This is a genomic window from Flavobacterium sp. WC2416 (assembly GCF_041200095.1).
Classification (GTDB): Bacteria; Bacteroidota; Bacteroidia; order Flavobacteriales; family Flavobacteriaceae; genus Flavobacterium.
This window is the reverse complement of record NZ_CP165626.1, coordinates 576,716-634,386: the sequence shown is the minus strand read 5'-3', so window position 1 is coordinate 634,386 and position 57,671 is coordinate 576,716. Positions and strand designations below refer to the sequence as shown.

43 protein-coding genes (1 of these 43 cut by a window edge) are annotated in these 57,671 nt (G+C 34.7%); 26 read left to right on the top strand and 17 right to left on the bottom strand.

Translation table 11 applies throughout. The annotated features are described in order from the left end of the window. The 9 genes from AB3G39_RS02745 to AB3G39_RS02705 form a co-directional block, all read left to right on the top strand. Window positions 1-1,883: the 3' portion of a TonB-dependent receptor gene (locus tag AB3G39_RS02745; protein ID WP_369765958.1), read on the top strand. The gene continues 1,381 nt to the left of window position 1, outside the view; the window shows 1,883 of its 3,264 coding nt (coding positions 1,382-3,264); its start codon lies beyond the left edge, outside the window; it ends in the stop codon at window positions 1,881-1,883. A gap of 15 nt (window positions 1,884-1,898) precedes the next feature. After that, window positions 1,899-3,386: a RagB/SusD family nutrient uptake outer membrane protein gene (locus AB3G39_RS02740; RefSeq protein ID WP_369765957.1), complete on the top strand. Its 1,488-nt coding sequence runs from the start codon at window positions 1,899-1,901 to the stop codon at window positions 3,384-3,386. A gap of 15 nt (window positions 3,387-3,401) precedes the next feature. Continuing rightward, window positions 3,402-4,481 carry a SusE domain-containing protein gene (locus AB3G39_RS02735; protein ID WP_367772621.1) on the top strand — a complete coding sequence of 360 codons (1,080 nt, stop codon included), beginning with the start codon at window positions 3,402-3,404 and terminating at the stop codon, window positions 4,479-4,481. 127 nt (window positions 4,482-4,608) lie between these two features. After that, a complete protein-coding gene (locus tag AB3G39_RS02730; RefSeq protein WP_369765955.1) occupies window positions 4,609-5,991 on the top strand; it encodes an alpha-amylase family glycosyl hydrolase in 1,383 nt (460 codons plus the stop codon). A 318-nt stretch (window positions 5,992-6,309) separates the two neighbouring features. Continuing rightward, window positions 6,310-8,469 (top strand): glycoside hydrolase family 97 protein, encoded by a 2,160-nt coding sequence (locus AB3G39_RS02725; protein WP_367772625.1) that lies wholly within the window; start codon window positions 6,310-6,312, stop codon window positions 8,467-8,469. A gap of 100 nt (window positions 8,470-8,569) precedes the next feature. Continuing rightward, window positions 8,570-11,359 carry a gliding motility-associated C-terminal domain-containing protein gene (locus AB3G39_RS02720; protein WP_369769670.1) on the top strand — a complete coding sequence of 930 codons (2,790 nt, stop codon included), beginning with the start codon at window positions 8,570-8,572 and terminating at the stop codon, window positions 11,357-11,359. 17 nt (window positions 11,360-11,376) lie between these two features. After that, window positions 11,377-12,264 (top strand): type IX secretion system membrane protein PorP/SprF, encoded by an 888-nt coding sequence (locus AB3G39_RS02715; RefSeq protein WP_367772629.1) that lies wholly within the window; start codon window positions 11,377-11,379, stop codon window positions 12,262-12,264. 243 nt (window positions 12,265-12,507) lie between these two features. Then, entirely contained in the window at window positions 12,508-14,325 is a 1,818-nt protein-coding gene (locus AB3G39_RS02710) for an alpha-amylase family glycosyl hydrolase (protein WP_369765953.1), read from the top strand. Between the two features lie 9 nt (window positions 14,326-14,334). Further along, complete coding sequence (locus AB3G39_RS02705) at window positions 14,335-14,574, top strand: T9SS type A sorting domain-containing protein (RefSeq protein ID WP_369766257.1); 240 nt, start codon at window positions 14,335-14,337, stop codon at window positions 14,572-14,574. 94 nt (window positions 14,575-14,668) lie between these two features. On the opposite strand, the gene AB3G39_RS02700 is transcribed toward AB3G39_RS02705, so the two are convergent. The 4 genes from AB3G39_RS02700 to AB3G39_RS02685 form a co-directional block, all read right to left on the bottom strand. After that, window positions 14,669-15,436: an SDR family NAD(P)-dependent oxidoreductase gene (locus AB3G39_RS02700; RefSeq protein WP_369752814.1), complete on the bottom strand. Its 768-nt coding sequence runs from the start codon at window positions 15,434-15,436 to the stop codon at window positions 14,669-14,671. Window positions 15,437-15,536: 100 nt separating this feature from the next. Further along, window positions 15,537-16,466, bottom strand: coding sequence for a helix-turn-helix domain-containing protein (locus AB3G39_RS02695; protein ID WP_369765952.1), 930 nt, complete (start codon window positions 16,464-16,466; stop codon window positions 15,537-15,539). Window positions 16,467-16,571: 105 nt separating this feature from the next. Then, window positions 16,572-19,946 (bottom strand): transcription-repair coupling factor, encoded by a 3,375-nt coding sequence (mfd, locus tag AB3G39_RS02690; protein ID WP_369765951.1) that lies wholly within the window; start codon window positions 19,944-19,946, stop codon window positions 16,572-16,574. Beyond that, window positions 19,939-20,541, bottom strand: a complete 603-nt coding sequence (locus AB3G39_RS02685) for a hypothetical protein (protein ID WP_369765950.1) — start codon at window positions 20,539-20,541, stop codon at window positions 19,939-19,941. Before AB3G39_RS02685 ends, mfd begins: the two co-directional genes overlap by 8 nt. 225 nt (window positions 20,542-20,766) lie before the next feature. On the opposite strand from AB3G39_RS02685, the gene AB3G39_RS02680 reads away from it, so the two are divergent. Further along, window positions 20,767-21,720 carry an L-threonine 3-dehydrogenase gene (locus AB3G39_RS02680; RefSeq protein WP_369765949.1) on the top strand — a complete coding sequence of 318 codons (954 nt, stop codon included), beginning with the start codon at window positions 20,767-20,769 and terminating at the stop codon, window positions 21,718-21,720. Between the two features lie 12 nt (window positions 21,721-21,732). Here the strand turns inward: AB3G39_RS02680 and AB3G39_RS02675 are convergent, their stop codons facing one another. The 5 genes from AB3G39_RS02675 to AB3G39_RS02655 form a co-directional block, all read right to left on the bottom strand. After that, entirely contained in the window at window positions 21,733-23,607 is a 1,875-nt protein-coding gene (locus AB3G39_RS02675) for a M1 family metallopeptidase (RefSeq protein ID WP_369765948.1), read from the bottom strand. A 62-nt stretch (window positions 23,608-23,669) separates the two neighbouring features. Further along, complete coding sequence (locus AB3G39_RS02670) at window positions 23,670-25,295, bottom strand: S8 family peptidase (RefSeq protein ID WP_369765947.1); 1,626 nt, start codon at window positions 25,293-25,295, stop codon at window positions 23,670-23,672. A 74-nt stretch (window positions 25,296-25,369) separates the two neighbouring features. Further along, window positions 25,370-26,230, bottom strand: coding sequence for an MBL fold metallo-hydrolase (locus AB3G39_RS02665; RefSeq protein ID WP_369765946.1), 861 nt, complete (start codon window positions 26,228-26,230; stop codon window positions 25,370-25,372). Between the two features lie 219 nt (window positions 26,231-26,449). Then, window positions 26,450-27,517 carry a M48 family metallopeptidase gene (locus tag AB3G39_RS02660; protein WP_369769669.1) on the bottom strand — a complete coding sequence of 356 codons (1,068 nt, stop codon included), beginning with the start codon at window positions 27,515-27,517 and terminating at the stop codon, window positions 26,450-26,452. Window positions 27,518-27,521: 4 nt separating this feature from the next. Beyond that, complete coding sequence (locus AB3G39_RS02655; protein ID WP_369752823.1) at window positions 27,522-28,481, bottom strand: YjgN family protein; 960 nt, start codon at window positions 28,479-28,481, stop codon at window positions 27,522-27,524. A 187-nt stretch (window positions 28,482-28,668) separates the two neighbouring features. Between AB3G39_RS02655 and AB3G39_RS02650 the strand changes: the two genes are divergently transcribed. The 5 genes from AB3G39_RS02650 to sufD all read left to right on the top strand — a co-directional run bounded on the left by AB3G39_RS02650 (window position 28,669) and on the right by sufD (window position 33,238). Beyond that, a complete protein-coding gene (locus AB3G39_RS02650) occupies window positions 28,669-28,998 on the top strand; it encodes a HesB/IscA family protein (RefSeq protein WP_367772652.1) in 330 nt (109 codons plus the stop codon). Between the two features lie 133 nt (window positions 28,999-29,131). Further along, window positions 29,132-30,580, top strand: a complete 1,449-nt coding sequence (sufB, locus tag AB3G39_RS02645) for a Fe-S cluster assembly protein SufB (RefSeq protein ID WP_367756049.1) — start codon at window positions 29,132-29,134, stop codon at window positions 30,578-30,580. 77 nt (window positions 30,581-30,657) lie between these two features. Further along, window positions 30,658-31,038 carry a four helix bundle protein gene (locus AB3G39_RS02640; RefSeq protein ID WP_369765944.1) on the top strand — a complete coding sequence of 127 codons (381 nt, stop codon included), beginning with the start codon at window positions 30,658-30,660 and terminating at the stop codon, window positions 31,036-31,038. Window positions 31,039-31,090: 52 nt separating this feature from the next. After that, window positions 31,091-31,837 (top strand): Fe-S cluster assembly ATPase SufC, encoded by a 747-nt coding sequence (gene sufC, locus AB3G39_RS02635; protein ID WP_367756053.1) that lies wholly within the window; start codon window positions 31,091-31,093, stop codon window positions 31,835-31,837. A gap of 84 nt (window positions 31,838-31,921) precedes the next feature. Then, window positions 31,922-33,238, top strand: a complete 1,317-nt coding sequence (sufD, locus tag AB3G39_RS02630) for a Fe-S cluster assembly protein SufD (RefSeq protein WP_369765943.1) — start codon at window positions 31,922-31,924, stop codon at window positions 33,236-33,238. 214 nt (window positions 33,239-33,452) lie between these two features. Here sufD and AB3G39_RS02625 read toward each other — a convergent pair whose 3' ends face one another. Beyond that, the gene (locus tag AB3G39_RS02625; protein WP_369765942.1) at window positions 33,453-34,799 is read right to left on the bottom strand and encodes a serine hydrolase domain-containing protein; all 1,347 of its coding nucleotides are present in this window, start codon (window positions 34,797-34,799) and stop codon (window positions 33,453-33,455) included. A 163-nt stretch (window positions 34,800-34,962) separates the two neighbouring features. Here AB3G39_RS02625 and AB3G39_RS02620 point away from each other — a divergent pair, with 163 nt between their 5' ends. From AB3G39_RS02620 to AB3G39_RS02585, 8 genes are all read left to right on the top strand, one after another. After that, window positions 34,963-36,177: an aminotransferase class V-fold PLP-dependent enzyme gene (locus AB3G39_RS02620; protein WP_369765941.1), complete on the top strand. Its 1,215-nt coding sequence runs from the start codon at window positions 34,963-34,965 to the stop codon at window positions 36,175-36,177. 10 nt (window positions 36,178-36,187) lie between these two features. After that, the gene (locus AB3G39_RS02615; protein WP_369765940.1) at window positions 36,188-36,631 is read left to right on the top strand and encodes a hypothetical protein; all 444 of its coding nucleotides are present in this window, start codon (window positions 36,188-36,190) and stop codon (window positions 36,629-36,631) included. Beyond that, a complete protein-coding gene (locus AB3G39_RS02610; RefSeq protein WP_367772664.1) occupies window positions 36,621-37,043 on the top strand; it encodes a SufE family protein in 423 nt (140 codons plus the stop codon). Before AB3G39_RS02615 ends, AB3G39_RS02610 begins: the two co-directional genes overlap by 11 nt. Window positions 37,044-37,136: 93 nt before the next feature. Beyond that, window positions 37,137-37,544, top strand: coding sequence for a GxxExxY protein (locus AB3G39_RS02605; RefSeq protein WP_367772666.1), 408 nt, complete (start codon window positions 37,137-37,139; stop codon window positions 37,542-37,544). Window positions 37,545-37,719: 175 nt separating this feature from the next. Continuing rightward, complete coding sequence (locus tag AB3G39_RS02600; RefSeq protein ID WP_367772668.1) at window positions 37,720-38,043, top strand: SUF system Fe-S cluster assembly protein; 324 nt, start codon at window positions 37,720-37,722, stop codon at window positions 38,041-38,043. Window positions 38,044-38,125: 82 nt separating this feature from the next. Next, window positions 38,126-38,632 (top strand): DUF2480 family protein, encoded by a 507-nt coding sequence (locus tag AB3G39_RS02595; RefSeq protein WP_369765939.1) that lies wholly within the window; start codon window positions 38,126-38,128, stop codon window positions 38,630-38,632. A 21-nt stretch (window positions 38,633-38,653) separates the two neighbouring features. Next, window positions 38,654-39,502: a DUF3078 domain-containing protein gene (locus AB3G39_RS02590; protein ID WP_367772671.1), complete on the top strand. Its 849-nt coding sequence runs from the start codon at window positions 38,654-38,656 to the stop codon at window positions 39,500-39,502. A gap of 85 nt (window positions 39,503-39,587) precedes the next feature. Further along, the gene (locus AB3G39_RS02585; protein WP_369765938.1) at window positions 39,588-40,031 is read left to right on the top strand and encodes a hypothetical protein; all 444 of its coding nucleotides are present in this window, start codon (window positions 39,588-39,590) and stop codon (window positions 40,029-40,031) included. A 126-nt stretch (window positions 40,032-40,157) separates the two neighbouring features. Here AB3G39_RS02585 and AB3G39_RS02580 read toward each other — a convergent pair whose 3' ends face one another. Both AB3G39_RS02580 and hflX read right to left on the bottom strand, forming a co-directional pair. Continuing rightward, window positions 40,158-40,589 carry a hypothetical protein gene (locus AB3G39_RS02580; protein ID WP_367772675.1) on the bottom strand — a complete coding sequence of 144 codons (432 nt, stop codon included), beginning with the start codon at window positions 40,587-40,589 and terminating at the stop codon, window positions 40,158-40,160. A 351-nt stretch (window positions 40,590-40,940) separates the two neighbouring features. After that, window positions 40,941-42,191 (bottom strand): GTPase HflX, encoded by a 1,251-nt coding sequence (gene hflX / locus AB3G39_RS02575; protein WP_367772677.1) that lies wholly within the window; start codon window positions 42,189-42,191, stop codon window positions 40,941-40,943. 361 nt (window positions 42,192-42,552) lie between these two features. On the opposite strand from hflX, the gene AB3G39_RS02570 reads away from it, so the two are divergent. The 3 genes from AB3G39_RS02570 (at window position 42,553) to AB3G39_RS02560 (ending at window position 48,585) form a co-directional block, all read left to right on the top strand. Beyond that, entirely contained in the window at window positions 42,553-44,202 is a 1,650-nt protein-coding gene (locus AB3G39_RS02570; protein WP_369765937.1) for a DUF6377 domain-containing protein, read from the top strand. Window positions 44,203-44,577: 375 nt separating this feature from the next. Continuing rightward, a complete protein-coding gene (locus AB3G39_RS02565) occupies window positions 44,578-46,692 on the top strand; it encodes a glycoside hydrolase family 97 protein (RefSeq protein WP_367772681.1) in 2,115 nt (704 codons plus the stop codon). Window positions 46,693-46,809: 117 nt separating this feature from the next. Then, a complete protein-coding gene (locus tag AB3G39_RS02560; protein WP_367772683.1) occupies window positions 46,810-48,585 on the top strand; it encodes an alpha-glucosidase in 1,776 nt (591 codons plus the stop codon). Between the two features lie 81 nt (window positions 48,586-48,666). Here AB3G39_RS02560 and AB3G39_RS02555 read toward each other — a convergent pair whose 3' ends face one another. The 5 genes from AB3G39_RS02555 to AB3G39_RS02535 all read right to left on the bottom strand — a co-directional run bounded on the left by AB3G39_RS02555 (window position 48,667) and on the right by AB3G39_RS02535 (window position 56,306). After that, window positions 48,667-49,140 carry an FKBP-type peptidyl-prolyl cis-trans isomerase gene (locus AB3G39_RS02555; protein ID WP_367772685.1) on the bottom strand — a complete coding sequence of 158 codons (474 nt, stop codon included), beginning with the start codon at window positions 49,138-49,140 and terminating at the stop codon, window positions 48,667-48,669. Window positions 49,141-49,199: 59 nt separating this feature from the next. Further along, the gene (locus tag AB3G39_RS02550) at window positions 49,200-50,555 is read right to left on the bottom strand and encodes a DUF5689 domain-containing protein (RefSeq protein WP_369752838.1); all 1,356 of its coding nucleotides are present in this window, start codon (window positions 50,553-50,555) and stop codon (window positions 49,200-49,202) included. Between the two features lie 10 nt (window positions 50,556-50,565). Then, window positions 50,566-53,403 (bottom strand): carboxypeptidase-like regulatory domain-containing protein, encoded by a 2,838-nt coding sequence (locus tag AB3G39_RS02545; RefSeq protein WP_369769668.1) that lies wholly within the window; start codon window positions 53,401-53,403, stop codon window positions 50,566-50,568. A 415-nt stretch (window positions 53,404-53,818) separates the two neighbouring features. Continuing rightward, window positions 53,819-55,030: an MFS transporter gene (locus AB3G39_RS02540; protein ID WP_367772691.1), complete on the bottom strand. Its 1,212-nt coding sequence runs from the start codon at window positions 55,028-55,030 to the stop codon at window positions 53,819-53,821. Between the two features lie 235 nt (window positions 55,031-55,265). Further along, window positions 55,266-56,306, bottom strand: a complete 1,041-nt coding sequence (locus AB3G39_RS02535) for a Gfo/Idh/MocA family oxidoreductase (protein WP_367772693.1) — start codon at window positions 56,304-56,306, stop codon at window positions 55,266-55,268. Window positions 56,307-57,671 lie beyond the last annotated feature (1,365 nt).

The window sequence follows — 57,671 nt, the reverse complement described above, 5'->3', positions numbered from 1 at the left end:
TTACTAATGCCGTTAACAGTATTGGTAGCATTGGTAGAGCTGCATTTACTTCAAATTTGATCACTAATGCGTATGTAATGCGTCCTACTGATCCCGTTTATAATACAAATGGTAGTTATTTTACAGACCCAAATGTATTCCAATACTTGAATCCTTATGCTGCTGCACAAACAGTGACCAATGAAGGGCAATATGATAATTTGTTTGGAAGCCTTAAAGCCGATTTAGATTTATACAAAGGGTTAACAGCTGGTTGGTTTGGAAGTTGGAGAAAAACAAATAGTACAAATGGGTACTATCTTCCTGCGGAATCAACTAATGCTTATGCGGTGGATCAAAATGGGTATGCGAACATAAGCAACAACAAGCAAAATGAAAAATTAATGAATATTAGTCTTTCATACAAAAAAGTGTTTGGAGACCATAGTATTAATGCATTAGCCTTGTATGAATGGCAAAATCAGGCCTACCAAGGTAATTTTGCTCAAGCCAAAGGTTTTATCAATGACATTGCAACTTATAATGCTTTGCAACTAGGTGACTTATCTAAAGTGCAACCTGGTGATATCTCATCCTATAAAAATGACCGAACACTAGTTTCCTTTTTGGGGCGTGTGAATTACTCTTTTTTAAACCGATATTTATTTACAGCTAGTTTTAGAAGAGATGGTTCATCTGTATTTGGTGTAAATAATAAATGGGGAGATTTCCCATCGGCTTCGGTTGCTTGGCAAATAGACAAAGAGCCTTTTATGGCCAATCAAACTATTTTTAGCGAATTAAAATTACGTGGAGGATATGGAGTTACAGGTAATCAACAAGGATTATATCCACAAAACTCTATCTCACTTGTGGGTGGATCTGGAGTAACTTATTTTGGAGGTCAACAAATCACCAATTTCAATGTAATCCAAAATGCCAATGCCGATTTACGTTGGGAGACAAAAAAACAAACCAATATTGGTTTAGATTTTGGTCTTTTCGACAACAAAGTAAGAGGAAGTATTGATGTATTTACAGCAACTACCGATAATCTTTTATTTGATTATACCGTTCCACAACCTCCTTTCCCATATAATACAATCAAAGCAAATGTTGGAAGTTTATTAAACGAAGGATTGGAAATTGCAATTGGTTATGATTTAATAAAAACCGACAACACAACACTTACCCTTGCTGGGAATGTGTCTTTCTTAAGAAATAGAATATTGAACCTTAGCGGAAGTATCAATGGTGTACCATTAAACACGAATAATGTTCCTTGGGGACCAAGTTCTTACTTAATTGAAGGACAACCTATAGGTACGTTTAATATCTTACATCATACAGGTAAAGACAATGAAAATTCGGAAACAGTGCTTGATGTTGATGGAAACGGTATTATTGATCAAGGAACTACTAGTCCAGACCGCTTAATACAAGGTTCTGCATTACCAACTTACACCTATGCATTCAACCCCTCTTTTCAATATAAAAACTTAGATGTCTCTATGTTATGGAGAGGATCAGGTGGAAACAAAATTTACAATGGCCTTAAATCAAATTTAAGTTACCTAGAAAATATTGGTAAATCAAACGTGTTGGAAAGCGCTATTCCTTTAGGGTTATTTACTTCAAAATATGGTTCTGACTTATGGCTTGAAGATGGTTCTTTTTTACGATTAGAAAATGTAACTGTAGGCTATAACTTTCATTTTGAAAAAGTAAAATATATTGAATCTGTTCGACTTTCTCTTACTGGAAATAACTTATTGCTAATTACACCGTATTCAGGAATTGATCCCGAATTAAATTTGAGTGGTGGTAATGGTTTTGGTGGCGACAATGGTATTTACCCTCGTACCCGAAGTTTTGCCTTTGGATTAAATGTAAAATTTAAATAGTAAAAGAAAATGAAAATGAAAAATATATTGATAGCAGGAAGCATTTGTTTCCTTTTTCTATTCGGATGTACGAACATAGATGAAAATGTATATGATAAATACTCCGCAGACGATTTTTACGGCTCTGCTCAAGGTGCCGATGTAGCGCTGGCTAGTGTTTATGCACAAGTTGGCGGTAATTGGGATGGTGTAGGTTATGCTGGGGCTGATAGAGGTTGGTATGACTTAAACAGTTTCAGTTCAGATGAGCAAGTAATTCCTCATAGAACAACGGGTGATTGGGAATTGGATTTTGCTCGTTTATACAAACACGAATGGTTGCCTACGGATTCTTTTATAAATAACACTTGGAAATGGTTGTACAAATCTATTTTCAATGCCAATTTGGCCGTTAATCAATTAGAAAAATCCAATGCCGAACCTTCAAAAATTGCTGAAGCCAAAGTATTGAGAGCCTTTTTCTATTATTTACTAATAGATGATTTTGGTAATGTTCCTTTTTATACAGACAACAATATTACTGTAGATCAAATCCCTCAATCTAGTCGTAAAGAGGTATATGATTTTGTAGTAAAAGAACTTACCGAAAATGTAGAAACCCTTTCAAGCACTAAAGGCGGTAACTATTACGGAAGATTCAATAAATGGGCAGGTTATACTTTATTAGCCAAAGTTTATTTGAATGCACAAGTATACACTGGAACTCCTGAATGGGAAAAATGTTTGGCTGCTTGCGATAAAGTAAGCGAAGGAGGATTTTCTCTGCATTCAGGTGCTGCCGATGCTTCTAGCCCTCTAGGTAACAAATATTATGAATTATTTGGTGATGTCCTTCCAGATGATGAAACGATCCTATCTATTTTCGTTACTGCAAATGTAGTTTCCCGTAACATTTTTACTATTCGTAGTTTGAATGGTCCAGATGCTAATACATTATTTGGAACTAGTGGTTGGAATGGAACTATTGTCCCAAAGGATTTCTTCTTGAAATATGCTGACCAAGACATTCGTAAAAAACAATTCCGTTATGGAGATCAAGGTGGTGGAGTTAATTATTCTATAGACGTCGCTTCACTTGACAATCCTGGGGCAGCACCACAAGCTGGTGTTCGTGATACTAAATTTTACCCTGTGACACCTATGGATGGTGGTGGTGCATCAAATGACTTTCCTATCTATCGCTATGCCGATGTGTTATTAATGAAAGCAGAATGCAATGTAAGATTAGGTAACCCTACAGCTGCCAAACCATTTATCGATCAAATAAGACAACGTGCTGGTCTTGGAATATTAGCTGCAAATCCAACATTAGATGATATTTATAATGAAAGAGGATTTGAGTTAAACTGGGAAGGACATAGAAGACAAGACATGATTCGTTTTGATAAATTTTCATTAGCAAACGATTTTAGAGGCGTTTCTGCAGATTACCGAAAATTATTCCCTATACCTACCGTAGCATTAGATGCTAACAAGGGACTAAAACAAAATACAGGTTACTAACACATAGAAACTATTATGAAAAAATATATAAACAAGATATTCGCACTTTGCACCTTACTTTTCTTAGGTGCATCTTGTGAAAATGATGCCGTACTTACTACTTTAAAAACAGTAAGTTTTTCTGCCCCAATAGAAGCTTCGTCTAGCACTATTGTCCTTTCATCAGAAAACGAAAATCTATCTGTAGTCACTATTTCTTGGCCTACAGTAGTATTTCCTGTAAACGCTCCTGTAACTTATGCTTTGGAATTTGATGTTCCCGCAGATGCTGTTGGCGCTACAGCTTGGTCAAAAGCAGTTCGTGTTGAGGCAGGAGTTGATGTGCTAAGTAAAGCTTTCTCAGGAAGCGATTTTAATAAAATGGCTATCAAACTAGGACTTCCCGTTGATGAATCAGGAAAAATAGTTGTTCGTGTAGTATCCACTTTAGACAGAACTATCTATTCCGATGCAATTGAATTAACTGTAACTCCTTTTGCAAAAGCAGTCGTTTTTGGAGAAATTTACATGCCCGGAAGTTACCAAGGTTGGGATATAAATACAGCAGCATCTTTAACAGCAATTAATGCAGGTATTTATCAAGGATATGTTACGATTCCGGCAGGTGCTGGCTTAGGATTTAAACTTAACACCAATAGAAACTGGGATCAATTTTATGGTGCTGGCGCAACTAATGATGTATTAGTTGACCATAGTGATGCTGATTTTTTAATGCCTCAAGCTGGTTCTTTTCAAATTAATGTCAATCTAAATACAGCAAAATGGAAAGCTACGCCCTATACTTGGGGAATTGTAGGTGATGCTACAGCTGGAAGTTGGGACAATTCTACAAATATGTCTTTTAATCACCAACTAAAACAATGGGAGATTACAAGTGATTTGAAAGTTGGAAATGTAAAATTCAGACTTAATAATGCTTGGACTATTAATTATGGTCCAAAAAATAATGATGATGGGATAGTTTATTTAGATGACCCAGGAGCACATTATATATCAGAAGCAGGGACCTATAAAATAACATTTAAAATAGATGATATTGATCCCGCAACTAATGGATATCCTCCAACGGCTACCTATACAGTTACAAAAATCTAAAAACAAAATATTCGTTTAGCATTAAAAGATGTAGTTTATCTATTTAAAAATGGAGCTCCTAATTACAAAATGGAGCTCCTGTTTTCATCGCTATGTGCAATACGTTTATTATTAAAATCAAAAAAAAATGAAATTATATATCAACATCGTTTTTATACTTGTCTTTAGTTCGGTACTCGCTTCATGCAGTTCTTCGGATAATGAGCCAAATCCAGCATCAGTATATCCACAATACGGAACCCGTTTTGAAAAAATGCCTAAAAAGGAAGATGCCGTAATTTATCAGGTAAACATTCGTGCCTTTAGTGAAGCAGGAACTCTAAAAGGAGTTCAAGAAAAACTAACTACTATTCAAGAACTTGGAGTTAATGTTATTTATTTAATGCCTATTTATCCAGTGGGTATAGTGCGATCTTCTGGCGGATTAGGATCTCCATATTCTGTTAAAGATTACAAAGCAGTAAATACTGATTTTGGAACTTTGGAAGACCTACGCGTTTTAGTAGAAGAAGCCCACAAAAAAAATATGGCAGTTATTTTGGACTGGGTTGCTAACCATACTTCATGGGATAATGGTTGGATTACTGCTCATCCAGATTGGTACCAAAAAGATGCTAGCGGAAATATTATTATTCCTCCAGGAACTAATTATAATGATGTAGCACAACTAGATTTTACAAATACTGAAATGCGTGCCGCTATGATTGATGCCATGTCCTACTGGGTATACAGTGCAAACATAGATGGTTTTAGATGTGATTATGCTGATTTTGTACCTCAAAATTTTTGGTCAGAAGCTATTACAGCATTAAGAAAAATTAAGAAAAATCAAACCATATTGATGCTTGCAGAAGGTTCAAAAGTGAGTCAATTTGCTGCTGGTTTTGATTTTACTTTTGGATTTAATTTCTTCAGTGCTATTGAAAAAGTTTTTGGCGAAAGCAAATCAGCAACTACTCTACAAGATTCGAATGCTATAGAATATGCTAATAATTACAATCATGAAAATAAAGTGGTAAGGTATACAAGCAATCATGATGTCAACCTTTCTGATGGTACCCCTTTAGAGTTATTTGGTGGAAAAAAAGGATCTATTGCCGCATTTGTAGTTGCAGCATACATGAATTCTATACCTATGATTTATAATGGGCAAGAAGTAGGGTACAACAAAAGAATTGATTATTTTAATCGTACCCCTATTGACTGGAGTACAGCTGATTTAGATATGCTAGCCGAATACAAGAAAATCATAGCTTTTAGAAATTCTAGCAATGCCATTAAAAAAGGAACTTTTAAAGGATATAGTAGTGATGCGGTAAGTGCATTTACCATGGAAACAGATACTGAAAAAGTTTTTGTACTAGCTAACCTAACTTCTTCAGCAGTTAATTACACGATTCCTGTTTCATTATCAAAAATGTCATGGAAAGATGGATTTACTGGAGCTGCCCTATCCGCAACTACTGAAATAAGTTTATTGCCCTATGAATATAAGGTATTGAAAAACTAATCTAAAAACTAGTTTTTGGTAACATCGGTTAGCCAAAAAACGACTCTATTATTGGCGAAAACACAAAGGCATAAAAGATTTAATTCATATCACTTTCTTGTTTATAAGTAATTTGATTCTTTTTTTAAATTTTAAATACTTCGAAACTATTTGCCTTTGTGTGTTGTGTCTATTCGAAAATTATTAAGGAGGGACTAAAATCCACTCCTAAGCTGCTGGGAAAATTCAATGGGAACTTTTCGCACTCCTCCTACGCATTCAAAAGAGATTTTTAATACAACCAGAATTGCATTCTCTATTAATTAAAAAAATAAAAAAATGACCTTTAAACTTAAAAAAACAAATCTACATCAGTTGTTTTTATTTATTTTCCTTGCTCCTTTTTTGGTACAAGCACAAGAAATAAATTCACCTAATAAGAATCTTGTTCTAAAATTTGAACTTGTAGCAAATGGTGTTCCTTCTTATCAATTATCTTATAAAGGAAAACCTGTAATCAAGCCTAGTACTTTGGGATTAGAAATAAAAGATGTGCCTTCGTTTATGGATGGCTTTTCCATTACTAATACGGAACAAAAATCAGTTGATGATTCTTGGAACCCAGTTATGGGTGAGGAAAAAACCATTCGCGACAACTACAACGAATTGGTAGTTACTTTGGCACAAGCCAAAAACAACAATCGTTTCATCCGAATTCGCTTTCGTTTGTTCAATGATGGATTGGGGTTTAGATATGAATTTCCAAAACAAAATGATCTTAATTATTTTGTAATCAAAGAAGAACATACCGAATTTCAATTGGCTGGAGACCATAAAATTTTCTGGATTCCAGGAGATTATGACACCAATGAATATGCGTATACCACATCAAAGATTTCAGAAATTCCTTCCTTGATGAAAAAAGCTACCGTTGAAATTAATTCACAATGGCCTATAAAAAATCTAGCTGTACAAACCCCATCGATGATGAAATCTTCGGATGGTTTATACATCAATATTCACGAGGCTGCATTGATTAATTACCCAGCGATGTCTTTAAACGTTGATGCAAACACTTTTAAAATGAGCAGTCATCTTACGCCTGATGCAGTTGGAAATAAAGGATACATGCAAACGGATACACAAACGCCTTGGAGAACAATCGTAGTAAGCGATAAAGCCACTGATATTTTGGCTTCAAAACTGATCTTGAACCTCAACGAACCCACTGCTTACAAAGATGTTTCATGGATAAAACCAGTGAAATACATTGGAATTTGGTGGGAATACTTCGTGGCTGGAAAAAGCACATGGGCGTATGGGAAAGAGAACAATGTGAAGCTTGGCCAAGATTTTACTAAGCTTACACCAAATGGAAAACACGGCGCAACAACAGAACATGCCAAAGAATATATTGATTTCGCTGCAAAAAATGGATTTGATGCCATCCTTATCGAAGGATGGAATGTAGGTTGGGAAGATTGGATTAACAATTGGAAAGAAGAAGTTTTTGATTTCACAACTGCCTATCCTGATTTTGATGTAAAAGCAGTTCATGAATACGCTGCCTCAAAAGGGGTAAAGATTATCATGCACCACGAAACTTCGGGAGCTGCAACAAACTACGAACGCCGTTTAGATCGTGCTTTTCAGTTTATGAATGATAACGGATATGATGCTGTAAAAACAGGATATGTAGGGAAAATTATTCCGCGTGGTGAACACCATGACGGACAATGGATGGTAAATCATTACATACATGTTGCAGAGCGTGCCGCCGATTATAAAATTATGATCGACAGCCACGAAGCAGTTCGCCCTACGGGATTAAACCGTACCTATCCAAACTGGGTTGCTCAAGAATCAGCTCGAGGAACGGAGTTTGAAGCCATGGGAGGATTAGCTCCAGAACACACCACTATTTTACCATTTACTCGCTTGATGGGTGGGCCAATGGATTATACACCCGGTATTTTTCAAACGGATCTTACGTATTACAAAACAGGTGGGAATCAACGTGTCAACACTACATTGGTAAAACAACTGGCTTATTATGTGACGATGTACAGCCCGTTGCAAATGGCAGCTGATATTCCGGACAATTACAATCGTTTTCCTGATGCTTTTCAGTTTATAAAAGATGTTGCAGTAGACTGGGACAATAGTTATATCCTAGAAGCAGAGCCTGGAGATTACATTACTATTGCCCGAAAAGCAAAAGGGAAAAATGAATGGTTCGTAGGAGGAATCACTGATGAAAATTCAAGAACGGCAACTATTGCTTTTGACTATTTACCAAAAGGAAAAAAATTCATAGCAACTGTTTATGCAGATGCTAAAGATGCTAGTTGGAATGAAAAACCACAAAATTATACGATTCAAAAAATCATAGTGACTTCAAAAAGTGTTTTGAAACAATACATTGCTCCTGGTGGAGGGACTGCCATCAGTATTAAAGAAGGGGATGCTTCAGAAATGAAGGGATTGAAAAAACTGTAATTTGAACAACAACAAGCCCTATTACAAAATCTTCTTTTAGTAATAGGGCTTATTAAACAACATCACAAAAACCACGATTATTAACTAAAACCAAAAAACCATGAAAAAGAAATTACTCTTTTTTATTATTTGTCTATTGACAATCTCTTTTGCAAATGCAAAAAAGCCACCACTTCATTCAGTTGAAAAACAGAATGCAGTTTTTCTAACCGTCAGCATCTTTGGAGACGCCACTCCAGGTGCTTGGGTAACGGATACCGATATGACTACCACAGATGGAATTACGTATACGCTCAATGGTGTAGCTTTAGTTCCTGGTGCTTTAAAATTTAGAGGAAATCACGCTTGGACATTACCCTACAACTGGGGTGGAACTGCTTTTCCTTCGGGAACTGCAGTAGTAGATGCTGATCCTATAACAGTGCCAACCGCTGGTACTTACAATATTACTTTTAACATTGAAACTGCTGTTTATTCGATTGCGATTCCAACAGTAAACCATCCAATAATCAGTATTTTTGGAGACGCTACTCCGGGTGCTTGGGTAACGGATACCGATATGGTTACCACCGATGGAATTACGTATACGCTCAATGGTGTAGCTTTAGTTCCTGGTGCTCTAAAATTTAGAGGGAATCACGCTTGGGACTTGCCTTATAACTGGGGTGGAACTGACTTCCCTTCAGGAACTGCCGTTGTTGATGCTGATCCTATAACAGTGCCTACAGCTGGTACTTACAATATTACTTTTAACATTGAAACTGCTGTTTATTCGATTGCGATTCCAACAGTAAACCATCCAATAATCAGTATTTTTGGTGACGCCACTCCAGGTGCTTGGGTAACGGATACCGATATGACTACCACAGATGGAATTACGTATACGCTCAATGGTGTAGCTTTGGTTCCTGGTGCTTTAAAATTTAGAGGAAATCACGCTTGGGACTTGCCTTATAACTGGGGTGGAACTGACTTCCCTTCAGGAACTGCCGTTGTTGATGCTGATCCTATAACAGTACCTACAGCTGGTACTTACAATATTACTTTTAACATTGAAACTGCTGTTTATTCGATTGCGATTCCAACAGTAAACCATCCAATAATCAGTATTTTTGGTGACGCCACTCCAGGTGCTTGGGTAACGGATACCGATATGACTACCACAGATGGAATTACGTATACGCTCAATGGTGTAGCTTTGGTTCCTGGTGCTTTAAAATTTAGAGGAAATCACGCTTGGACATTACCCTATAACTGGGGTGGAACTGCTTTTCCTTCGGGAACTGCCGTTGTTGATGCTGATCCTATAACAGTACCAACCGCTGGTACTTACAATATTACTTTTAACATTGAAACTGCTGTTTATTCGATTGCGATTCCAACAGTAAACCATCCAATAATCAGTATTTTTGGTGACGCCACTCCAGGTGCTTGGGTAACGGATACCGATATGACTACCACAGATGGAATTACGTATACGCTCAATGGTGTAGCTTTGGTTCCTGGTGCTTTAAAATTTAGAGGAAATCACGCTTGGACATTACCCTATAACTGGGGTGGAACTGCTTTTCCTTCGGGAACTGCCGTTGTTGATGCTGATCCTATAACAGTGCCTACAGCTGGTACTTACAATATTACTTTTAACATTGAAACTGCTGTTTATTCGATTGCGATTCCAACAGTAAACCATCCAATAATCAGTATTTTTGGTGATGCGACTCCAGGTGCTTGGGTAACGGATACCGATATGGTTACCACCGATGGAATTACGTATACGCTGAATGGTGTAGCTTTGGTTCCTGGTGCTCTAAAATTTAGAGGAAATCACGCTTGGACATTGCCTTATAATTGGGGTGGAACTGCTTTCCCTTCAGGAACTGCTGTTGTTGATGCTGATCCTATAACAGTGCCAACCGCTGGTACTTACAATATTACTTTTAATAAAACGACAGCAGAATATAGTATTTTAATCCCTTCAGCACCAAGTAAATTAACTTATAATACCCCAAATATTTTTGTTTCAAATACAACAATTTCGAGCTTAGTACCATCAGTAGATGTAGGTCTTGGCAATCTTGTTTACACGGTAAATCCATCATTACCTGAAGGATTGCAATTGGACGCTGTTACTGGAATTATCAGTGGAACACCAACAAGCATTCAATCTGCAAGTGCTTACACAGTATCTGCAACCAATAGTTATGGTTTTTCTTCCAAAACAATTAGTATAGAAATACAAGGTGTACCAACAAACCTAACTTATACAGGAGACCTTAGACTACCCATAAACATTGTAATGGAAACAGTAGTACCAACTGTAATTTCAAATCCAATTTCGACTTTTAGTATAAATCCGTCATTGCCTTTTGGCCTAATTTTAAATACTGCTAACGGAACAGTATCAGGTAGACCCACAATCGAAACTGATGTTATCAACTATACAGTAACCGCAACTAATGCAATAGGTTCTACATCAAAGAGCTTCTCTATCGAAGTGTACAATGAAGACCATGATTTTGATGGAATTCTAGATGTCAATGACAATTGTCCTACAACGTATAATCAAGATCAGGCAGATATTGACCATGATGGTATTGGCGATGCTTGTGACTTAGTTGAAATAAATGTAGCCGAAGGATTTTCACCAAATGGTGATGGTAAAAATGATACTTGGTTTATAAATAATTTAATCAATCACCCCAATTCATCTGTTCGTGTTTTCAACAGCACGGGAGCTGAAGTGTATTTTTCTCCTGATTATCAGAATGACTGGAATGGAGAATACAAAAACACGGGTAAAATTGTAGCCATAGGTTCTTATTTCTATCAAATTGATTTAGGTAATGATGGTTCTATTGATCAACAAGGGTGGATTTACATTGCTAAATAATTTATAAAAAAAGTAACATGAAAAATATACATTACATATTGGCAACCACACTACTCTTAATTGGTAGTTCCGTTTTTGCCCAACAAGAAAGCTCATTTGCTTTTTACAAATACCACATGAACGTTATCAATCCTGCTTATGCAGGTGTTGATGAGCAAACCGTAATTACAAGTTCCATAAGAAATCAGTGGAGCGGAATAGCAAATGCCCCAAAAACGCAAGCCGTTTCTTTTGGAATGCCAATTGCAAATAATCTTGGCTTTGGTATCGCTGTTGTCAATTCTTCTACTTTTATAGAAAAACAAACAGCAGTAGATATTAATTTATCATATAAAGTAAAAATGAGTCAAAGCACGGATTTGTATTTGGGTATTAATGCAGGAGGTACTAATTTTAATCTAAACACAGCTGGGCTAGAACTATATTCTGTTGAATCAGATCCTGCTTTTGGTTCCATCAAAACGTTTAACCCTAACTTTGGAGCCGGTGCCCTATTAAAAAGTGAAAAATTCTATGTCTCGCTTTCGGTACCTAAATTATTACATATCCAAAACGCAAAAAATGACAATGGATATGCAACATTAGAAACTAACAAACCTAGAATTTATCTAAGCGGTGGTTATGATTTTAATCTTAATCCAGCAGGGACATTAATATTGAAACCTTCTGTTTTGGCTCGATATGCTACTGCTACACCTTTCTCAGTTGATATTAGCACGATGTTGCAAATACAACAAAACTTTGAAGTAGGTGCATTATACCGAACTGATAAAGCCTATGCTGCAATGGCTAATTTTATTCTTAACAAGAAATTCATCATTGGGTATGCTTATGAAATGAGTACGATTTCAACAATGGCTAGTGCTAAAAATACCAATGAAATTTTACTACAATATACGTTTTAAGTTCATTTTAGTTTTGTTTAAAACACCTCTTAGGAGGTGTTTTTTTTATTTCAAAATTCCTTTTTAATTAAACGTTAACATTATAATACAAACCCATTTGCATACATCTTAACAACCTTCAAAAAGGAAAGTTAATTGATTTTAATGCTAGTAACCCTATAGTGTTAATTACAGTATTGCTTGAAAAGTAAAACTCAATTAAACCGACTTTTTTTAAATTAACCAAAAAACCAAAAAAAACCAATGAAGAAAAAAACCATTTCGAGACTATTAATAAACTGTTTAAGCCAATCAAAAGAGCTACTACTTTGTTTAAATCTTTTGATTATCTTATTTACAAGCTCCATCTATGCTCAAGATCCTGCTCAGTATGGAACTCCATATACAGGAGTGCCAGATCCAAGAGATGCAACTATTTATCAAGTACATATTCGCCCTCATAGTGCGACAGGAAATTTAGCCTCAGTAACTGCTGATTTAGACCGTATCAAAGCACTCGGTATTAATGTACTGTATCTAATGCCTATTTACCCATATGGAACTGACTCTAGAAGTTCCAATTCACCGTATTGTATCAAAGAGTTTAAAACAGTAGGGGCTGAATATGGTTCTTTAACAGATTTAAGAAACCTTACTAATGCAGCTCACAGCAGAGGAATGGCTGTTATTTTGGACTGGGTTGCCAATCAAACTTCTTGGGATCATCCATGGATTACACAACATCCCGATTACTATGTTCAAAGTAACGGCGCAATTCAGCAATTAGGATCTTATCCTGATGTCGCGGCATTAAATTTTAACAGCACAGCAATGAAAACGGCTATGATTGATGCTATGCGTTATTGGGTATTTGCTGCTAATATTGATGGCTATCGCTGTGATTTTGCCGACAATTCCCCTGCTGCTTTCTGGACTCAAGCCATCAGTAATTTAAGAGGAATTAGTGCCCACAAATTAATATTTTTTGCAGAAGGAACCTTTGCACAAAATTTCACCTCCGGTTTTGACATGAATTTTGGGTTTAAATGGTATGGTGAGGCACTGAAACCCATACATACCGGCACTTCTGTTGCGCAAATTCAAACGACCACAAATACGGAATACACTTCGGCAAATGCCTCACAGCAGCTGGTTAGATATACCGCTAATCACGATACCGAAACTTCAGAAACAGCCATGAATGTTTTTGGAGGTCACGATGGAGTAATTGCAAATTTTCTGGTATCAGCTTACATGCGAGGGGTTCCTATGTTAACCAGTGGACAAGAAGTAGATTTTAATCAGGTAATTCCATGGCCGTATACCTCTGTAAAAATTAATTGGGGTAACACTACCGCAAAAAATGATTTTACTAAAATTCTAAATTTCAGAAATTCAAGCGTAGCTATAAGACGTGGCACAATGACCAATTATTCAAACACCAATGTTTGTGCTTTTACTAAAACATCAGGTAGCGAAAAAGTTATTGTTCTTACCAACCTCCGAGGTTCATCATCTACGTTTGTTGTCCCAGCAGCCATGGCAGGCTCGTATAAAGAAGTCTATTCTGGTACAACGATTAACTTGACTTCAGGAGCAACAATGACTTTGAATCCTTATCAATATCTTGTTGTCACAAACCTCTATTATTATACAATTCAAAATAGATGGAAAGGAACCTATCTCTACGATGCGGGGAATAATGTAGCCTATGGGGCAACAGTAGCAAACAATAATTATCGATGGGAAAAAGTAATGATTGATGGTCGTTACACTCAATTCAAAAACCTAGGTACAGGAGAGTTCATGCACATCGAAAATCAAACCGGTTCTGTACAATGTGGTGCAATTACGGCAGGTTGGTCGAGTGCGCAATGGACTCCAGAATATATTGATGGAACTTGGATCAGAATTAGAAATAAATGGCAGCCGGCAAGTATTGTCAATGTAGAAGGACAAACGGGAGCGGCCCAATATTCTGGTGCTCAAGACAGTTTTTATAGTGCACAATGGCAATTGAATGCTGTAGCGGCTGGAACTTCTACTTCAAAAGTATCAAATTCAAAAACTCTTTCGAATTAAGAAGACCTAATTAGTTCGATTACTATTTATCCTAATCCAGCAACCAACAATCAATTTAATATAGCCTTACCTGAATTAGAACAAAATGATATAGCAACTGTTAAAATTACTGATTTGAACGGTAAAATTGTATTTACAAAAGAGATTAATACCTCTACAATAATTAATCACAATTTAGCAACTGGTATGTATTTTATTTCAATTCATTCGAATAATTTAGACGCTACCAAAAAACTGATTATAAAATAGTTAAAAAAACTATTAACTAAAAAAAGGGTGTGTGAATTACTTTTCATACACCCTTTTATATTTTCAAAATAGTTTAGCTTATTTGAATTTATTTTTACAAATTCATTCCGCCTGAAACTTCAATTCGTTGTGCATTGACCCATTTAGCATCATCTGTACATAGAAAAGCAACTACGCTACCAATATCGTCTGGCAAGCCTACTCTTCCTAATGCTGTCATTGCAGCAATCATTTGGTTTAATTGTTCATTGTCACGAACTGCACCGCCACCAAAATCAGTTTCTATAGCTCCTGGTGCCACGATATTCACTCTTATTTTTCGTTCTCCCAATTCTTTTGCTTGGTACTTGGATAAGGTTTCTATTGCTCCTTTCATACTTGCATAAGCAGCATAACCTGGGAATGAAAAACGAGTTAATCCTGAAGAAATATTTACAATTCCACCACCGTCATTCATTACTGCTAACGCTTTTTGAGTTAGAAAAAATGCTCCTTTAAAATGAATATTAACCATGTTGTCTACTTGAGCCTCGGTAGTTGTTAAAAAACCTTCATGAACTCCCACACCTGCATTATTAACTAAAAAGTCAAATTTATCCTTATTAAAAGTGCTTTTTAAAACCGTTGTTACATTTTGAAAAAACGAATCAAAACTACTTGATTCCGCAACATTCAACTGAATTGCAACTGCCTTTTGTCCCAGTTTTTCAATTTCACCTACAACCACTTCTGCTTCTTCCTTTTTACTGTGGTAAGTCAATACTACATCAAGTCCTTTTTTAGCTAAACTTAAAGCCATTTCTTTTCCTAATCCGCGACTACCACCAGTCACTAGAGCGATTTTATTTTTTTTGTTTTCCATTTTGATTTGTTTTTATTTGATAGAACAAAATTAATACAGATGTACACTTCATCAATTGTAAATATCAATCCATAGTTTGCAAAATTCAAATCATGTCGTTTTAAACTCTAAAAGACAAAGGCGTCAATGTAGTTTGTTTTTTAAAGAAATTGGAAAAATGTGCCAGTTCCTCAAAACCCAGTGAATAGGCAATTTCGGAAATATTCCAATCGGTTTCTTTTAATAAAATCTTTGCCTCATAAATCAATCGTTCACTGATTAATTCGGTTGTAGTTTTACCTGAATTCTCTTTTAATACTTTATTCAAGTGATTGACATGAACAGCCAATCGCGCAGCAAAATCTTTGGCCGTTCTTAATTCTACTCTTTGACGTGGAGATTCAACAGGATACTGTCTTTCTAGTAATTCTACAAAAAGAGAAGCCACTCTAGCAGTCGAATTATGCTTAGAATATAAAGCAGTAACGGGTTGTAGTTTTTGTCCAAAGTGTATCAACTCCGAAACATAATTGCGAATCAAATCATATTTATACACATAATCAGAATTGATTTCTTTATGGATTTTATTGAATAACATATCAACCTCAATGACTTCTTCATCGGTCAATTGGAAAACAGGATAGCCATTTGTTTGAAAAATAGGAAGGCTATCTAATTCAATTCCAATTTTGTCCTTCGTCAAAAATTCACTGGTAAAGACACAAAAATGCCCCGACTGCTGGGTATCCTGTGGGACATAGTTATAAGGTATTTTTGGCGTAGCAAATAAAAGGGCATTCTTTTCAATTTCAATTACTTTATCAGCATACTCCACTCTATTTTTTCCTCGTATCAAACTTATTTTATAATAGGCCCTTCGATCATAAGGCATAAATGACTTTTCCTTTAATCTTTCATAAAGTTCTTTGATATTAAAAACATTGAAATGTCCTATTTCTTTTTGGATACCGTCTGGTAATAAGCTGCTCAATTCCGTACTAGCGTCTCCAGAGATTTCTTGGTAAAACTCGTCTATTGATTTTAATTTCATTGCGAATGAATTTGTAAAAATCAAATATAACAATAAAAAGCTTTCAACCTGATTACGATTGAAAGCTTTTTAATTTGTGTCTAAAAGAAGGGCTAATTTGTAATATTACTTTTCCACTCCCCCCAACATTTCCATCAATTCCAATGCTCTTCTAGTTGATTTTACATTCTCAAAAGTCAATAGCAAACGCAAACCATTTGGAGTTTGTTTTTCCTTCATTTTACAAAGACTACTTTCTTTTTGTACAAACTGCAACACTTTATGAAAACGAACCGATTGATAATAATCCGATTGTTGATCGGATACAAAATAACCAATCATCTTGCCTTGTTTCATTACTAGCTTCTCTATACCAATTCCACTAGCAATCCATTTGATTCGTATGCTGTTCATTAAAGCAATCGCTCGTGGTGGCATAGGACCAAAACGGTCAATCAATTTTTTCTGGAAAACCTGTAAATCTTCTTCGCTTTTAATCGCTCCTAATTCATTGTACAAATTAAGACGCTCACTAATATTATTAATGTATTCATCTGAAAATAATAATTCAAAATCCGTATCGATTTGAAGATCTTTTACGTATTCCTTGGTTTCTATATTATTCTCGGTAGGATATAAGTCTTTGAATTCGTTTTCTTTCAATTCCTCAATAGCTTCATTCATGATTTTTTGATAGGTATCAAAACCAATTTCGTTTATAAAACCAGATTGCTCTCCACCTAATAAATCTCCTGCACCACGAATCTCTAAATCTTTCATGGCAATATTAAATCCGCTTCCTAGTTCGCTGAATTGCTCCAAGGCCTGAATACGTTTTCTAGCATCATCAGTCATCGCTGAATATGGAGGACATATAAAGTAACAGAATGCTTTTTTGTTACTACGCCCTACTCGACCACGCATTTGATGCAAATCAGACAATCCAAAATTATTGGCATTATTAATAAAAATGGTATTCGCATTGGGAACATCTAATCCACTTTCGATGATAGTAGTTGCAACCAATACATCAAATTCTCCGTTCATGAAGGCTAACATCAATTCCTCGAGTTTTTTTCCTTCCATTTGGCCGTGACCAATACCTACTCTGGCATTAGGAACTAATCGCTGAATCATTCCAGCAACTTCCTTAATGTTTTCAATTCGATTATTAATAAAGAAAACCTGTCCGTTACGCTGAATTTCATACGAAATAGCATCCCGAATCAACTCTTCGCTAAATCCTACTACATTCGTTTCAATAGGATATCTATTAGGCGGTGGCGTTGTAATTACGGATAAATCACGCGCTGCCATCAATGAGAATTGCAAGGTTCTTGGGATAGGCGTTGCCGTTAAGGTCAACGTATCCACATTGGCTGCTATTGTTTTTAGTTTGTCTTTTACATTGACACCAAATTTTTGTTCCTCATCTACAATCAATAAACCTAAATCCTTAAAGACTACATTTTTATTGACTAATTGATGTGTTCCAATAACAATATCTAATTTTCCTTCTGCTAATAACTTTAGCGTTTCTGCTTTTTGTTTGGCTGTTCTAAAACGATTTAAGTACCCAATAGAAACTGGCATGTCTTTTAGCCTTTCGGTAAATGTTCGGTAATGCTGGTAGGCTAGAATGGTTGTAGGAACCAAAATCGCTACTTGTTTACTATTATCAACTGCCTTAAAAGCGGCACGAATCGCCACCTCTGTTTTTCCAAATCCTACGTCTCCACAAACCAACCGATCCATTGGTCGGTCGCTTTCCATATCTGCTTTTACTTCGGCTGTAGATTTAGTTTGATCCGGTGTATCTTCGTAAATAAACGAACTTTCTAATTCGTTTTGCAAATAACTATCTGGTGCAAACTGGAATCCTTTGTCGAGTCTCCTTTTCGCATACAACTGAATCAAGTTGAAGGCAATATGTTTGACTCTGGCCTTAGTTTTTTGTTTTAAAACTTTCCAAGCATTCGATCCTAATTTATAAATTTTAGGAGGTGTTCCGTCTTTACCCGTATATTTTGAGATTTTGTGTAGCGAATGAATACTCACATAAACAATATCATTATCAGCATAAACAAGCTTAATGGTTTCCTGCGTTTTTCCTTCAACCTGTATTTTTTGTAATCCACCAAAACGCCCAATACCGTGATCGATATGCGTCACATAGTCCCCAACCGACAAAGTCGTTAATTCTTTTAAAGTGATATTCTGTTTTTTCGAATAGCCATTTTTGATGCTAAATTTATGGTAGCGTTCAAAAATTTGGTGATCGGTATAACAGGCAATTTGATTTTCTTCATCAATAAAACCTTGGTACAAAGGTAAAACGATAGTGCTGTATTGTTTTCGAATATCCTCAGAATTGGCTTCGTCCAAGGTTTCAAAAATATCATGAAATCGTTTGGCTTGGGCCTCATTCGAACAAAACAAGTAATTTTTATATCCGTTAAAATGATTTTCATTCAGGTTATTTAACAACAAATCAAATTGCTTATTGAAAGACGGTTGTGGCTGAATGTGGAATTCGAATTTTTTAGTAGTTCGAAAAATGGCTTTAGAACTGAATTCTACAACCGAGAAATCTAAAGCTCTCTTGATAAAAGCCGATTGATTGAGAAACAATTGTTCTGGTGTTGCGTGCTTTATATCTTTGGATAATTTCTCAAAAGCTTCTTCAGCTTTCGCAAATTGTTTGTCTAATTGTGAAAATAAATCCTCTGTGTTTTGAATAAAAATTACCGTTTTTTCCGAAATATAATCCAAGAAACTTTCTCTGTTTTCTTGAAATACTTTATTCTCCACATTAGGGATAATGGTAATTTTTTTTTGAATTTCGATAGACAATTGTGTACCTACATCAAAGCTTCGAATACTATCTACTTCGTTACCAAAAAACTCTATTCGGTACGGATTATCATTCGAAAAAGAAAAAACATCTACAATTCCACCACGTACCGAAAACTCCCCTGGTTCCGTAATAAAATCAACCCGTTTAAATTCATATTCGAATAAAACCTCATTGATAAAGTCGATAGAAAGTTGGTCTCCAACCGCTACTTTTAGTGTGTTCTTATCTAAATCTCTGCGGGTTACTACTTTTTCAAATAGTGCTTCGGGATAACTGACAATAACAGCTGGTTTCTTGCGAGAATTGATGCGGTTCAACACCTCAGCGCGTAGCAAAACATTCGCATTATCGGTCTCTTCAATTTGGTACGGACGGCGATAGGAACCTGGATAAAATAAAACATCTTTATCGCCTATCATTTGCTCTAAATCATTCAAATAATAAGCGGCTTCCTCTTTATTATTTAATACAATTAAAAAAGGAAGTTCGGCTTTCTTGAATAAAGCTTGAATCACAAATGAAACGGCCGATCCAAGCAAACCGCTAAGATGCATTTTTACTTGATTATTTTCTTGTAAACAATCAACAATTTGTTTCGTTTTAGGCGAACTATCGTAAGTGTTGTATAGATTTTTTTTACTCAACGCGAGGGGTATTTGGGTCAATTGGGGTGTTTGGGATTGCTCTTGAAGCGTCCATCATTTGTTTTAACTCAGACTCTCCTTCTTCGACTGGAATTTTGCCTTTTTCAACAATTTTATCCATTTGTCTTTGCAAGGAACTCAGTTCATTATTTATTTCAGCAATTAAATGAATGACTTTTTGATCAGGAATATTGTCTAAATGAATGAATAAGTCTAACATACGAACTTTAGTAATCAAGGTCGAAATCCTACTTTTTATTTGAGGCTTGTTGTATTGATATGGAATATTGTTATTCAACGCCATCGCTTTCTTTGAAATGGCTGCCGATTTTTGTTGAAATGCCCCAATAGTTTTTTTGGGCTTAATGGCTAGTTCAGCCAAAAATTGACGGAACTCATTCCAAGATGCAACACTGCCTTCAGAAGCATCATTAATTGGTGTGTCATAAAAAACCCAACCTTTATTTATAGTAGAAAAAATAAGTTCTTTCTTTTTAGCTTCTTTTTCGTTTTCAGCCACTCTTTTTTGATCGTCATTTTTACATGAAGAAAGAATTAGCACCAGAAAAAAAGTATATAAAATTTTATATTTCATTGTAATTGCATTGAAGCACAAAGTTACAAAGTAAATTTATAAAAAATGACTTGAAAAGAGGAATTACAATTCAGCTTCAAACACTGCATTTTTAACACGAAAAATGCCAAAAAAATAGTTATAAAATTATGATTTTAAGTGTTTATTTATACAATTTGCAAACTCGCTTCGATGCGATTAAACTGTTTACGAAAACGTTATCTTTGTCCTTTAAATCACATTCAAATGAGTACAAAAATATTGATTATTGGAGCTTGTGGCCAAATTGGTACCGAGTTGACTCTTTCACTGAGAAAAATTTATGGAGTCGAAAATGTTATAGCGTCTGATATCAGAAAACTAAATATTGACGTTGTTAATTCTGGGCCTTTTGAAGTTATAAATGCGTTGGATTTTAACCAAATCGAGCATTTAGTAGAAATCCACAATATAACTGATGTGTATTTAATGGCTGCTTTACTATCAGCAACTGCAGAGAAAAACCCTGCATTTGCTTGGGATTTGAATATGAACTCGTTATTTCACGTTTTGAATTTGGCGAAAGCCGGAAAAATAAAAAAAATATTTTGGCCTTCTAGTATTGCCGTTTTTGGACCTACAACACCTAAAGAAAACACACCTCAATACACCATTATGGAGCCTTCAACGGTTTATGGAATAAGTAAGCAAGCTGGTGAAAGATGGTGCGAATACTACCATAATATCTTTGGAGTGGATGTACGAAGCATCCGTTATCCTGGTTTAATTAGCTGGTCATCGCCTCCAGGGGGTGGAACTACTGATTATGCTGTGGATATTTTTCACAAAGCCCTTTCGGATAAAAAATACGAATGCTTTTTATCCTCAGAAACTAAAATGCCAATGATGTATATGGATGATGCGATTGCAGCAACGATTCAAATCATGCAGGCGCCAGAAGAGGAAATCAAAATTCATTCGTCCTATAACTTGGCTGCCATGAGTTTTACACCAACAGAAATTGCAGCTGAAATCAAAAAACACATCCCAGATTTTACAATTACCTATGAACCCGACTTTCGTCAAAAAATAGCCAACAGTTGGCCTGCTAGTATTGATGACCATCAAGCTCGAGAAGATTGGGGATGGAAACACAAATATGATTTGGAAACCATGACAGTTGATATGTTAGAGAATCTAAGTAAATTAAAAGAAAAATAAAAGCATAAAATATTACTTTACTTCATAAAAGTTATTCGTTTGTTTTACATCAGCCATTAATCCGCTTGGATCAATAGTGATTTTCTTGATAGTACTTTTGGGTTTAGCAATCGTAAAATCATAATTAGATGCTGCCCAAGTCCAGTCGTTTAAAACCGTTCTTTTAACTAATGGATTTGGATTTTCTTTTACAAAACTCATCATACGTAAGGGAACATAAAAACTTTCTGAAGTTCCATCTGTGTATTCTACAGTTAAGTCAATCGGCATTGGCATTCTTCCTATTCTTTCCAAACTTACTGTTGTTTGATCTCCATTTTCCGTTACGGCTTTGATTCCGTAATCAATCGTGTTAGTAGTCTCAGTCCAATCCACTAAATACCAATCTAGATTTGCTCCCGAAACACGTTCTGCACTCCTTTTGATATCGTTAGGCGTAGGATGTTTGAATTTAAAATCATGGAAATATCTTTTGATAGTTTCTGCCAATTTATCATCTCCAATAACATATCGCAACTGTGACAAAAAGATACTTCCTTTTACGTAGGAAGAAATGCTATAGGGTCTATTCTCATCATAACGATCCCCATGCGTTGTTTGTGGTTGCTCTTTACCTGATTCTACTAATCTATAATAGGCTTTGTAATTTCCTTCAAAAGGGTTTGCTACTTTTTTTCCCGATAATTCATTGATAGCTAAATCCTCTACATAAGTAGTAAATCCTTCATCCATCCAAGGATGTTTAGACTCATTTGAGGCTAAAATATGTTGGAACCAAGAGTGTCCCAACTCATGCGTTGCCGTACCATAAATTCCTTCTAAGGTTCCGTTTCCTAACATTAACGTACACATAGCATACTCCATTCCGCCATCTCCACCTTGAATAAAAGAGTATTGTTTGTAAGGATAATTTCCAATGTTTTTATTATAAAAATCCATCACCTTCACCATCATTGGCTCTAGTTTTTTCCAATTCTCCACTGTTTTTGGGTAGTCTTTATACAAGAAATGTAAAGCCACATCATTTGGTCCTTTTACTACATCGTGGATGTAATTTTTATCAGCAGCCCAAGTAAAATCGTGCACCATAGGCGCTACAAAATGCCAGCTTAATGTTTTTGTTTTCTTCGGATATGCTACAGTAACTCCTTCATCTTGATACCCATGTCCTATTTCGTTTTGGTTTTGTAAATATCCTGAACCTCCTAAAGTATAATCCTTATCGATATTGATTGTTACATCAAAATTTCCCCAAACACCATGAAATTCTCTAGCGATATACGGATCAGCATGCCAACCTTCAAAATCAAATTCGGCCATTTTTGGATACCATTGCGCCATTGACAACTCTACTCCTTCGGAATTATTTCTACCAGAACGACGAATTTGTACTGGGACTTGTCCGTCAAAATCAAGCGTAAATGTTGTTTTTGTATTAGGTAAAATTGGCTTAGCCAAAGTAACTTCTAGAATTGTCCCTACAGTTTTTGCAATAGCATCAACACCATCTTGTTTGAAATTAGTGATTTTTAAATATCCTATTTCGTTGGGTTTTAAACTTTCAATTCGGCTTACTTTAACTTCTTTTCCATCAACAACAACTTTGTTTACCATTCTTCCATCAGGATCTTTGATGCTGTGTAAGCGTGCATCCATTTCGCTTCCTGGCTGAAAAGCATTATTGAATAAATGGTAATAAACTGTTTTAAGAGTATCGGATGAATTGTTAGTATATACCAATTCTTGCTTTCCTTTGTATTGGTAGTTTTTCACATCCATAGCAACCTCCATTTTGTAATCAACATGTTGTTGCCAATAGGTAGAATTTTGAGCCATTAAGGACCCGAAATTGAATGTGACAATTGAAAGTAAAAGTAATTTTCTCATTTTTTTTTAAAATAAAAAATGGAAGGACTTCCGTCCTTCCATTAGATTAATAAGTATATAATTTATTTTTTTGACATTTTATCAGCCATTAAAATAGCATTGTAAGCATTCACCATTTTCCCTGATTTAGACAAAGTAGTAAATGAACGTGTATCTTTTGGATTACCTCCAACAATAACATTTGTAGTAATAGCCACTCCAGAATCCATCAATATGTGTTTTACTTGTGAAGCAGATAATTTAGGATAATACGAACGAATAATAGCCGCAACTCCAGCAACATTTGGTGAAGCCATTGACGTCCCTTGTAAATATTTGTACGTATTATTAGGTGTCGAAGCATAAATTTTTACTCCTGGAGCAAAAACATCCACATTCACTTTTCCAATATTTGAAAAACGGGCCACCACTTTATCGCTGTAATCAAAATTTAATGCTCCAATAGTAATCATGTTATCAGCAAATTCTGTTTTCTTGTCATCAGAATCATTTGGATAATTATTGTAACTATCAATATCTTCCGCATCATTTCCTGCGGCATGAACGATTAATACATCTTTCTTTTCGGCATATTTAATAGCGTCGTAAACCCATTGCTTGTGTGGTGAAAAACTTTTACCAAAACTTCCGTTAATTACTTTGGCTCCATTATCAACTGCATAACGAATTCCTAATGCAATATCTTTATCATACTCATCACCATCTGGCACAGCACGTACCGTTAAAATTTCAACATTAGATGCGATTCCGTCTCCACCTATACCGTTATTTCTAACTTGAGCTACAATTCCGGCAACATGAGTTCCATGAAGGATTTTCTCTTTGTCCGGTCCCATCACGTTATTATTTCCGTATTTTGTATCTGTAATATCGTTTGGATTGTCACCTACAACAGCTCTATAGTTTTGTTTTAGATTATCACCATTAAGCAATGCAATCATTCCATCAATATCATCTTTAATAGCAACTTTTAATTCCGGAACGCTCAATCCATAAGAAAGCATTCTTTGCATCATTACTTTGCTTCCCAAAAGTGTAGAGTCTTTTGATTCTATTTCATTTACTTCTTTAATGGTGTATACTGGTTTTGCAAAATGTTTCGTTAAAACGGCATCTGCATTTGAAGTTCCAAATAACAATTCTTCCAAACGCTCTTTTCCAGCTTTTGCTTCAGCAATTTTGTCATCATTTAGTTTTTTAGCTTCAAGATATGTCGCCTCGTCAACTAAACTTTTATCCTTTATAATTCTTTCGTATTCTAAATTTTCTTTTGTAATGTCTCCAAGGAAGTTCCAACCATGAATATCATCAATGTAACCGTTTTTATCATCATCAATTCCGTTTCCTGGAATCTCTTTTGTATTGGTCCAAACCACATCTTTTAAATCTTCATGTTCGATGTCCACACCAGAATCTACAATTCCAACAATAACTTTTACACCCGTTTTGTTCTTTAATAATTCCGAATACGCTCTATCAACACTCATTCCTGGAATCGTATCTTTTACAATATCTAAGTGACTCCAGCGTTTTAATTCGCTTTCTTTTAAAGGGGCAACTTTCTTAATATTTAAAGGGGCACTTATTAGGGCAACTGAACTAAGGCTTGAAACTTGTTTTTGAGCTCCACATCCCGCCAACACCATAACGGCAAAAGCAGAAAGTAAAATAGGTTTAATACTATTCATTTATTGATATTTTATAAGATTTTAAATATTTGTCTAAAATAATTTATTTTGTTACAAAAATAGGCAGATTAACACTATTTTAAGATTTCCTCACAACTGAAAACATCTTTTAATCGAACGCCTTTCTCCGTATGTTGCACTGTTATAATTTCATTATGAGCATCGTGTTCCAAAAATAAATAGAAATTATTATCAGCAGCTGCATTTAGGAATTTAGTTTTTTCGGGCATCGTTAATAATGGTCTGGTATCATATCCCATAACATAAGCTACTGGAATGTGTCCTGCTGTAGCCAATAAATCAGCACAAAAAACGATTGTTTTATCTTTATATTGAATGTGAGGAATCATCTGTTTCTCCGTATGACCATCTGCAAAGAATATCCCAAAACCCAACTCTGATTTATCAAGAAAATCACCTTCAGGTCTTTTTATAAAATTCAATTGCCCGCTTTCCTGCATTGGTAAAATATTTTCAGACAAGAACGATGCTTTCTCTCTTGGGTTTGGTTTTGTTGCCCATTCCCAATGATTTTCATTCGACCAGAATTTGGCATTTTTAAACGCAGGTTCATAACCCGTTTTATCTTTGTTCCATTGCACGCTTCCGCCACAATGGTCAAAATGCAAGTGTGTCATAAAAACATCTGTAATATCATCACGATGAAAACCATATTTAGCCAAAGATTTATCCATAGAATGAGAACCCCAAAGCGAATAATACCCAAAAAACTTCTCGGATTGCTTGTTCCCCATTCCGGTATCAATCAAAATCAATCGGTTTTCGTCTTCAATAAGCAAGCATCTTGCAGCAATATCAATTAAATTGTTTTCATCAGCGGGATTGGTTCTATTCCAAATTGTTTTGGGAACAACACCAAACATAGCGCCACCGTCCAGTTTAAAATTACCAGTTTCTATAGGATATAATTTCATTTTTAGGATTTGAAAGGTTAATAAATTATATGGTTGTAAGAGAATCTAAATACAAAACCAAATAAGTCTTGCAATTTAAGTAAATTTCACTTCTTTAATCAAAGTAAGACTGTATTTAACTTTCAATTAAATCTAGTTCTTAAACTTAAAAAACAAAACCCCAATTTTAAAGTAACTTAAACTTTAAATTGAGGTTGTACATTATAAACCTTTGAAAAATTACTTCTTCATTTTTTGAAATAAATTTTTTAGTGTTTGATTGTCCACTATCTGAAACGTTTTTGTTTTAATCATTTTCTCCATAAATGTAATTCTATCTTCAGTCATAGGATGCGAACTTAAGAACTGCGGAACGGAAATGTAGTTTTTATTCTCCAATCGTTTAAATAAATTAGTCATTCCCACGGGATTAACTTTATTAATAACTAACACATTAAATCCTTCAACATCGGCTTGGTGCTCAAATTCTCGAGAGAAAGAAAGCGATTGTAAACTATTTATGTTGTTCCCAATAGTGGCCATAATCCCGTTTACATCTCCCAAAATTGCCGAAACAAACAAATAACCCGATAAATTCCTGCATAACATTTTCATGGAATGCCTGTGGTTTACATGTGCCGCTTCATGGCCCAATAAACCCACTAGCTCATCATAGTTTTGTATCGAATCCAATATCCCTGTATAAACAACAATATTGCCGTCAGGAAGTGCAAAAGCATTCACAATTTCAGAATCTACAACGGAGAACTTCAGCTTTTTTGTATTGTTTAATTTTAATTCTTTGGCAAACTCATTTAGAGCCTTTGTTTTAGAAGAGTCAATGGAGCTAAAAATAACATTTTGTTCAAAAAAAGTATCTCCTAGTTTAGTATCATATTCTTCAGGTATCAAAACAACTGATTTTTCAGCAACCCAGGGAATGGCATAAAGATAACATAACCCTATAATTGCAAGAATAACCACTGCTAGTCCTAGATGAATTGTAGTCCCTAAATTCAAAAGATTTTGGTACCAATCATATTGTCCCTTTTTCTTTGTAAAAGTGAGTACTTCGTCTATAAATTTCGAATCAGTAGTATATCCATTTTGGGAAACTTCTACTTTGTGACGAAAACTCAATTTGGAACCTGTTTTTTCGAATCCTATTTCGCTGCATTTCCATTGATAAGTAGTTCCATTTGATGCTTCAAAAACAAGTGTTGCTGCATTAGAGTCAAAAAGAAATACCACTTCCTGTGGCACCGATGAATTTCCATCATAGAAAATTCCTGTTGCTTGATTTTTCATTGGCTTACATAACAAAATCTAAATCGAGGAAATCACTTAAATCTTCCCCAGTTGCATCTTTATAATTTTCTTCTGTTTGATTAAGCGCATCTAAATCGATATTCCCGTCTAATTGAATATTATTGAAAATATAATTTAACGTTCTTGTCACCGCCCATGCATAACCTAGTCCAAGTGTAAAAACAATAATCGCCAAATTTACGATTGCCAATTTAAAGAAGCCACCACCTGTTACCGTTGAATTTAAACGTATTTCTTTATTTTCTTTGTTAACTGTTAGGTTGTCAATGTAGTATTCAAAAAGATCCTTTTGCCACCAAAAAAAGTAAATCCCAAGAGTGAAAATTGATAAGAAATAGCCTTTAAGATTCAATATAAAATAATCCGAACCATCTCCACTATAATCGAACTCAGCGTCACCAAAACGAACATTCCCAACTAAATATTTTCTCAAATTAATACTCATCCAAGGTCCGTAAATACCAAAAGTAATTATCGTCAAGAAAATCCATTTGACAAAATTTATGGCTAATTCTTGTTTATCTCCTCGATATCCAAAACGAATCCCTCGCCAAGAAGTTTTAGACATTCTATAGCGATACGACCCATGTATTGCCAAAGGCAAAATGGCGAAAATTCCAAAATAAAATAAAAGCAATCCCACTAAAGGCATTTGCAAATACATAAAAAATCCAAATATCCCTCCTAAGATCAAAAACAACAATATAGCCTTCAAAAAACCTTTAAACATTTCTTTTCCAGTACCGTGAAAAGCAAAAGCATCTCCATTTAAGGACGTTTGTCCATATAAAAATTGTAATTTTTTAGCCTTTGCCCAAGGATAATAAATGCCAAGTGTACAAATTGTTAAAAGCCAGTTTATAATTATAATTCCAAAGAACTCATTCCCTTTTCCTTGAAAATCAAGCTTATAATTTTTTCCTGTTTGTGAAGTTTCTTCCATAATAGTTTTAGTAAATTAATAACAAGGTTTTTTGTACAAAAAAATATTTGTTAAATATATTGATTTTTATTTCCGCTTTAACATAGCTTTTTTCTATTTTGACATTAGTTATAAAAATGTTATCAATTATGGAAAAAGGTTTTTATATACTATCTTTGTGGTTAATTTAGACAAAATCAATATAACAATGATAAAGGTTTCTGATACTGCCAAAAAGAAAATCGTCGATTTGATGAAAGAGGACGGTTTTGATGCTGCTACAGACTACGTAAGAGTAGGTGTGAAAAGTGGCGGATGTTCTGGTTTGTCTTATGATTTGAAATTTGACAAAACCAAAAACGAAGAAGATAAAATTTTCATAGACAACGAAATAACTATCGCCGTAGAGAAAAAATCTTTCCTTTATTTAGCTGGAACCATTTTAGAGTTTTCAGGAGGAATAAATGGGAAGGGGTTTGTTTTCAATAACCCAAACGCAACTAGAACTTGTGGATGTGGAGAAAGTTTCTCCCTATAGTCGAAAGTTAAAAGTCATAAAGTCAAAAGGCTTTGATTGATATTGAAAATTTAGACTCTAAAACTTTAAGACACAAATAATAAAGGTCACTATTCAATTTTTGAATTTTAAATCTTTAAATCTTTAAATAAGAATGAGCAAATACACAGAAGACGATTTAAAAATCGAACTCGAAACTAAAGAATATGAATATGGATTTTATACTGATTTGGAATCGGAGACGTTTCCTATTGGTTTAAATGAAGATATTGTTCGCGCTATTTCCCATAAAAAAGGAGAGCCACAATGGATGACCGACTGGAGAATTGAAGCATTTCGTGCATGGCAAGAAATGACCGAACCAGAATGGGCAAACGTACATTATGCAAAACCAGATTTTCAAGCGATTTCCTACTACTCAGCTCCAAAAGCCGTAGATCCTAATAAAACATTAGACGATGTAGATCCTGAACTTTTAGAAATGTATAAAAAGTTAGGTATCTCAGTTGACGAACAAAAGATGATGAATAATGTAGCCATGGATATCGTGGTTGACTCTGTTTCAGTAGCGACTACTTTCAAGAAAACATTAGGAGAAAAAGGAATTATTTTTATGAGTATTTCTGAGGCTATAAAAGAGCATCCAGAATTAGTTCGTAAATATTTAGGAACTGTTGTTCCACAAAAAGACAACTTTTACGCCGCATTAAACTCGGCTGTATTCTCTGATGGATCTTTTTGTTATATTCCAAAAGGGGTTCGTTGTCCAATGGAACTTTCGACTTATTTTAGAATTAATCAAGCAGGAACAGGACAGTTTGAAAGAACATTACTCGTTGCTGATGCAGGAAGTTACGTTTCATACCTAGAAGGTTGTACCGCTCCAAGCCGTGATGAAAACCAATTACACGCAGCTGTAGTTGAATTGATTGCCCTTGAAGATGCTGAAATTAAATATTCAACCGTACAAAACTGGTATCCTGGTAACAAAGAAGGTAAAGGGGGAGTTTTCAATTTTGTGACTAAAAGAGGAATTTGCGAAACAAACGCAAAAATCTCTTGGACACAGGTAGAAACAGGTTCTGCTGTTACTTGGAAATATCCATCAGTGATATTAAAGGGAGACAATTCAGTAGGAGAATTTTACTCGATTGCTGTTACCAATAATTTCCAACAAGCCGATACGGGGACTAAAATGATCCATTTAGGTAAAAACACTAAATCGACTATTATTTCTAAAGGAATTTCTGCTGGAAAATCACAAAACAGTTATAGAGGATTAGTACAAATTAGCGCACGTGCGGATAATGCACGTAACTTTTCGCAATGTGATTCCCTATTAATGGGTAACAATTGTGGAGCGCATACATTCCCATATATAGAAAGTAAAAATCCAACAGCCAAAATAGAACACGAAGCTACGACTAGTAAAATTGGTGAAGACCAAGTTTTCTATTGCAACCAACGTGGAATTCCAACGGAGAAAGCAATTGCTTTAATCGTAAACGGTTTCAGTAAAGAGGTTTTGAACAAGTTACCAATGGAATTCGCAGTTGAAGCACAAAAATTACTTGAAATTAGTTTAGAAGGAAGTGTAGGTTAAAAATTAGTTTAAAGTTTAAGGTTTAAAGTTGAGCAACTTATGAGTAACTTTAACCGTTAAAATTTAAACAAAAATAAATGGCTGCAATTACACGTTTTGAAGATTTAGAAATTTGGAAAGAAGCAAGACGACTAGCCAAAGAAATTCATTTGATAACTGTAGAAACCGATTTGAAAAATGATTTCAGGTTTAGAGATCAAATAAAAGCATCATCTGGTTCCGTAATGGATAATATTGCCGAAGGGTTTGAAAGAAATGGAAATTTAGAATTTAGACAATTTTTGTCTATTGCAAAAGGATCCGCTGGAGAAACAAGATCGCAATTATACCGAGTGCTAGATTACAATTATATCGACGTTGTTAAGTTTGGAATTTTAAAAACTGACTTCGAAAATTTAAGTAGAAAAATAAACAATTTTATATCATATTTAAACAAGAAAGATTTTAAAGGAACCTAGTTTCAGTAAACACAAGAACTTTAAACTTTAAACTTTAAACAACTAAAAAAGGATGTTAAGCATAAAAAATTTACACGCTTCAATAGGCGACAAAGAAATATTAAAAGGAATTAATCTTGAAGTAAAAGCAGGAGAAATTCATGCAATAATGGGACCAAACGGTGCTGGAAAAAGTACCCTAGCATCTATCATCGCAGGAAACGAAACTTACGAAGTTACTGAAGGCGAAATCTCTTTAGACGGTGAAGACCTTTCGGAACTAGCTCCAGAAGAAAGAGCACACAAAGGAGTTTTCCTTTCGTTTCAATATCCAGTAGAAATTCCAGGAGTGTCGGTAACGAACTTCATGAGAACGGCTATTAATGAAACACGTAAAGCAAAAGGACAAGACGAAATGCCAGCTAACGAAATGTTGAAGGTAATTCGTGAGAAATCAGAATTATTAGAAATTGACCGTAAATTTTTATCTCGTTCTCTTAACGAAGGATTTTCTGGTGGAGAGAAAAAACGTAACGAGATTTTCCAAATGGCAATGTTAGAACCAAAATTGGCTATTCTTGATGAAACCGATTCTGGATTAGATATCGATGCTTTACGTATCGTTGCAAATGGAGTTAACAAATTGAAAAGTGATAAAAACGCTATCGTAGTAATCACGCACTACCAACGTTTATTAGATTATATCGTTCCTGATTTTGTTCACGTATTATACAATGGTAAAATTGTAAAATCAGGTGGAAAAGAACTAGCACACGAGCTAGAAGAAAAAGGATACGACTGGATTAAAGCAGAAAACTAAAATTTGTTTAAAGTCTAAAGTTTAAAGTTACTTCAAAACAACTTTAAACTTTTAAACCTTAAACTTTAAACAAAAAATATAAAAATGGATTTAAAAGAAAAATTAGTATCGTCTTTTATGGCTTTTGAAGAGCGCATCGATGTTCACTCTGAACTTCATGATGTACGTACAGAAGCGATAAAAAACTTTGAAAATAAAGGTTTCCCAACCAAAAAAGATGAAGCTTGGAAATATACTTCGCTAAACGCCATCCTAAAAAATGACTTTACCGTTTTTCCAAAAACAGAAAGTAACATTCAGTATTCGGATGTAAAAAAATATTTTTTACACGAAATAGATACTTACAAAGTAGTGTTTATTGACGGTATCTTCAGTTCGCATTTATCATCAACAACTCACGAAGGAATTGACGTTTGCTTGATGGCATCAGCATTGACTAAACCAAAATACAAAATGGTTATTGATACCTACTTCAACCAAATTGCCAGCAAAGACGATAGTTTGACTTCGTTGAATACGGCTTTCGCCAATGAGGGAGCATATATCAATATCCCAAAAAGCAAAGTGGCTGATAAACCGATTGAAATCATGTATTTCTCTACTGGTTCTGAAGCTGCCTTGATGACACAACCAAGAAACTTGGTGATTGTAGGGGAAAATTCTCATGTGCAAATTATCGAGCGTCATCAAAGTTTGAATGACAATCCTGTTTTAACCAATTCGGTTACCGAGATTTTTGCTCAAAAACGTGCAATTGTAGATTTTTACAAAATCCAAAATGACAATCTGACTGCTAATCTAATCGATAACACCTACGTTTCTCAACAAAAAGAAAGCCATGTATCAGTGCATACATTCTCTTTTGGAGGGAATTTAACGCGTAACAACTTGAATTTCTATCATTTTGGTGAACGTTTGACCAGTACTTTAAACGGAATCACGATTATTGGTGAGAAGCAACACGTGGATCATTATACTCTAGTGAAACATTCAGCTCCAAACTGCGAGAGTTTCCAAGATTATAAGGGAATCTATTCGGATCGTTCTACAGGTGTTTTCAACGGAAAAGTTTATGTAGAAAAAGACGCTCAAAAAACAAATGCTTTCCAAAAAAGCAACAACATTTTATTGAGTGACAAAGCAACCATAAATGCAAAACCACAATTGGAAATTTTTGCTGATGATGTAAAATGTTCTCACGGTTGTACGGTAGGGCAATTAGACGAAACAGCGATGTTCTATATGCAGGCACGTGGAATTCCTAAAAAAGAAGCCAAAGCTTTATTGATGTATGCATTCTCAAATGCCGTAATTGAAAATATCAAAATACCAGAATTAAAACAACGAATCACCAAAATTATCGCCAACAAACTAGGCGTGAAAATAGGTTTTGATTTGTAGTTTTTAACCGCAAAGCATGCTAAGGAATACACAAAGGGCGCAGAGTTATTTAAACTTTGCGCCCTTTGTAATTTTTCTTCTTTCGAAGCTTTTCCCGCTATACATTACAATCTTTTATTGTTTTAAAGAAAAACAATAAAAGGATTTTCATTGCTATCGGGGCTAAAAAACATTAAGCTTTGCGTTTTTTACTTAGTGTCTTTGCGGTTAATAATTACTTCTTAAAACTCCCAATTATCCCTTTCAACATACCATTAACATCAAATTTAGCATCTTCAGTCAATCCCATTCTCACAATTACTAAATCAAGTGACGGAATAATAAATACTTTTTGCCCTTGAAATCCATTAGCCGAGTATAAATCCTTTGGTGCATCAGGATAACGACCACCAGCATTCAACCAAAAGTGGGCTCCATAATCTCCTCTTGATCCATTAGTAGGTGTAGCAACATATTGAGCCCAACCAGTATCAAACAACTGTTCACCGTTCCAGTTTCCTTCATGTAAATATAATAAGCCAAATTTAGCCCAATCACGTGTTGTTGCCCAAGCATATGAGGAACCCACAAAATTTCCTGCCATATCGGTTTCAACAATCATCGAGTTCATTCCTATTTTATCAATTAAGGCAGCGTACCAAAAATCTAGGTATTCTTGATGCGTTTTAAATTGATTTCTTAAAATATAAGATAGCAAGTTTGTTGTTCCCGATGAATAATTCCAATGTGAATTAGGTTTAAAAGCTACGGGTTTTTCGAGCTGAACCCTACCCATATTTTCGGCTAGAAACAGCATTTTTGTAGCATCACAAATCGTGCTGTAATTTTCTTCCCAAGCCAATCCCGAATTCATGTGCAATAAATCACTGGTCGTAATTACTTTACGATCATCATTCTTCCATTCAGCAATGGGAGCAGGTGTATTAATATTGTACTTTCCTTCTTTAGCAAGAATTCCAAATAAAGTTGCCGTAATACTTTTGGTCATCGACCAACCCAGAATTTTACTGTCTTTAGTAAAACCAGTATCGTATTTTTCGGCTATGATTTTATCTTTATAAATCACTAATATTGATCGCGTCCTTTTTTCGATCGCTCCTTTTTTATCAAAAGCATTAGCAACAGCAGCGTTCAATTTAGTATAATCTACATCGGTAAAAACAGTATCTATTGGTTCGTTATTTCCATATGGAAAGGATAAATTATTTTTTACAAAAGTCCTTTTAGGAACCTCATAAGGTTTAGTAGCATCAAAATTATCATCAATCAAAGTAGCGCCCAAACCCGGTCTATAAATCGCTTTACGTTCTTTCAATCCGTAAACAGAAGCGGTCGCAAAATTGTCTTTTTGATCAATTTCATTACTAGCCAAGTCAATTAAATTGATATCATTATCCCCTTTCTCAATCATTACTTGAGAACGATTATCGATAAAATGTCCTGAGGCAATACTTTTGGCTGAAAAACCAGAAATCAAATCCAATTTAGGATAAGTCGTGAACCCGATATAAAAAACACCTGCAAATGAGGCAAAACCAACAAGTTTGAATACTTTTTTCATATTATATGAATTGTTTATTCTGCAATTTAATTCTTTTTTTGGCACGACTTCATTAATTTATTTTAAAATAGAAACCCAAAAAAGCAGGAATGAAAATCTAAAAATGATGGTTAAAACAATTTAGTTTTTAGTACTTTTGTATTTAGAATTTTTCTAAATAATTATGCTAGACATTCAAAAAATAAGAGCCGATTTCCCAATACTTTCTCAGAAAGTAAACGGAAAAACATTAGTTTATTTCGATAACGGAGCAACTTCACAAAAACCACAAATTGTAATTGACGCTATTTCCAAATATTATCAGGAAATCAATGCCAACATTCACCGTGGGGTTCATACTTTAAGCCAATTGGCAACTGATGCTTATGAGATTTCTCGTGGCAAAGTGCAAAATCATATCAATGCCAAATTTTCTCATGAAGTACTTTTTACTTCAGGAACGACTTTTGGAATTAATTTAGTCGCAAATGGATTTGCTTCCATTTTAAAACCAGGAGATGAAGTTTTAGTTTCTGCATTAGAACACCATAGCAATATTGTGCCATGGCAAATGTTATGTGAGAAAACAGGAGCCACGCTAAAAGTGATTCCTATGAATGACAAAGGCGAATTGATTATGGCGGAATATGACAAATTGTTGTCAGACAAAACCAAAATTGTCACTGTAAATCATATTTCGAATGCTTTGGGAACGGTGAATCCTGTTAAATATATGATTGAAAAAGCGCATCAAGTAGGTGCTGCTATTTTGATTGATGGTGCTCAAGCGGTTCCACATCTAAAACCAGATGTTCAGGAATTAGATTGTGATTTCTATGTTTTCTCTGGACACAAAATGTGTGGGCCAACAGGAACTGGTATTTTATACGGAAAAGAAGCATGGTTGAATAAATTACCTCCTTATCAAGGTGGTGGTGAAATGATCAAGGAAGTAACTTTCGAAAAAACTACTTATGCCGAATTGCCTCATAAATTTGAAGCAGGAACACCCAATATCGCTGGTGGAATTGTGTTAGGAACTGCTATTGATTACATGAATGCAGTAGGGTTTGACAACATTCAAAGACAAGAATTAGAATTACTAGAATACGGAACCAAGCGATTGTTAGAAATCGAGGGATTGCGTATTTTTGGTACATCAAATGAAAAAACTTCGGTAATTTCATTTAATATTGAAGGAATTCATCCCTATGATATTGGTACGATAATTGACAAATTAGGAATAGCGGTACGAACAGGACACCACTGTGCGCAACCCATCATGAATTATTTCAAAATACCGGGGACAATTAGAGCTTCATTTTCTTTTTATAATACTAAAGAAGAGATTGACGCGATGGTTGAAGCGGTAAAAAGAGCGCAAACAATGTTATCTTAATACATCAAATATGAAAATACTTTCCTTATTATTTTTAACTCTTTTTCTTGGAAAAGGATGTGAAGGCGACAAAAAACAAGACATTGAAACTGCTGTAATTGAGTATGTAGCAAACACTAGAGGTTTTTATCAAAAGATAACTATCGAGAAACAAATGGTTTTTATTTCCAATGACCGTTCTGGAAAAGAGAAAATAGAACCAACTAAAATTTCGGATACCGATTGGAAAGAGTTAATTGATTTATTCCAAGATGTAAATCTAGATGAAATTAAAGATTTAAAATCACCAACAGAAAAACGATTGTATGATGGTGCTGCCATTGCCAATATAAAAATAACCTACAAAGGAATCTCCTATGAATCACCTAGTTTCGATCATGGATTTCCACCGTTTGAGATTAAAAAATTAGTGAATAAAATAAATTCATTTGCAAAACAAAAGGATGAAAATTAAAGACATACAAGAAGAGATAGTAGACGAATTTTCCATGTTTGATGACTGGATGCAACGCTACGAATACATCATTGATCTAGGGAAAAACCTACCATTAATTAAAGACGAGTTCAAAACCGAAAATAATTTGATTAAAGGTTGCCAATCAAAAGTGTGGTTACAGGGACAACAAAATGACGATAAAGTGGTTTTCACTGCTGATAGTGACGCAATCTTAACCAAAGGAATTATTGCCATATTAATTCGAGTTTTTTCAAACCAAACTCCTGCAGATATCATTGCTGCCGATATGGGTTTTATTGACGAAATAGGATTAAAAGAACACTTATCACCTACTAGAGCTAATGGCTTAGTGTCGATGATAAAAAATATTAAAATGTATGCATTGGCATTCGATGCCAAAAAAGGATAATTTAAACATATAAGTTTTAAAAAGAACCATGTAAGGCATATAAGTTCATATAAGTTGTTGCTTATAGTTTTAAAAATAAATTCTTGAAAATTTATGACAAAAACGTACCTAAAAGATTTAATATACCAAGTAAACGGTTGTGCTATAGAAGTTCACAAACATCTTGGGCCAGGTCTTTTGGAAAGTGTTTATCACAGTTGTTTAAAAAAAGAATTGACAATTAGAGACTGTAATTTTCAAACTGAACTACAGATTCCAGTAAATTACAAAGGTTTAGAACTTGAAACAGGATTAAGATGTGATCTATTAATTGAAAATTGTTTGGTTGTTGAACTTAAGGCAGTAGAAAAAGTTTTACCCATCCATGAAGCTCAAATTTTAACCTATATGAAACTTTTAGAAGTTCCTATAGGACTAATGCTCAATTTTAATGTAACACATCTTTTCAAAGAAGGGCAAAAAACATATGTGAATGAAAAATATAGATATCTAGAAGATTAAATTACCTATAAAATATTTGGTTCAAAATGGTTAAACACAAACCTTAAATCACCTTATATTCCTAATGTGGTTCAAAAATTAAATATAACATATAATAAAATATATGTTTAAAACAGAGTTAAAACAAACCTTAAATAACCTTATATTCCTTATATGGTTCAAAAAAAAATAAATTATGACACAAGAAATAGACACTAACGAATTAGGTGAAGCAATCGTAAAAAAATTAAAAACTATTTACGACCCTGAAATTCCTGTTGATATATACGAATTAGGATTAATCTATGATGTAATGGTCAACACGGATTATGAAGTAAAAATATTAATGACACTTACATCTCCAAACTGCCCTGTTGCAGAAAGTTTACCAAGAGAAGTAGAAGAAAAAGTAAAATCAATTGAGCACATTAAGGATGCCGAGGTTGAAATTACTTTTGATCCACCTTGGAGTAAAGACTTAATGAGCGAAGAAGCAAAATTAGAATTGGGAATGCTATAAAAAAAGGGTTTCAAGTTTAAGGTTTCAAGTTATACGTGCAAAATAGTAAACCTGAAACTTTAACCTTTAAACAAAAAAACAAATGGAAGAAATTATAAATAAAGTAGCGAATAGTGTTTTGGAAGTTTTCGATCTTGAAGATTACTATCCAAAAGGAATCCGCACACAAATTGATATTTCACAATGGTTGTTGGAAGGATTTTTGCTGAAAGAAAAAGATTTTAGAGAACACCTTAAAAATCACGATTGGACACAATATCAAGACCAACTAGTCGCTATTAATTGCAGTACAGATGCTATTGTTCCAGCTTGGGCTTCTATTTTAGTGTCAATACAATTAGCACCATTTGCTAAGAAAATAATCAATGGTAGTCTAGAAGATTTGGATGTAGCTTTGTATGAAGAACTACTTCCAAAAATTGATTACTCCGTATATAATAACAAGCCTGTTATTATAAAAGGATGTTCCAGAAAACCGGTACCAATGCGAGCGTATATCATTGCTGCAAACTTTTTACAACCTGTTGCACGAAGTATTATGTATGGAGAAGCTTGTTCAGCTGTTCCCTTATTTAAAGCTAAAAAATAATTATAAATACCTTTTCACAATATGAAAAAGATACTATTTGTATTCGTCTTACTAATGGCTATACTTTCTGTACATGCACAGGAAACAGCACAAGATACCGTTAAACACTGGACCAAAAAAGGAAATATTTCTTTGCTTTTTAACCAATCCTCTTATAACAAACAATGGCTAGGTGGCGGAACCTCAAATGTTGCAGGGAATTTTGGATTAAACTACGATTTCAATTATAAAAATGAAGATGTTGTTTGGGACAATAAATTTATTTTGGCTTATGGTTTAAGTAAAATAAAAGGAGATAACAAAACAGCCAAAACAGACGACCGCTTAGAACTCAACTCATTATGGGGCAAAAAAGCATCTGGACAATGGTACTACTCTGTTTATTTTAATTTTAAGTCTCAAATGGATACGGGATTAGATAAGAATGACATGAAAATTTCACATTTTTTCTCTCCCGCTTATTTCCAGTTTGGACCAGGGATGTTATGGAAAAAGAGTAATAATTTAAGTGTGAATTTTGCTCCAGCTGCAGCAAAATTAATAGTTGTTCACGATCATTTTACTGAATTTGGACCGTCTTACGGAGTATTGCAAGGGGACAACACTAGATTTGAATTTGGAGCCAGCATATCTGCTTATTATAAGTTTAGCGTGATGGCTAACGTATCTATTGAGAATCGGTTGAATTTATATTCTAATTATTTAGATGCACCACAAAATGTAGATGTAGATTACCAAATGAATGTGGTCATGAGAATCAACAAATACCTTTCGGCTAATGTCGCTTTACAAGCCATTTATGATGACAACTCAGTACAAGCTGTACAAGTAAAAGAACTTTTTGGACTAGGTGTGAACTACGGTTTCTAATCCGTTATATTAATACAAGAAGCGCCCTTTTGATGAATTTCAAAAGGGCGTTTTTATTTATCTTTGATCCTAAAAGCAAAATAGAATGAAAACTATATTAGGAATTGTTACGTTTTTAATTTTAATGGGTTGCCAATCAGATAAAGCTAATGATTTTAAATTTTATCAGGCTGTAAAAGGCAAGGATACTGCACTACTAAAGTTAGCGCAATACGATAACAAATTTTATGGTCAATTAGAAATACGATACGGCGGTGTAGGCAAAGAATCTGGGGAAGTACGAGGTGAGAAAAAAGGAGATACTCTCAAAGGAAAATTTGATTATAGAACATATGGAGGAAGCAAGAAATGGGCACCATTTGTATTGCTAAAGCGAGGGGAAACTTTCAAAATGGGAAGCGGAATTACCACTACTTTTATGAACATTCCTCTATTTATTGATGGGACTTTAAAATTTGAGGACTCCGATTTTCAATTTAAACCTATTGATAGTGAATCAGCTAAGAAATTAGGTTTGGTGAAGGAATAAATTATACTAATTTCAAATCTTTAAGTTTTCTTTTTTTAATGAGTCACGTTGCAAATCCTTCAATTTGTTTCTAAAAGTAAGTAGGCGACGCTCCTAGCAAACGAGAATTAGAGAAAATGTTTTTTATTAATTATTGTAATAATAGTTTTTTCCACCTTCTTGAACTTCTATTTTAACGATTTGGTCAAAAGGTATAACATTTGTTAACCCCGGCAAAAATCTTGATTTGCCTCCTTTTAGCGTGTCATTTTCCAACATAACCGTATCAAAATAAAAGTTTTTTCTTTTACCGTTAAGTAATGTTACTCTCATTTCGAGCGAAGGAGAATTTTGTATAAAAACTAATTTTCCATTCTTGTTTAACACATTTAAATACTTAATATCGTTTGATAAATATTTGAAATTTTTATAAAAAAGAGGATTGTTTGTTTTAACTTCTTTCATTCCGTTAACATCCGTTTTTGTAAATTGACTTTTGAAACTTTCTGGTGTAATTGTATATGTTTTACAAGAGATCATCAACGATATAATTCCACATCCGATTAATTTTAATTTCATTTCTATTCGTTATTTTTTTATATTCCTGACAACTTATAATTTAGCTCTGACAACCGTCCTACTTTGTTTATTCTCAAATATATTGCTTTTTTCTTACAAATTGTCCAGAAAACCACATACACCATGAATTCCAAAGTCTCGCATGAAGGATGGTACTGGAAATCCTTTTATGTAACGCAGTGAAATAAAAGATTACTTCACTTAGTATATATTTTTTATAGGTGTTCAGTGAACTTTGTTTGTAACGTACAGCCTGACACTGCTGCAACGGACTGGAAGCGGGGGCATGCCCAAAAAAAATCCCTAATGAAAATTCAAAAGGGATTTGTGTAATTTATATTTTGGAGGAAATTATTCAGTTTCTTCCTCGTCTTTGTCTTCTTTTTCTATCGCGTCTTTGTAATCTGGATATAAAAACTTGTTGTACGGGAAGCGGGTAATGTGAATGTGTCTCACTGCTTCGTAAACTCGTTCTCTAAACTCTTCGAAATTCTCTTTGTTGGTTGCCGAAATGAACAACGCATTTTCCTCGCCTACTCGACTCATCCAAGTGGATTTCCACTCTTCGAGTGTGTAATGTCTTGGCGTTTTTTCGGTCATTAAATCATCGTCATCAATAGTCAAATGTTTATAAGCATCTATTTTATTGAAAACCATGATTACAGGTTTGTCATTGGCTTTGATGTCTTGCAAAGTTTGATTTACGGAGGCAATATGATCTTCGAACTCAGGATGCGAAATATCAACTACGTGCAATAACAAATCAGCTTCACGAACCTCATCCAGCGTACTTTTGAAGGAATCAACCAACATAGTTGGCAATTTACGTATGAATCCCACAGTGTCTGACAATAAGAAAGGCAGGTTTTTAATCACCACTTTACGAACAGTTGTGTCTAGAGTTGCAAACAATTTGTTTTCGACAAACACATCGCTTTTCCCTACGGCATTCATCAAGGTTGATTTACCCACATTCGTATATCCCACCAAAGCGACACGCACCATAGAACCACGATTGCCTCGTTGGGTTCCCATTTGTTTGTCGATTGCCTTGATTTTATCTTTCAATAAGGCGATTCTATCACGTACAATACGTCTGTCAGTCTCAATCTCAGTTTCTCCAGGTCCACGCATTCCAATTCCACCCTTTTGACGTTCCAAATGCGTCCAAAGTCCGGATAATCTTGGCAACATATAAATGCATTGTGCTAATTCTACTTGGGTTCTTGCATACGAAGTTTCGGCACGTTGTGCAAAAATGTCTAGGATAAGGTGTGTTCTATCCAGTATTTTACATTCGGTAATTATTTTTGAAATATTTTTTTGCTGTGAAGGCGTTAACTCATCATCAAAAATCAAGGTCGAAATATCATTCTCTTTTACATACGAATGAATCTCTTCGATCTTCCCTGTACCCATAAAAGTTTTGGGATTAGGGCGTTCCATTTTTTGAGAAAAACGTTTTACTACCTGTCCGCCTGCGGTAAATGTTAAAAACTCTAATTCGTCAAGATATTCATTGAGCTTCTCTTCACTTTGATTTTGAGTTACAATACCAACAATGGCTGTTTTTTCGAAATTTAATACTTCTTTTTCTAACATATCTTTGAATAAGCTACAAATTTAATCATTTGTGAGGGACTTATTAAATTTATATGTTCTTTATAAGTAAAAGGCGTGAAAATCATTTTAATCTGCTAGATCTGTGGGCTCAAATCCTTACACAATAAAAAATTTAAACCATATAAGGCATATAGGCTCATTGAAGATATGTACTGCAGATGCTCTGTGTCTATTGGCACGCAGAACGCATATTTAATTATTTTCCTAAAACTTATATGACCTTATATGCCTTATATGGTTCAAAAAAAACTTAAACCTCAAAAACTTATATGACTTATATGTTTAAAAAACACCTACTAACTTATTTTATTTATTTTTACACAAATTAAATCCCAATTGAATGAGTCGGTTTTTGACATTGTTTATTGTTTTACTCTTTCCTGTACTCCTTATTGGTCAAAATAATTTTGATTCTTTATTGGGTGAGTTGGATAAAACTGTAGACAATTACCAACAGTATTCGGATAAAAAAGAAGAAAAAATAAACAAGCTGAAAGAGTTGTTAGAATACACTTCAACCAATCTTCAAAAATATGAAATTGGTCAAAAATTATTCGAAGAATACAAACTCTATCAGTCGGATTCAGCCCTAGCATATGCTAGAAAAAATTTTCAAATAGCTAGTACGCTAAAAGATATACCCAAAATTAATTCGGCTAACTTAAACTTAGCTTCCATCATGGGAACCTTAGGTATGTACAAGGAAGCCACAGATGTTCTCCATAAAATTGACCTCAAATCCCTAGCCAATCTTAAAAGTGATTTTTACCGTGTTAGTACTACTATTTATGGCTCTATGTCAGATTATGCGGCATCGCCTCAGGAAAAAAAGAAATATGATGTATTAACACAGCGGTATAGAGATTCCACCATGCTGTCCTACCCATCTCAATCCAGTTTAAAATTTATTGACCAAGCCAGCAAACTCATCGAATACCAAAAATTCGATCAAACCTTAACCTTATTGCTGAAGCATTTTCCAGAAATTGCGAAAGATAATCCTGAGCATGCTGTTGTGGCGTATCTCATTTCACAATCCTTCCATGGAAAAAAAGAGACTGAACAAGAAAAAAAATGGTTGGCTATCTCGGCAATTTCCGACTTGCAGTTGGCCAAAAAAGAATATATTTCGCTACGTTCCTTAGCCTTTTTATTATACGAAGAAGGCGATATTGACCGCTCTTATAAATACATGAAGCGTTCCTTGGAAGATGCTGTTTTTTGTAATGCGCGTTTGAGAACCTACGAGATTTCAAAGATGATGCCCATTATTAATGAAGCGTATCAAAAGCAAAATGAAACCAATCGTTTCCAGTTAATCCTGTTTTTAATAAGCGCTAGTATTCTCTCTCTATTTTTAATGACGGCTTTGTTCCTTCTTTTCAAACAAATGAAACGATTGTCTACTGCCAAACAGGAAATCAGCTTGGCTAACAATCAACTTTCGGAATTGAATAAAGAATTATCCGTTTTTAATGAGAAATTGAACGAAACCAATAACGCCCTTTCTGAAACCAATTTGGTAAAAGAAATTTACATTGGTCGTTATATGGATCAATGTTCGGACTATATAGGCAAACTAGAAGGGTACCGCCGTAAATTGAACTTGATGGCAACCACGGGGAAAATGAACGATTTAGTAAGTGCCGTGAAGTCAAAAGATTTTATTGAAAACGAACTCGCTACGTTTTATACTAATTTTGACCAGACCTTTTTACAGCTTTTTCCCAATTTTATCAAAGAATTTTCGGCTTTGCTAATTGATGATGAAGCAACACAATTGAAAGACGGGGAATTATTAAATACCGAATTAAGAATCTTCGCCTTGATCCGATTGGGAATAAAAGACAGTGCCAAAATTGCTGTTTTTTTACGTTATTCGGTATCCACAATTTATAATTATCGTTCCCAACTTAAAAATAAAGCGGCAGGTCCTCGTGAGGAATTTGAAACCAAAGTAATGCAAATTGGCACAAATATAAAATCATAAAATTCTTTTTTGAAAGTCTGTTTCTGTATAAATCAAGCTTAAATGACTTTTTTATGTTCTAAAGTCACCACTTTTTTAGATTCTTTATTTTTTATAAGTGTCTGATATAATAATATTTATGATTTTATTTTTGCTTTTTAATCTACTTTTTTAAAATCGAAAAAATCTAACGAGTATAAAGAGCTTAATTTTACTTTTCAGAAATTTAAAAGACAAATAGTATAGTGTTGCCTTTTAAATAAATCGTTTGCGGAAAACTGTATTTGAGAAAATAATATTCACGCTTTTAGATTTAGAAGGAAGTCCAATAAAAGCACTTTCAAATTTCGAACAAATTAAAAACCAAAAATTAACTAGTAATTTATATTAAATAAAATGAAGCATTCTCTTTTTTCGCTACTTTTCACGTTAGCATTTTTCAGCAACGTTTCGGCACAACAATTAAAATCACCCAATCAAAAATTCCAAATGGAGTTTTCATTGCTTAGTGATGGTACTCCAAGTTACAGTTTGAACTACAAAGGAAAAGTAGTTGTAAAACCAAGTAAACTAGGTCTGGAATTAAAAAATGACAAAAAATCGTTACTAAATGATTTCACGACAATCGATACACAAATAAGTACTTTTGATGAAACTTGGAAACCAGTTTGGGGTGAAGAAGATCAAATTCGCAATCATTATAACGAATTGGCTGTTACCTTAAATCAAAACGGAACTGACAGACAAATCGTAATTCGTTTCCGTTTGTTTGATGATGGGTTGGGTTTTCGTTATGAATTCCCTGCTCAAAAAAACCTGACTTATTTTATAATCAAGGAAGAAAGAACCCAGTTTGCTATGACAGGCGATCATACTGCTTTTTGGATTCCAGGAGATTATGACACACAAGAATACGATTATACTACCTCAAAATTATCAGAAATTAGAGGGTTAACCGAAAAAGCAAAAACAGACAACGTTTCACAAACATCATTTTCTCCAACAGGAGTTCAAACTTCATTGATGTTGAAAACGAATGATGGAATCTACATCAATTTACACGAAGCAGCATTAATCAACTATTCTTGCATGCACTTGAATCTAGATGATAAAAACATGGTCTTTGAATCGTGGTTGACTCCTAGCGCCAATGGTGATAAAGGAAACATGCAAGCACCACAAACTTCGCCTTGGCGTACGATAATCGTGAGTGACGATGCTCGAGATATTCTAGCTTCAAAAATGACTTTGAACTTGAATGATCCTTGTAAAATTGAAGATACTTCATGGATCAAACCAGTTAAATATGTTGGAGTTTGGTGGGAAATGATTACTGGAAAAAGTTCTTGGTCTTACACTAATGAATTTCCATCAGTGCAATTAGGGATTACAGATTACTCAAAAGCAAAACCAAATGGAACTCACGGAGCGACTACTACTAATGTGAAAAAATACATTGATTTTGCTGCTGCAAATGGTTTTGGCGGTGTTTTAGTGGAAGGATGGAATATCGGTTGGGAAGATTGGTTTGGTCATGCCAAAGATTACGTTTTTGACTTTGTAACGCCTTATCCAGATTTTGATGTCAAAGGAATTCACGCTTACGCAAAAGCAAAAGGGGTAAAAATGATTATGCATCATGAAACTTCCGGATCTGTTCGTAACTACGAGCGTCATATGGATCAGGCATATCAGTTTATGAAAGACAACGGATATGATGCTGTAAAAAGTGGTTATGTAGGTGATATTTTACCAAAAGGAGAAAATCATTACGACCAATGGACGGTGAACCATTATCAATATGCCATCGAAAAAGCGGCCAAATATAAAATTATGGTTAATGCTCACGAAGCGGTTCGTCCTACTGGAATTTGCAGAACGTATCCCAACTTAATTGGTAACGAAGCAGCAAGAGGAACTGAATACCAATCTTTTGGTGGGTCTAAACCAAACCACGTAACAGTATTGCCATTTACTCGTTTAATAGGTGGACCAATGGATTATACTCCGGGAATATTTGAAATGGATTTATCAAAATTAAACCCTGACAATCATTCGCATGTAAACAGTACTCTTGCTAACCAATTGGCTTTGTATGTAACCATGTACAGTCCGTTACAAATGGCAGCTGATTTACCGGAGAACTACAATCGTTTTGCTGATGCATTTCAATTCATTAAAGATGTAGCAATCGATTGGACGGTAAGTAACTACTTAGAAGCAGAGCCGGGACAATACATTACTGTTGCTCGAAAAGCAAAAGGAACTAACAACTGGTTTGTAGGAAATGTAAATGGAGAAACGCCACGTACTTCAAACATAAAATTTGACTTCTTAGAAAAAGGAAAAAAATATATTGCTACCATTTATGCTGATGCAAAAGACGCTCATTATAAAACAAATCCTCAAGCGTATACGATTCGTAAAATGACGGTAACTAGCAAATCAAAATTAGCACAGTTATCTGCTCCAGGTGGAGGTTATGCGATTAGCCTTATTGAAATCAAATAATAATTGATTACTACAAATACAAAAAGGCTGTCCAATTGGTCAGCCTTTTTTATTAATAACACTTTCTAAATCAACTTTTTATATCAACTTAATAAAAAAGAACTAAATAACCAAAAAATGAAATCAGTCTATTCAAAATTCGTTGTCCTTTTTGTACTTTGCTGTGTATTGTTAGTAATCAACAAAACTATGGCACAAGAAAATAAATCAGCTAATGACCGTAAATGGTGGAAAGAAGCAGTAGTTTACCAGATCTATCCACGCAGTTTCAAAGACAGTGATGGAGATGGCGTGGGTGATTTGAAGGGAATCATTCAAAAATTAGATTACATCAAAAGTCTAGGTATTGATGTGGTTTGGTTAAATCCCATATACGGATCTCCAAATGCGGATAATGGGTATGATATTTCAGATTACCAAGCTATAATGAAAGAGTTTGGTACGATGGAAGATTTTGATGCTTTACTAAAAGGAATGCATGAAAGAGGATTGAAATTAGTGATGGATTTAGTGGTAAATCACAGTAGTGACCAACACAAATGGTTTCAAGAAAGTAGAAAATCAAGAGATAATCCCTATAGAGATTATTACCACTGGTGGCCAGCCGAAAAAGGGAAACCTGCTTTTCGCCCAGGCTCATTTGAAGCCGATGGAAGCGGATGGCGTTATGACGAACAAACGAATGCATATTACCTGCATTATTTCAACTACAAACAACCCGATTTGAATTGGGAAAATCCAAAATTACGTCAGGAGATTTATAGCATGATGAATTGGTGGTTCCAAAAAGGAATTGACGGTTTTAGAATGGATGTGATTCCTTTTATCTCAAAAGACACTGCTTTTCCAGAAATCTCTCAAGAAGAGTTAAACAAAAACTACCACGGCCGTTGGGATGTCTATTTGGCAAGCGGACCACATTTGCATGAATACCTTCAAGAAATGAATCGCGAAGTATTGAGTAAATACGATTGTATGTCATTAGCTGAAGGTGCAGGAATGCTAACTTCAACAGCTTTAAATTTTGTTGATGAAGACCGTAAAGAACTTAATATGGGCTATCATTTTGAGGGAACCAACTTGGGTTATGAACCTGGTTATTTCAAAAAAATGGGGCCCTATTCTCTAGTTGATTTCAAAAAAATCTATTCGGATTGGGACAAAGTGTATGAAAATAAAGGATGGGGAACTATTTATTTAGGAAATCACGATCAGCCAAGAATGACTTCGCGTTGGGGAAATGATGCGCCTGAATTTAGAGCAGTTTCTTCTAAATTACTAACCACCTTCTTGCTTTCCATGCGAGGAACTCCGTACTACTATAACGGAGATGAAATTGGGATGACCAATGCTAAATTTGATAAAATTGAAGACTACCGCGATATAGAAACATTAGCTGAATACGAGCATTTAAAATTAACGGGAGGCGATTTAAATCAATTCATAGAAAACCAAAAAACGGGAGGAGCCAGAGATAACGGACGAACTCCTTTTCAATGGAATAATTCAGAAAACGGAGGATTTACAACTGGAACGCCATGGTTAAAAGTAAATGACAATCACGTTAGTCTAAATGCTGAAGCACAAGAAAAAGACCCCAATTCGGTTTTAAATTACTTTAGACAAATGACACATTTGCGTAAAACAAATCCTATTTTGGTTTATGGTAAATATACTTTATTAGACAAAGAAAATCCAGATGTTTATGCGTACACTAGAGAATTGGACGGGGAAAAGGTTTTGGTCTTGTTGAATTTTTCTTCCAAAAATGCTGAAGCAAATACAGATCTAATGAGTAAAAAAGGAAAAGTATTAATTGACAATTACGGCAAAGCTTCTAAGTCAGGAGAATTAAGACCTTATGAAGCCGTTATTTATCAATTGAAAAAATAGATAGAATTAATATTAGAATTAATAAAAAGCAAAAAGGCTGTCCAAATCGGACAGCCTTTTTTAATATTTAGAATTTTTAATCTAATTTACTTTGATCAATTTAACATCAAAAAGAATAACAGAACCTCCTGGAATTGGCCCAGTCGTATTGTTTCCATAACCTAATTGAGCTGGAACCAAAAGTACACCGCTTCCTCCCTCTTTAAAATAAGGAATTCCTTCTGTCCATCCTTTTATTACTTGATTCAAACCAAATGAAATTCCTGAGGCATCACTTTGATCAAAAACAGTTCCGTTTGTAAAGTATCCTTTGTAAGCTACTGTTACATTAGAAGACGCTGTAGGTTTGATACCTGTTCCTGGCTCATTAATGACATAATACAAACCTGTATCTGTTTTGGTAGCTGTCAATTTGTTTTTGGCAATGTAGTCTACAATTTCTTGGTCGTTTTTAGCAACATAATCAATTGTTTCTGTTGGTGCTGTTACTTCAGCATCGTCTTGTTTACAAGAAATAAAAAGAGTGAAAATTAATGCAATAAAAGTGTATTTCATGGTAAAATTATTTTTAGAATGGCAAATATAGTCAATTCAACAATTGCCTTTTATAAAAATTATTTGTCTCCATAAATCTGAACATCATCAACCTGAAAAGCACCATCTAAAGCTAGATTTTTTCCTGATCCAATATATTTAAACGCAATATTGATTTTTCCTTTATAAGATGATAAATCAACTCCACCACTTCCTACAAACTGATACCAAGGCGTGGCTTGTTTGGGTAAAATCACCGAAACAGGAATCCAAGTAGCCGTTTTTACATTCAGTCCATCAAAATTAGTAGAAACATATACTTCTAAAGTATTCAAAGGAGAATCTACATCGAGATGATGCTGGGCGGTTCTAAAAGTGAGTACCTCATTCGTATGCATATCCATATCAATTTTTGGTGAAATCAACCACGCAATATTAGAGTTTACTTTTGTGCCAGAAATATTAAACTCAGCATAACCGTTACCCGAATAGACAGTTCCTTTCCAAAAAAGGGTGCCACTTTGTACAATATTAGCCCAACCCGGCAAACTTAAATTGGATTTGTCCACCACATTTTTAAAATCCTCAGCAAAGAATGGAGCCTTTCTTATTCCTGTCATTACTACATCCTTTTCTGAGCGAGCTATTAATTGATAATCGGATCCAAATTTAGTCAATACCCCTCTTACTTTTCCGCTTCCATCAGGCACTAGTTTACCCGCAAAATCAGCATAACTACTGGTTCTAAAAATGACTTGATTTCCTTGTTTGTCTACTAAACTCCAATTAGTCGCCCCACCAATATTGTTTGCTTCTTCAAAATAATGACGCCCTATTGCCGCCTCCGTAAACTGAACATCTGACAGTTCAACTAGCGTATTCAAGTTAGAATCCTGCAGCAAATCGGCAATTGAAATCGATCGTACCAATTGATCCTCTGTTAAAGTCGTGCATGAAGCATGCAATACATTTTTATAATCGGTTTGAGAAAGTCGCCCCACTGCGCCTTCGTTGTACGTATTGACATAAATTCCTCCAATTCGTAAACTCCCATAATTGATATCGGTATATTGATTTTTTAATTTTACATATACTTTATTCCCTAATCTAAAATCAACATAGGCATTTGTAACGTCTATTGGAACACTAAATCCAATGGCTGGACTTGTGGCTGTAGCCAATGTTTGAAAGGATATCGTCTTGAAAAAATTTCCAAATTCATCTGTAGAAACGACGTAGGCTTCAATGACATCATCGTACAAATATTGCGAAACAATAGCAGCTGCAGTACTATGCACTTCGGCAACCGTTTTATTCACGATCAAATCAGGTTGATTGCAGGTGAGTTTAGGAACAGTAACTTCATCACTAATACAAGAGGAAAAGAAGATAACTAAAACTAGCAAAGAAATAATTGTATAATATATAGTTTTCATAATGAATGATTTATAAATTGAAACTAAGGTTTACGAAATAAGTCCTTCCATAACCATAAAAATATTTGTTGCCAAAAGAAGGAGTTCCACTGGAAACATCTTGATTGAGTTGTCTAAAATTTGCATTTCTAGCTTGTTCATATCCACCCGTTTTGTATTTAGTGTCTAAGGCATTATTGATACTTACAAATAGTCCTACATATTTCCCTCGAATGCGCCACGATTTCCCTCCTGTGAAATTGAGTAGCAACACGGGATCAAACTTTTCTTGTTTTAATAATTCAGCAGCTCGTGCTTCTGATGCTTCTGGAAATGGAAATCCACTTGTGGGGTTAGTATAAAAATGACTCGTTCTAGAAATGGGCGAAACATCGATATAGGTATCTGCTAGATAATTTACATTGGCACCAATCCACCAATATTTAGGATCACGGTATTCAATTCCTAGAGCATAGGCCTGTTGTGGCAGACCGGCTTGTTTGTAATTTTTTAATAAAGCGGTACCAAAATCATAGGATGGATTTGTATTCTCTATAGATGCTACTGCATCATTATTGATACTCACATTCGGATTACTATCATAAATATAGTGTCCATACCCAGCAGATAAACTCGTTTTAAAAGTAGCCGATATTTGGTACTCAAAACTGAACTCGGCACCCATATTCTTTTTGTTTAAATGGGTTAAAGTCTGACTCACGAATGCGTTGGTGTTCGTATATCCCGCCCCATTATCAAAAATTCCTTCGGCGTAGAAGAAAGAAGTTTTCGTTGCGTCTTTTATTGTAGAATAATACGCTGTGATCCTTGCTTTCATTTTAGGAGAACGGAATAAGTAGCTGGCATCCACACTGTTTATATTTTCACTTTGCAAGCCATCAACAATGGAATTATTGAGTCGGGAATTAGGGAATGTATTGCGTATTGTAGGTGCTTTAGTCAAATGAGCTGCATTGAAAGTCAGCATTTGTTTTCCTGAAACTTTATAGGTTAATCCGCCCTTGAATCCGAAGTTTTCAAATTGCACTTTTTCACTTTTCCCGAAAGATATCGTTTCATAAATTCCGTTTTTATAGAGCCCTTCTCTTTGATAATTAGTACTAGAAAAAGATTGTGCCAAATAGAAATCGACCTTACTGTAATTGAACTTAAATTGAGTAAAGGCATCTAGTGTATTGGCCACATAATTATAATTGTACCCGTACTCCTCTCCTACCACCACTTGCCTATTGGGATTATTTAAATCCGATTGCGCTTGATTCCCATCATAAAAACCGTCAATATCTTCAAAATAATTCCCGCCTAACAAATCCAAAACCTTTTGATAATTATGTGATTTTAAATTACTGAATGAACCACCCGCATTTAGAATCAAGTTTTCATTGAGTTGGGTATTGAAATTGGTGTTCACTGTCATCGTTTTGTCATCGGTTCTATCTTCGTATAAAACGTAGTGACTTTGTGCGGCTTCATAACCTGTTATAGTTCCGTTTGCATCTAGAATTGGTTTTTGATTGGCTCGGTACATGGCGTCCCAATCGATTTGTGGGTTGGCTAAAAATTCAATCCTGCTTTTCTCTGCATTGTCATAATCAGGTGTGAAATCCCCCGAAAATTCTCCATTATCCTTGGCATAAAGCGACAAATAATACGAAGGTAATTTTCTAAAATAGGTTGGATCTGGACTATTGGCACTTTGATAATCAATATTGCTATTGCCTATTTTTCCAAATTGATACATCACACTCGTATTTAAATTGGTATGGTCATTTATTTTGAAAAAATGATTGAGCATCAAGATGGGTTCTTCGATGGTTTTGGTTCTTGCATTTCGCTTTTTTTCGTCTTGATATCCCCAATAAGAATTGTACTTTTCCGAGGTCAATTGCGTTACCTCAGCAGTATTTGGGGAATTTTTACCTCGGGTATTGGGTGTGTAAAATCCTGTGAAATTCAAGGAATGTTTGTCGCTTAACTTCTTTTCCACACTCATAAAAAAAGAGTTGGCATCGTATGTTGTTCCTTCGAAATACCCTTCTTCCGCCAATCTTTTCCCTGCCGAAACAACCAAAGCCCAACCACTGCTTCCCATTCCAGAAGCGTAAGTTCCCATAGTACGCCAACTGTAATTAGTATTGGTACCTGAAAATGTGATTCGGGTGCCGGGTCTATAAATAGAAGCTCGGGTGTTGATTTCTTGGGTTCCAAGAATTCCACCAAAACTATAATCGGAGGGTGTTGTTCCTACGGAAAATTCCTGATTGCGAGTGGCGTCATTGAGTCCACCCCAATTGCTCCATTGTGGTCTACCATCATAACGTTTGTTCATGGTAACACCATTGATCATGGTCGTGGCATTCTCGCTGTCTAATCCTCGTATTCGGAATCGGGCTTGTCCCCAATTGAAAGCGGCGGCTTGTTGAAAAGCATCTTTGGAGGATTGCAATAAACCGGAGGTACTTTCGGAACCGCTGTTGTCATCCGTTAAATCATTTTCATACAAGCGAATTACACTTGTTTGTAAGTCGGTAATTTGGTCGTCTTCTAAGAATACGTCTCCAAGATTTGTGATTTGATTGGCTACAATCGTCACTGGATATAAGGCATCTTTGAAACCTTGACTGTGAAAAAGCAATAGGTGCTCTCCGCTAGCAACGGACTCGAAAACAAACTCCCCGTCAAATGTGGTGAGTTGCATTAGATTCGTATTTTGTACTGAGATCACTACGTAAGGGAGTGGTTTCTGGGTTTTGGAATCGATCACTCTTCCTGAAATACCGGTTTGATTTTGTGCAAAAGCAAGTCCTAGTGGAAAAATAGAAAAAAGAATCAGGAGAACATTTTTCATAAATACATTTGTGTTATATAGCCCACTTCTTTCCCTGTTAGATTTTGGAAAATGTTGTTTTTGATAAAATTTGATTTATTGACTGTACAGCAAAGCATCCCGAACGGGATTCGTAAATCAAAATAATAGAAAAATGTTTTTGGGAATTTTAAAAACTATAAAATAGTGGTATTGAGAAACCTAACAGACTGTATTGTATAATAATATTTTTTAAATGTAATCAAAATACTATTAAGTTGTTCGTTTCCAATAAAAAAAATAACCCCGGAAGTTTATGAGGTGAATTTCACAAAAAGTTGTAAAATAATCCCGATAGCAACAAGTATCCTTTATTGCCCCATTTTGGCAATAAAGATACTGTGTATAGCGGGGCTAAATACTATTGTGAAAAAGAGAAGTGGTATTACTAAAAAAATTACTGAATGGCCTTAATTCGAGAAACCATAAAGGCTATTAACACTCCAAATACACCTATGAATGCGAACGAAAATCGCAAACTGGAAAGCTCAGCAATATAGCCAATTACTGGTGGTCCCATTAAAAACCCTAGAAAACTTACGCTTGAAACGATCGTTAAAGCTTCGCCTGGTGGAACAGAAGGATTTTTTCCTGCAATGCTATAAAGTGTTGGAACAATCGTTGAAACTCCAATTCCCACAAACATGAAGGCAATGGTAGCAGGAATGATATAGGGGAAAAATACGGCGGTGAACAACCCTCCCGAAATTAAAAACCCACTGATTTGCATTACGGGTTTTCGTCCAAATTTATGAATGAGTCCGTCTCCAAAAAAACGTCCACCAGCCATCATAATCATAAAGGAAGTATATCCTAGAATCACTAATGGTCCCGGAGCGTGAATGACATCTTTGAAATAAACCCCGCTCCAGTCAAACATAACGCCTTCGCTGGCCATGCAACAAAAACCGATGACTCCTAACCATATAAGAGCAGAATCCGGTTTTGTGAATAATTTTTTCTCTTCGGTTTTGGGGATTTCTTTGGCTTTTATCAGAAATTTATAATTGAATGCCATCAGCAAAAACACGATTACACCCACTATCCAAAAATGAACATAGGGAGTAAGTTGTAATGCCAACATTCCTAAACCAACTAAAGCGCCTGTAAAACCCGCAAAACTCCACATCCCATGAAAAGAAGACATGATGGTTTTTTTAAAAAGCTCTTCGGTATATACGCCTTGTGTATTTACGGCTATATTAGTTAGATTACTAAAAATGCCAAATACAAATAATCCTAATGACAATTGCCAAGGATTTGTGGCTAAACCTAGATTAGTCAAACTTATTACATATAATATGGAAGAAAATATCAAGATGCGATGGCTGCCGAAACGGGTTACTAATTTACCCGAAAAAGGCATAATCAGTAATTGCCCAAGCGGAACGGCGAATAAAATAGTTCCTAATTCAGCTGATCCTAAATCTAATGCCGTTTTAATATCTGGAATTCGGCTTGCCCAAGTGGCAAAACACAATCCCATACCAAAATAAAAAGAGGAAACCGCCCAACGTATTCTATTAAGATAAGAAATCTTAGCATTTTGATACGTTTTCTTATATTTCCCTTTGGCTTTAAACTGCGTTATAAATTGTAAATCAATCAAAATGACAGGCTTTTATAATTAATGGACAAAAATACAAAAAGCATTGATTCATTGTGTCTAAACTACACCGGTACTTATAAATACATCGTTATTGTTTATAAAAAAATAAAATATCACTTGTAAAGTATATTTTATTTATAAAAAACAAGTTAAAATAACTGATTTACAAACCATTAAGAGATTAATGGATAAACTTAATCTCTCAATGGTTATTACTTTAAAATAGAAATCTTAACTATAATTCGATTATTTTTTTCTGAGCACTACTTTGAATAGCTGCCTCAATAATTTGCATCACATGAACGCCGTCTTGCGCCGTAACTGGTTCTATCGTATTGTTCACAATGGAATGATAAACACCATCAAAAAAACTATAATAATTCCCTTGCAATGTTGGAATTTTTCCATGGATTATTTTTCCCTCTATTTCAGTATGCAACAGACCTTCATTATCAATTGATTCTGTTCCCCAACTCGCTAAGTTTGGTTTTTTTCCAATTTTTAAATCATTCTCTTGTATGTCCCCTCTCGGTTTTAAAAAGGAACCTTTTTTACCCTGAATTTGATAGGCAGGAATAGCTTCTCGAACAAAAAAACTGGCTTTTAATCGGACGCGTAAAGTATCGTAATACAAGGTAATATCGATCCAATCATCCACTAATGAATTGTCTCTAGTGAAGCGAATATCCCCCATAACAGCAGTAGGAAAACCAAATAAATAAAGGGCTTGATCGATAAGATGCGGACCTAAATCTTTTAAAATCCCTGCGCCAGAATTGGCTGTCTCTTTATGTTGTTTTGGACTCAGCTTAGGATTGTAGCGGTCAAAATGGAATTCGGCTTCCACAATATCACCCAAACTTCCGTCTAACAACACTTGACGAACCGTTTTTAAATCACTATCCCATCGGCGGTTTTGAAAAACGGCCAATTTCACTCCTTTTTCTTTGGCTAAAGCTGCTAGTTCCTGCGCTTCGGCAACAGTTGTCGTAAAAGCTTTTTCGACAATCGCATGTTTGCCTGCTAACAACACTTTTTTGGCGTATTCAAAATGCGTTCCTACTGGTGTATTGACAATTACTAAATCAACATCAGCCGCTAGAATTTCTTCTAGAGAGGCATAACTTTTCACTTCAGGATAATCCAGTTGAATTAATTTTTTACTTCTTTCCCAAGAACCCATCAATTCAAATCCGGGATGAAATTCTATAAATGGGGCATGGAATACTTTTCCAGACATTCCGTAGGAAAGTAAAGCGGTTTTTATTTTTTGCATAGTATTATTTTATAAAACACGAATTTAAACTTTTTAATAGTAACACCTTTTATATTTAAACTAGATAAGGCATATAAGGGCATTTAAGAAATGTATTCAAGTACTCTGTTTCTGATGGAACGCGGATTATCGCATATCATTTTACTTTATTCTATCATAAAAAATCTGTGAGAATCCTTTTAATCTGCGGTCCTATTTTTTTACCACAGATTCCACAGATTAGCACAGATTTTCTTTTTGCACTGTTCAAAATTTAATAAATCGGTACAAACCGGTTCAATCCGTCAGCTCTGCGGGCTAAAATTCTAGCACCTTAAAAAAAATTAAACATATAAATAAACAAAACTTACATGACCTTAAATACCTTATATGGTTCAAAGCTTCTACTTTTTAGAAAAAAACTTATGTGCCTTATATAGTTCAAAAAAAACCTCTTCGAAAAAAACTTATATGACTTATATGTTAAAAAATTTAACCATATAATTCATTTAAGAAATGTGATGCGTCTACTCAGTATTGCCTTATGGAACAGGGATTATCGCATATCATTTTACTTTATTCTATCATAAAAAATCTGTGAGAATCCTTTTAATCTGCGGTCCTATTTTTTTACCACAGATTCCACAGATTAGCGCAGATTTTCTTTTTGCACTGTTCTAAATTCAATAAATCGGTACAATCCGTCAGCTCTGCGGGATAAAATTCTAGCACCTTAAAAAAAATTAAACATATAAATAAACAAAACTTACATGACCTTAAATACCTTATATGGTTGAAATCTCTACTTTTTAGAAAAAAACTTTAATGACTTATATGTTAAAAAAATTTAACCATATAATTCATTTAAGAAATGTGATGCGTCTACTCAGTATTCCCTTATGGAACGCGGATTATCGCATATCATTTTACTTTGTTCTATCATAAAAAATCTGTGAGAATCTTTTTAATCTGCGGTTCTATTTTTTTTACCACAGATTCCACTGATTAGCGCAGATTTTCTTTTTGCACTGTTCTAAATTCAATAAACCAGTTCAATCCGTCAGCTCTGCGGGCTAAAATTCTAGCACCTTAAAAAAAATTAAACATATAAATAAACAAACATAAAACTTATATGACCTTAAATACCTTATATGGTTTAAAGCTTCTACTTTTTAGAAAAAAACTTATATGACTTATATGTTAAAAAAATTTAACCATATAATTCATTTAAGAAATGTGATGCGTCTACTCAGTATTGCCTTATGGAACAGTGATTATTGCATATCATTTTACTTTGTTCTATCATAAAAAATCTGTGAGAATCCTTTTAATCTGCGGTCCTATTTTTTTTACCACAGATTCCACAGATTAGCGCAGATTTTCTTT

What these genes read in the sequence shown, in the direction of transcription:
- AB3G39_RS02740 (WP_369765957.1), top strand. Translation starts at nt 1,899, where the DNA reads ATGAAAAATATATTGATAGCAGGAAGCATTTGTTTCCTTTTTCTATTC.
- AB3G39_RS02735 (WP_367772621.1), top strand. Translation starts at nt 3,402, where the DNA reads ATGAAAAAATATATAAACAAGATATTCGCACTTTGCACCTTACTTTTC.
- AB3G39_RS02730 (WP_369765955.1), top strand. Translation starts at nt 4,609, where the DNA reads ATGAAATTATATATCAACATCGTTTTTATACTTGTCTTTAGTTCGGTA.
- AB3G39_RS02725 (WP_367772625.1), top strand. Translation starts at nt 6,310, where the DNA reads ATGACCTTTAAACTTAAAAAAACAAATCTACATCAGTTGTTTTTATTT.
- AB3G39_RS02720 (WP_369769670.1), top strand. Translation starts at nt 8,570, where the DNA reads ATGAAAAAGAAATTACTCTTTTTTATTATTTGTCTATTGACAATCTCT.
- AB3G39_RS02715 (WP_367772629.1), top strand. Translation starts at nt 11,377, where the DNA reads ATGAAAAATATACATTACATATTGGCAACCACACTACTCTTAATTGGT.
- AB3G39_RS02710 (WP_369765953.1), top strand. Translation starts at nt 12,508, where the DNA reads ATGAAGAAAAAAACCATTTCGAGACTATTAATAAACTGTTTAAGCCAA.
- AB3G39_RS02700 (WP_369752814.1), bottom strand. Translation starts at nt 15,436, where the DNA reads ATGGAAAACAAAAAAAATAAAATCGCTCTAGTGACTGGTGGTAGTCGC.
- AB3G39_RS02695 (WP_369765952.1), bottom strand. Translation starts at nt 16,466, where the DNA reads ATGAAATTAAAATCAATAGACGAGTTTTACCAAGAAATCTCTGGAGAC.
- AB3G39_RS02685 (WP_369765950.1), bottom strand. Translation starts at nt 20,541, where the DNA reads ATGAAATATAAAATTTTATATACTTTTTTTCTGGTGCTAATTCTTTCT.
- AB3G39_RS02680 (WP_369765949.1), top strand. Translation starts at nt 20,767, where the DNA reads ATGAGTACAAAAATATTGATTATTGGAGCTTGTGGCCAAATTGGTACC.
- AB3G39_RS02675 (WP_369765948.1), bottom strand. Translation starts at nt 23,607, where the DNA reads ATGAGAAAATTACTTTTACTTTCAATTGTCACATTCAATTTCGGGTCC.
- AB3G39_RS02670 (WP_369765947.1), bottom strand. Translation starts at nt 25,295, where the DNA reads ATGAATAGTATTAAACCTATTTTACTTTCTGCTTTTGCCGTTATGGTG.
- AB3G39_RS02665 (WP_369765946.1), bottom strand. Translation starts at nt 26,230, where the DNA reads ATGAAATTATATCCTATAGAAACTGGTAATTTTAAACTGGACGGTGGC.
- AB3G39_RS02660 (WP_369769669.1), bottom strand. Translation starts at nt 27,517, where the DNA reads ATGAAAAATCAAGCAACAGGAATTTTCTATGATGGAAATTCATCGGTG.
- AB3G39_RS02655 (WP_369752823.1), bottom strand. Translation starts at nt 28,481, where the DNA reads ATGGAAGAAACTTCACAAACAGGAAAAAATTATAAGCTTGATTTTCAA.
- AB3G39_RS02650 (WP_367772652.1), top strand. Translation starts at nt 28,669, where the DNA reads ATGATAAAGGTTTCTGATACTGCCAAAAAGAAAATCGTCGATTTGATG.
- sufB (WP_367756049.1), top strand. Translation starts at nt 29,132, where the DNA reads ATGAGCAAATACACAGAAGACGATTTAAAAATCGAACTCGAAACTAAA.
- AB3G39_RS02640 (WP_369765944.1), top strand. Translation starts at nt 30,658, where the DNA reads ATGGCTGCAATTACACGTTTTGAAGATTTAGAAATTTGGAAAGAAGCA.
- sufC (WP_367756053.1), top strand. Translation starts at nt 31,091, where the DNA reads ATGTTAAGCATAAAAAATTTACACGCTTCAATAGGCGACAAAGAAATA.
- sufD (WP_369765943.1), top strand. Translation starts at nt 31,922, where the DNA reads ATGGATTTAAAAGAAAAATTAGTATCGTCTTTTATGGCTTTTGAAGAG.
- AB3G39_RS02625 (WP_369765942.1), bottom strand. Translation starts at nt 34,799, where the DNA reads ATGAAAAAAGTATTCAAACTTGTTGGTTTTGCCTCATTTGCAGGTGTT.
- AB3G39_RS02620 (WP_369765941.1), top strand. Translation starts at nt 34,963, where the DNA reads ATGCTAGACATTCAAAAAATAAGAGCCGATTTCCCAATACTTTCTCAG.
- AB3G39_RS02615 (WP_369765940.1), top strand. Translation starts at nt 36,188, where the DNA reads ATGAAAATACTTTCCTTATTATTTTTAACTCTTTTTCTTGGAAAAGGA.
- AB3G39_RS02610 (WP_367772664.1), top strand. Translation starts at nt 36,621, where the DNA reads ATGAAAATTAAAGACATACAAGAAGAGATAGTAGACGAATTTTCCATG.
- AB3G39_RS02605 (WP_367772666.1), top strand. Translation starts at nt 37,137, where the DNA reads ATGACAAAAACGTACCTAAAAGATTTAATATACCAAGTAAACGGTTGT.
- AB3G39_RS02600 (WP_367772668.1), top strand. Translation starts at nt 37,720, where the DNA reads ATGACACAAGAAATAGACACTAACGAATTAGGTGAAGCAATCGTAAAA.
- AB3G39_RS02595 (WP_369765939.1), top strand. Translation starts at nt 38,126, where the DNA reads ATGGAAGAAATTATAAATAAAGTAGCGAATAGTGTTTTGGAAGTTTTC.
- AB3G39_RS02590 (WP_367772671.1), top strand. Translation starts at nt 38,654, where the DNA reads ATGAAAAAGATACTATTTGTATTCGTCTTACTAATGGCTATACTTTCT.
- AB3G39_RS02585 (WP_369765938.1), top strand. Translation starts at nt 39,588, where the DNA reads ATGAAAACTATATTAGGAATTGTTACGTTTTTAATTTTAATGGGTTGC.
- AB3G39_RS02580 (WP_367772675.1), bottom strand. Translation starts at nt 40,589, where the DNA reads ATGAAATTAAAATTAATCGGATGTGGAATTATATCGTTGATGATCTCT.
- hflX (WP_367772677.1), bottom strand. Translation starts at nt 42,191, where the DNA reads ATGTTAGAAAAAGAAGTATTAAATTTCGAAAAAACAGCCATTGTTGGT.
- AB3G39_RS02570 (WP_369765937.1), top strand. Translation starts at nt 42,553, where the DNA reads ATGAGTCGGTTTTTGACATTGTTTATTGTTTTACTCTTTCCTGTACTC.
- AB3G39_RS02565 (WP_367772681.1), top strand. Translation starts at nt 44,578, where the DNA reads ATGAAGCATTCTCTTTTTTCGCTACTTTTCACGTTAGCATTTTTCAGC.
- AB3G39_RS02560 (WP_367772683.1), top strand. Translation starts at nt 46,810, where the DNA reads ATGAAATCAGTCTATTCAAAATTCGTTGTCCTTTTTGTACTTTGCTGT.
- AB3G39_RS02555 (WP_367772685.1), bottom strand. Translation starts at nt 49,140, where the DNA reads ATGAAATACACTTTTATTGCATTAATTTTCACTCTTTTTATTTCTTGT.
- AB3G39_RS02550 (WP_369752838.1), bottom strand. Translation starts at nt 50,555, where the DNA reads ATGAAAACTATATATTATACAATTATTTCTTTGCTAGTTTTAGTTATC.
- AB3G39_RS02545 (WP_369769668.1), bottom strand. Translation starts at nt 53,403, where the DNA reads ATGAAAAATGTTCTCCTGATTCTTTTTTCTATTTTTCCACTAGGACTT.
- AB3G39_RS02535 (WP_367772693.1), bottom strand. Translation starts at nt 56,306, where the DNA reads ATGCAAAAAATAAAAACCGCTTTACTTTCCTACGGAATGTCTGGAAAA.